Origin of the sequence: Paucilactobacillus vaccinostercus DSM 20634, assembly GCF_001436295.1 — a bacterium.
Taxonomy (GTDB): domain Bacteria; phylum Bacillota; class Bacilli; order Lactobacillales; family Lactobacillaceae; genus Paucilactobacillus; species Paucilactobacillus vaccinostercus.
Window position 1 is genome coordinate 57,672 of the sequence record NZ_AYYY01000025.1, and the last position, 57,671, is coordinate 115,342.

The 57,671-nt window shown below is 43.1% G+C and carries 62 protein-coding genes (1 of these 62 only partly in view); 4 read left to right on the top strand and 58 right to left on the bottom strand.

The genetic code is table 11. From position 1 onward, the window contains the following. Window positions 1-26: 26 nt before the first annotated feature. The 5 genes from nagE to FC26_RS05515 form a co-directional block, all read right to left on the bottom strand. A complete protein-coding gene (gene nagE / locus FC26_RS05495) occupies window positions 27-2,006 on the bottom strand; it encodes an N-acetylglucosamine-specific PTS transporter subunit IIBC (RefSeq protein WP_057778559.1) in 1,980 nt (659 codons plus the stop codon). Window positions 2,007-2,269: 263 nt separating this feature from the next. After that, window positions 2,270-2,773 carry a QueT transporter family protein gene (locus FC26_RS05500; RefSeq protein ID WP_057778561.1) on the bottom strand — a complete coding sequence of 168 codons (504 nt, stop codon included), beginning with the start codon at window positions 2,771-2,773 and terminating at the stop codon, window positions 2,270-2,272. Between the two features lie 147 nt (window positions 2,774-2,920). After that, the gene (locus FC26_RS05505) at window positions 2,921-3,676 is read right to left on the bottom strand and encodes a 3-oxoacyl-ACP reductase (RefSeq protein WP_057778562.1); all 756 of its coding nucleotides are present in this window, start codon (window positions 3,674-3,676) and stop codon (window positions 2,921-2,923) included. Further along, entirely contained in the window at window positions 3,676-3,900 is a 225-nt protein-coding gene (locus FC26_RS05510) for a DUF2829 domain-containing protein (RefSeq protein WP_057778564.1), read from the bottom strand. Before FC26_RS05510 ends, FC26_RS05505 begins: the two co-directional genes overlap by 1 nt. 80 nt (window positions 3,901-3,980) lie before the next feature. Further along, the gene (locus tag FC26_RS05515) at window positions 3,981-4,352 is read right to left on the bottom strand and encodes a 6-carboxytetrahydropterin synthase (protein WP_057779078.1); all 372 of its coding nucleotides are present in this window, start codon (window positions 4,350-4,352) and stop codon (window positions 3,981-3,983) included. Between the two features lie 291 nt (window positions 4,353-4,643). On the opposite strand from FC26_RS05515, the gene FC26_RS05520 reads away from it, so the two are divergent. Then, window positions 4,644-7,202: a YhgE/Pip domain-containing protein gene (locus FC26_RS05520; RefSeq protein ID WP_057778566.1), complete on the top strand. Its 2,559-nt coding sequence runs from the start codon at window positions 4,644-4,646 to the stop codon at window positions 7,200-7,202. Between the two features lie 123 nt (window positions 7,203-7,325). On the opposite strand, the gene FC26_RS05525 is transcribed toward FC26_RS05520, so the two are convergent. From FC26_RS05525 to FC26_RS05550, 6 genes are read right to left on the bottom strand one after another with little or no spacing between them, the layout of a single operon-like run. Next, window positions 7,326-8,180 carry a hypothetical protein gene (locus FC26_RS05525; RefSeq protein WP_057778568.1) on the bottom strand — a complete coding sequence of 285 codons (855 nt, stop codon included), beginning with the start codon at window positions 8,178-8,180 and terminating at the stop codon, window positions 7,326-7,328. Next, window positions 8,170-10,185: a cellulose biosynthesis cyclic di-GMP-binding regulatory protein BcsB gene (locus FC26_RS05530; protein WP_057779080.1), complete on the bottom strand. Its 2,016-nt coding sequence runs from the start codon at window positions 10,183-10,185 to the stop codon at window positions 8,170-8,172. Before FC26_RS05530 ends, FC26_RS05525 begins: the two co-directional genes overlap by 11 nt. A gap of 49 nt (window positions 10,186-10,234) precedes the next feature. After that, complete coding sequence (locus tag FC26_RS05535; RefSeq protein WP_057778570.1) at window positions 10,235-11,464, bottom strand: glycosyltransferase family 2 protein; 1,230 nt, start codon at window positions 11,462-11,464, stop codon at window positions 10,235-10,237. A gap of 36 nt (window positions 11,465-11,500) precedes the next feature. Beyond that, window positions 11,501-13,060: a hypothetical protein gene (locus FC26_RS05540; RefSeq protein ID WP_057778572.1), complete on the bottom strand. Its 1,560-nt coding sequence runs from the start codon at window positions 13,058-13,060 to the stop codon at window positions 11,501-11,503. Beyond that, entirely contained in the window at window positions 13,053-14,540 is a 1,488-nt protein-coding gene (gene wsfD, locus FC26_RS05545; RefSeq protein WP_235809477.1) for a glycan biosynthesis hexose transferase WsfD, read from the bottom strand. The genes FC26_RS05540 and wsfD overlap by 8 nt, the downstream gene beginning before the upstream one ends. Before the next feature lie 11 nt (window positions 14,541-14,551). Continuing rightward, the gene (locus FC26_RS05550) at window positions 14,552-15,673 is read right to left on the bottom strand and encodes a hypothetical protein (protein WP_057778576.1); all 1,122 of its coding nucleotides are present in this window, start codon (window positions 15,671-15,673) and stop codon (window positions 14,552-14,554) included. A gap of 135 nt (window positions 15,674-15,808) precedes the next feature. Here FC26_RS05550 and wecB point away from each other — a divergent pair, with 135 nt between their 5' ends. Beyond that, window positions 15,809-16,948 carry a non-hydrolyzing UDP-N-acetylglucosamine 2-epimerase gene (wecB, locus tag FC26_RS05555; RefSeq protein WP_057778579.1) on the top strand — a complete coding sequence of 380 codons (1,140 nt, stop codon included), beginning with the start codon at window positions 15,809-15,811 and terminating at the stop codon, window positions 16,946-16,948. 54 nt (window positions 16,949-17,002) lie between these two features. Here the strand turns inward: wecB and FC26_RS05560 are convergent, their stop codons facing one another. The 40 genes from FC26_RS05560 to FC26_RS12730 form a co-directional block, all read right to left on the bottom strand. After that, window positions 17,003-18,850 (bottom strand): hypothetical protein, encoded by a 1,848-nt coding sequence (locus FC26_RS05560; protein ID WP_057778581.1) that lies wholly within the window; start codon window positions 18,848-18,850, stop codon window positions 17,003-17,005. 20 nt (window positions 18,851-18,870) lie between these two features. Next, window positions 18,871-20,847: a glycosyltransferase family 2 protein gene (locus tag FC26_RS05565; protein ID WP_057778583.1), complete on the bottom strand. Its 1,977-nt coding sequence runs from the start codon at window positions 20,845-20,847 to the stop codon at window positions 18,871-18,873. Then, window positions 20,834-21,925 carry a bifunctional glycosyltransferase family 2/GtrA family protein gene (locus FC26_RS05570; RefSeq protein WP_057778585.1) on the bottom strand — a complete coding sequence of 364 codons (1,092 nt, stop codon included), beginning with the start codon at window positions 21,923-21,925 and terminating at the stop codon, window positions 20,834-20,836. Before FC26_RS05570 ends, FC26_RS05565 begins: the two co-directional genes overlap by 14 nt. A gap of 194 nt (window positions 21,926-22,119) precedes the next feature. Beyond that, window positions 22,120-23,190 carry a hypothetical protein gene (locus FC26_RS05575; RefSeq protein ID WP_057778588.1) on the bottom strand — a complete coding sequence of 357 codons (1,071 nt, stop codon included), beginning with the start codon at window positions 23,188-23,190 and terminating at the stop codon, window positions 22,120-22,122. A 134-nt stretch (window positions 23,191-23,324) separates the two neighbouring features. After that, window positions 23,325-23,717, bottom strand: coding sequence for a 30S ribosomal protein S9 (gene rpsI / locus FC26_RS05580; protein ID WP_057778590.1), 393 nt, complete (start codon window positions 23,715-23,717; stop codon window positions 23,325-23,327). A 13-nt stretch (window positions 23,718-23,730) separates the two neighbouring features. Further along, on the bottom strand, window positions 23,731-24,174 hold the full coding sequence (gene rplM / locus FC26_RS05585; protein WP_057778592.1) for a 50S ribosomal protein L13: 444 nt from the start codon (window positions 24,172-24,174) through the stop codon (window positions 23,731-23,733). A 118-nt stretch (window positions 24,175-24,292) separates the two neighbouring features. Beyond that, window positions 24,293-25,048, bottom strand: coding sequence for a tRNA pseudouridine(38-40) synthase TruA (gene truA, locus FC26_RS05590; protein ID WP_057778594.1), 756 nt, complete (start codon window positions 25,046-25,048; stop codon window positions 24,293-24,295). Between the two features lie 14 nt (window positions 25,049-25,062). After that, a complete protein-coding gene (locus tag FC26_RS05595; RefSeq protein WP_057778596.1) occupies window positions 25,063-25,866 on the bottom strand; it encodes an energy-coupling factor transporter transmembrane component T family protein in 804 nt (267 codons plus the stop codon). Then, window positions 25,866-26,732: an energy-coupling factor ABC transporter ATP-binding protein gene (locus FC26_RS05600; protein ID WP_420835221.1), complete on the bottom strand. Its 867-nt coding sequence runs from the start codon at window positions 26,730-26,732 to the stop codon at window positions 25,866-25,868. The genes FC26_RS05595 and FC26_RS05600 overlap by 1 nt, the downstream gene beginning before the upstream one ends. Continuing rightward, window positions 26,705-27,544 carry an energy-coupling factor transporter ATPase gene (locus FC26_RS05605; protein WP_057778600.1) on the bottom strand — a complete coding sequence of 280 codons (840 nt, stop codon included), beginning with the start codon at window positions 27,542-27,544 and terminating at the stop codon, window positions 26,705-26,707. Before FC26_RS05605 ends, FC26_RS05600 begins: the two co-directional genes overlap by 28 nt. 208 nt (window positions 27,545-27,752) lie before the next feature. Further along, window positions 27,753-28,133, bottom strand: coding sequence for a 50S ribosomal protein L17 (rplQ, locus tag FC26_RS05610; RefSeq protein ID WP_057778602.1), 381 nt, complete (start codon window positions 28,131-28,133; stop codon window positions 27,753-27,755). Between the two features lie 27 nt (window positions 28,134-28,160). After that, window positions 28,161-29,105, bottom strand: a complete 945-nt coding sequence (locus FC26_RS05615; RefSeq protein ID WP_057778603.1) for a DNA-directed RNA polymerase subunit alpha — start codon at window positions 29,103-29,105, stop codon at window positions 28,161-28,163. Window positions 29,106-29,192: 87 nt separating this feature from the next. Further along, a complete protein-coding gene (gene rpsK / locus FC26_RS05620) occupies window positions 29,193-29,582 on the bottom strand; it encodes a 30S ribosomal protein S11 (RefSeq protein ID WP_057778605.1) in 390 nt (129 codons plus the stop codon). Window positions 29,583-29,604: 22 nt separating this feature from the next. Then, entirely contained in the window at window positions 29,605-29,970 is a 366-nt protein-coding gene (gene rpsM / locus FC26_RS05625; protein WP_057778606.1) for a 30S ribosomal protein S13, read from the bottom strand. A 31-nt stretch (window positions 29,971-30,001) separates the two neighbouring features. Next, entirely contained in the window at window positions 30,002-30,121 is a 120-nt protein-coding gene (gene rpmJ / locus FC26_RS05630; RefSeq protein ID WP_010621648.1) for a 50S ribosomal protein L36, read from the bottom strand. A gap of 40 nt (window positions 30,122-30,161) precedes the next feature. Continuing rightward, window positions 30,162-30,380, bottom strand: a complete 219-nt coding sequence (infA, locus tag FC26_RS05635; protein ID WP_010621647.1) for a translation initiation factor IF-1 — start codon at window positions 30,378-30,380, stop codon at window positions 30,162-30,164. 139 nt (window positions 30,381-30,519) lie between these two features. After that, window positions 30,520-31,170 (bottom strand): adenylate kinase, encoded by a 651-nt coding sequence (locus tag FC26_RS05640; protein ID WP_338045557.1) that lies wholly within the window; start codon window positions 31,168-31,170, stop codon window positions 30,520-30,522. A gap of 23 nt (window positions 31,171-31,193) precedes the next feature. Next, complete coding sequence (gene secY / locus FC26_RS05645) at window positions 31,194-32,492, bottom strand: preprotein translocase subunit SecY (RefSeq protein ID WP_057778610.1); 1,299 nt, start codon at window positions 32,490-32,492, stop codon at window positions 31,194-31,196. Beyond that, window positions 32,492-32,926: a 50S ribosomal protein L15 gene (gene rplO, locus FC26_RS05650; RefSeq protein ID WP_057778612.1), complete on the bottom strand. Its 435-nt coding sequence runs from the start codon at window positions 32,924-32,926 to the stop codon at window positions 32,492-32,494. Before rplO ends, secY begins: the two co-directional genes overlap by 1 nt. 31 nt (window positions 32,927-32,957) lie before the next feature. Further along, window positions 32,958-33,140, bottom strand: a complete 183-nt coding sequence (gene rpmD, locus FC26_RS05655) for a 50S ribosomal protein L30 (protein WP_057778614.1) — start codon at window positions 33,138-33,140, stop codon at window positions 32,958-32,960. Between the two features lie 12 nt (window positions 33,141-33,152). Then, window positions 33,153-33,656 (bottom strand): 30S ribosomal protein S5, encoded by a 504-nt coding sequence (gene rpsE / locus FC26_RS05660; protein ID WP_057778616.1) that lies wholly within the window; start codon window positions 33,654-33,656, stop codon window positions 33,153-33,155. Between the two features lie 22 nt (window positions 33,657-33,678). Next, window positions 33,679-34,032 (bottom strand): 50S ribosomal protein L18, encoded by a 354-nt coding sequence (rplR, locus tag FC26_RS05665; protein WP_157061076.1) that lies wholly within the window; start codon window positions 34,030-34,032, stop codon window positions 33,679-33,681. Between the two features lie 34 nt (window positions 34,033-34,066). After that, entirely contained in the window at window positions 34,067-34,603 is a 537-nt protein-coding gene (gene rplF, locus FC26_RS05670; protein ID WP_057778620.1) for a 50S ribosomal protein L6, read from the bottom strand. Window positions 34,604-34,632: 29 nt separating this feature from the next. Continuing rightward, on the bottom strand, window positions 34,633-35,031 hold the full coding sequence (gene rpsH / locus FC26_RS05675) for a 30S ribosomal protein S8 (protein WP_057778622.1): 399 nt from the start codon (window positions 35,029-35,031) through the stop codon (window positions 34,633-34,635). A gap of 30 nt (window positions 35,032-35,061) precedes the next feature. Further along, window positions 35,062-35,247, bottom strand: a complete 186-nt coding sequence (locus FC26_RS05680; protein WP_057778624.1) for a type Z 30S ribosomal protein S14 — start codon at window positions 35,245-35,247, stop codon at window positions 35,062-35,064. 18 nt (window positions 35,248-35,265) lie between these two features. Further along, window positions 35,266-35,808: a 50S ribosomal protein L5 gene (gene rplE, locus FC26_RS05685; RefSeq protein ID WP_057778625.1), complete on the bottom strand. Its 543-nt coding sequence runs from the start codon at window positions 35,806-35,808 to the stop codon at window positions 35,266-35,268. Window positions 35,809-35,836: 28 nt separating this feature from the next. Beyond that, window positions 35,837-36,145: a 50S ribosomal protein L24 gene (rplX, locus tag FC26_RS05690; RefSeq protein WP_057778627.1), complete on the bottom strand. Its 309-nt coding sequence runs from the start codon at window positions 36,143-36,145 to the stop codon at window positions 35,837-35,839. 33 nt (window positions 36,146-36,178) lie between these two features. Further along, window positions 36,179-36,547, bottom strand: coding sequence for a 50S ribosomal protein L14 (rplN, locus tag FC26_RS05695; RefSeq protein ID WP_057778631.1), 369 nt, complete (start codon window positions 36,545-36,547; stop codon window positions 36,179-36,181). Window positions 36,548-36,601: 54 nt separating this feature from the next. Beyond that, the gene (rpsQ, locus tag FC26_RS05700) at window positions 36,602-36,868 is read right to left on the bottom strand and encodes a 30S ribosomal protein S17 (RefSeq protein WP_057778633.1); all 267 of its coding nucleotides are present in this window, start codon (window positions 36,866-36,868) and stop codon (window positions 36,602-36,604) included. Between the two features lie 23 nt (window positions 36,869-36,891). Next, a complete protein-coding gene (rpmC, locus tag FC26_RS05705; RefSeq protein ID WP_057778635.1) occupies window positions 36,892-37,098 on the bottom strand; it encodes a 50S ribosomal protein L29 in 207 nt (68 codons plus the stop codon). Then, window positions 37,088-37,522: a 50S ribosomal protein L16 gene (rplP, locus tag FC26_RS05710; protein ID WP_057778637.1), complete on the bottom strand. Its 435-nt coding sequence runs from the start codon at window positions 37,520-37,522 to the stop codon at window positions 37,088-37,090. The genes rpmC and rplP overlap by 11 nt, the downstream gene beginning before the upstream one ends. Before the next feature lie 2 nt (window positions 37,523-37,524). Further along, entirely contained in the window at window positions 37,525-38,193 is a 669-nt protein-coding gene (rpsC, locus tag FC26_RS05715) for a 30S ribosomal protein S3 (protein WP_057778638.1), read from the bottom strand. Window positions 38,194-38,205: 12 nt separating this feature from the next. After that, entirely contained in the window at window positions 38,206-38,553 is a 348-nt protein-coding gene (gene rplV / locus FC26_RS05720) for a 50S ribosomal protein L22 (protein ID WP_057778640.1), read from the bottom strand. Between the two features lie 13 nt (window positions 38,554-38,566). Then, a complete protein-coding gene (rpsS, locus tag FC26_RS05725) occupies window positions 38,567-38,845 on the bottom strand; it encodes a 30S ribosomal protein S19 (protein ID WP_057778642.1) in 279 nt (92 codons plus the stop codon). A gap of 36 nt (window positions 38,846-38,881) precedes the next feature. Then, on the bottom strand, window positions 38,882-39,727 hold the full coding sequence (gene rplB, locus FC26_RS05730) for a 50S ribosomal protein L2 (protein WP_057778644.1): 846 nt from the start codon (window positions 39,725-39,727) through the stop codon (window positions 38,882-38,884). A 27-nt stretch (window positions 39,728-39,754) separates the two neighbouring features. Beyond that, complete coding sequence (gene rplW, locus FC26_RS05735; RefSeq protein ID WP_057778646.1) at window positions 39,755-40,042, bottom strand: 50S ribosomal protein L23; 288 nt, start codon at window positions 40,040-40,042, stop codon at window positions 39,755-39,757. Further along, window positions 40,042-40,668, bottom strand: coding sequence for a 50S ribosomal protein L4 (gene rplD / locus FC26_RS05740; protein ID WP_057778648.1), 627 nt, complete (start codon window positions 40,666-40,668; stop codon window positions 40,042-40,044). Before rplD ends, rplW begins: the two co-directional genes overlap by 1 nt. A gap of 18 nt (window positions 40,669-40,686) precedes the next feature. Further along, window positions 40,687-41,352, bottom strand: coding sequence for a 50S ribosomal protein L3 (rplC, locus tag FC26_RS05745; protein WP_057778650.1), 666 nt, complete (start codon window positions 41,350-41,352; stop codon window positions 40,687-40,689). A gap of 34 nt (window positions 41,353-41,386) precedes the next feature. Then, window positions 41,387-41,695, bottom strand: a complete 309-nt coding sequence (gene rpsJ, locus FC26_RS05750) for a 30S ribosomal protein S10 (protein ID WP_057778652.1) — start codon at window positions 41,693-41,695, stop codon at window positions 41,387-41,389. A 360-nt stretch (window positions 41,696-42,055) separates the two neighbouring features. Then, entirely contained in the window at window positions 42,056-42,202 is a 147-nt protein-coding gene (locus tag FC26_RS12730) for a hypothetical protein (protein ID WP_157061078.1), read from the bottom strand. A 127-nt stretch (window positions 42,203-42,329) separates the two neighbouring features. Here FC26_RS12730 and FC26_RS05755 point away from each other — a divergent pair, with 127 nt between their 5' ends. Next, on the top strand, window positions 42,330-43,142 hold the full coding sequence (locus FC26_RS05755; RefSeq protein ID WP_057778654.1) for a transporter substrate-binding domain-containing protein: 813 nt from the start codon (window positions 42,330-42,332) through the stop codon (window positions 43,140-43,142). A gap of 126 nt (window positions 43,143-43,268) precedes the next feature. On the opposite strand, the gene fusA is transcribed toward FC26_RS05755, so the two are convergent. From fusA to rpsL, 3 genes are all read right to left on the bottom strand, one after another. Continuing rightward, window positions 43,269-45,368 (bottom strand): elongation factor G, encoded by a 2,100-nt coding sequence (fusA, locus tag FC26_RS05760; RefSeq protein WP_057778655.1) that lies wholly within the window; start codon window positions 45,366-45,368, stop codon window positions 43,269-43,271. Between the two features lie 141 nt (window positions 45,369-45,509). Continuing rightward, on the bottom strand, window positions 45,510-45,980 hold the full coding sequence (rpsG, locus tag FC26_RS05765) for a 30S ribosomal protein S7 (protein ID WP_057778657.1): 471 nt from the start codon (window positions 45,978-45,980) through the stop codon (window positions 45,510-45,512). 17 nt (window positions 45,981-45,997) lie between these two features. Next, window positions 45,998-46,411 carry a 30S ribosomal protein S12 gene (rpsL, locus tag FC26_RS05770; RefSeq protein WP_057778659.1) on the bottom strand — a complete coding sequence of 138 codons (414 nt, stop codon included), beginning with the start codon at window positions 46,409-46,411 and terminating at the stop codon, window positions 45,998-46,000. Window positions 46,412-46,672: 261 nt separating this feature from the next. Between rpsL and FC26_RS05775 the strand changes: the two genes are divergently transcribed. Continuing rightward, entirely contained in the window at window positions 46,673-47,356 is a 684-nt protein-coding gene (locus tag FC26_RS05775) for a prepilin peptidase (protein ID WP_057778661.1), read from the top strand. Between the two features lie 66 nt (window positions 47,357-47,422). Here FC26_RS05775 and rpoC read toward each other — a convergent pair whose 3' ends face one another. From rpoC to FC26_RS05795, 4 genes are all read right to left on the bottom strand, one after another. Next, window positions 47,423-51,067, bottom strand: coding sequence for a DNA-directed RNA polymerase subunit beta' (gene rpoC / locus FC26_RS05780; protein WP_057778663.1), 3,645 nt, complete (start codon window positions 51,065-51,067; stop codon window positions 47,423-47,425). Window positions 51,068-51,107: 40 nt separating this feature from the next. Continuing rightward, on the bottom strand, window positions 51,108-54,704 hold the full coding sequence (rpoB, locus tag FC26_RS05785) for a DNA-directed RNA polymerase subunit beta (protein ID WP_057778666.1): 3,597 nt from the start codon (window positions 54,702-54,704) through the stop codon (window positions 51,108-51,110). A gap of 245 nt (window positions 54,705-54,949) precedes the next feature. Next, the gene (locus FC26_RS05790) at window positions 54,950-55,540 is read right to left on the bottom strand and encodes a TetR/AcrR family transcriptional regulator (RefSeq protein ID WP_057779082.1); all 591 of its coding nucleotides are present in this window, start codon (window positions 55,538-55,540) and stop codon (window positions 54,950-54,952) included. Window positions 55,541-55,706: 166 nt separating this feature from the next. After that, window positions 55,707-57,671, bottom strand: the 3' portion of a protein-coding gene (locus FC26_RS05795) for an ATP-dependent Clp protease ATP-binding subunit (RefSeq protein ID WP_057778668.1). 510 nt of this gene lie beyond the right edge of the window; 1,965 of the gene's 2,475 nt are visible here — the last part of the coding sequence; the start codon falls outside the window, past its right edge; it ends in the stop codon at window positions 55,707-55,709.

Consider the following 57,671-nt stretch of genomic DNA (forward strand, 5'->3'; position numbering starts at 1 on the left):
TAGCATTTGCCACAGCTTTTCACGCACTATGCCCCGGTTGTAACTGTCATTGTTGCCTGATCAGCTTTCACTGGGCCAGTTGGTTGACTAAATTTCATGTAAGCCACGTCATTCATATCAGTAACGATCGTCATCATGGTTGTTTGCTTACCTGCTGCTCGAATTGCATCAAGATCAGCCGTTGCCAACAAATCACCGTGGGTTACTTGTTGACCAACTTCAACCGCCACTTCAAATGGAGCCCCTTTAAGTTCCACCGTGTTGATCCCCATATGAACCAAGACCTTCAGCCCGTTTTCAGTTTCCAAGCCAATCGCATGTTTGGTTGGAAAGACCGTCACGATCTTGCCATCAACAGGAGCCACAATTTGGTTATCCCGAGGTTCGACCGCAAAACCGTCACCAATCAACTTCTGCGCAAACGTCGCATCCGCCACGTGCTCAAGATCGACCAATTCACCATTGGCAACACTATAAAACTGATCGGTCATCCCTGATTTAATCGTTTCTTCCGCTGGGGCAGCCGGCTTTTGTTCAGGTTGCTTCTGGGCAACCATCGCTTCAATCTTACCATCATAAATATCGGTCAGTGCCCGCGCCACAAATTCAACTTCGGTTCCGACAACGATATGGACATTCGTCTCATCCAACACATTGACCCCCGCAACTCCAGCAGCACGTACGGCCGCTTGATTAACCAGTTGTGGGTCTTTCAATTGTAATCGTAACCGAGTCGTACAGTTATCGATCACCTTAATATTCTCCTTGCCACCAATCGCAGCATAGATTTTTTTGGCCATCACCGTATACTGGTCGTCGTTGTCGTTCGTCACAATCTCTGGCGTTGACGCATCTAACTCGTCAGTTTCTCTTCCCGGCGTCATTAAATTAAACTTCTTAATTGCGAAGTCAAAGCCAAAGTAGTAAATCACCGCCATGACTAGCCCTTGTACAAGCAGCATGTACGGGCGGTTGGCAATTGGCAAATGAAAGCTCAACAAAAAGTCCACTAAACCGGCACTAAATGAGAACCCGGCAGTCCAATGCATCAGTGCGGCAAAGCCCAACGATAATCCGGTGAACACAGCATGAATCACATACAGTGGCCAGGCCACAAACATAAATGAAAATTCTAGTGGTTCTGTCACTCCCGTGAAGAAAGAAGCAAAGGCGCCCGCCAACATCAGGCCCCCAACTTCTGCTTTTTTCTCTGGTCGGGCATTCCGATAAATGGCGTATGCACCGGCTGGTAATCCAAACATCATGACTGGGAAAAACCCTGCCTGGTACATCCCCGTAATCCCTTTAACACCCTTGCCAGCCCAGAAGTTGCCGATATCATTGATCCCAGCTGTATTAAACCAAAAGACCGCATTCAGTGCCTGATGTAACCCCGTCGGAATCAGCAGACGATTGAAAAAGCCGTATAAACCGGCACCGGCTGCGCCTAATCCAACGATGAATTTTCCGAATGCCACCAAGGCCTCATACACTGGTGGCCAAACAAACAGCAATAATATTGTAAACAGGAGCATGACAATTGCGGCTAAAATTGGGACAAGCCGCTTACCACTGAAAAACGAGAGTGCCATGGGTAGCTTTGTTTTGTGGAATCGGTTATATAAACCGGCGGCCACAAGTCCCGCAATGATCCCGATGAAGACATTACTGCTAAGAGAAGCAAATGACGGGTCCACTTGTGACTCTTTAATCCCCTCTAACAGGGCAACGGATGACGGATCCAGAACCTTGATAGGTACCAAATAGGCTACTAGACCGGCCAATGCGGCGGCACCATCCTTTTCTTCCGACATGCCAATTGCAAGCCCGATTGCAAATAAAATCGCCAACGACCCTAAAATCGCGTTTCCTCCGGCCTGCAGGAACTGCGCAACAGCCCAGGAATCTGGCATATAATGGCCAATTCCGACCAGCAAGGCAGCGGCTGGTAATACCGCAACAGGCAGTTGCAAAGACCGCCCCATCCGTTGCAGATAAGTCTTCATAATCTATTTCCTCCTAGAATTCTCTTAATCACACGAGTAATATCTTACCGTGATTACCCTGTACATACAAGTCTTTATACTCATTTCTTAAATTGGTCTAATCTGCACTAATCCTTGATATAAGGCGCTTTTGGGTAAGTTACTAATTATAAGTAGCCGTTGAAAGCGAATTAAATCCTTTAATATCAGGCTTCATAATTATCTAGACCAATTTTAAAAATAAGTCAAAAAAAAGAATCACCACCGTGATCCTTCTCATTTACTTATTTTGTTAAATTAATTCGCTTGCTTAACAGGTAAATAATAATGCCTCCGATTGTCATAGAGAGTAGTTCACCTAATCCAATCGTCAACCAGCCCGCCCAAAATGGCGCTTTAGTCATTACGTTGAGTTCCCAAGCAATCGTGAACATCGATAATGAAATAATAATGGCCGTTACCACAAACTTAATGGGCATTGATTTAATTGGTTTCGTCACTAACATGACAATGAGTAAAAAGACAAACGTCGACGCAGTTCCAATCGGAACATCTAGGGTCCAGGTTGGTGATGCAAAGTTAGATAAAAAGACACCGAGGCTCACACCCCAGAGATAACGCTTGTTAAACAGTACCAAATAGTTAAACATTTCGGCAATCCGAATTTGAACGACCCCGAAACTGATAGTTGATAAAACAAGCGTAATGACAACATACAAAGCGGCCACCACCGCCGTCTTTGTTACCTCACGCACCGAAATACGTGACGTTTGAGCAGAATTCTTCATTATTATAATCTCCTTTGTAACCGAACATCGGTTAGTCATAACTACGACCAAAGGTGAAGGAAGTGTCGTAGTGCGATCAAATTAGAGTTGATCTAAAATTTCAACCATTTCATTGTAAATGATTACCGTTAGTTTGTCGACTGTTAGTTATTTTTCTGTCCAACCGCCATCAATCGGCATCACCGTTCCATGAATGTAATCCGCTTTAGTACTTGCTAAAAATACCGCTAGATCTGCAACTTCATCTGGATGGGCCCAGCGCTTGGCCGGCGTCTGCTCAGCTACCCAATTCGCCATCTTACCATCCCCGGCAAAATCGGCCGCATTCATCGGCGTTTGAATGGCACCGGGGGCAATGCAGTTTGCTCGGATTCCTTGAGCTGCATAATCAGCATCCAACTGCTTGGTTAGCCCGATAATCGCATGTTTGGAAGCCGTGTAGGCCGCGCCGCCACCACCAGCCACTAATCCCGCAATCGAAGCCATATTGACGTACACCCCGTGTCCCTGTTCCAGCATGATTGGTAATGTTTGCTTGATCAGAAGAAACTGGCTAGTCAAATTGACATCCAAAATGGTCTGCCATTGTTCAATTGACGTCTCCAAAACTGGTCGATACGCATCCAAACCCCCCGCCGTATTGCAGACAACGTCAATGTGCCCTCCTTGCCGCAAAGCCGCAGTCGTTGCCTGCTTAGCGGTTGTGGCCTGAGCTACGTCACCAGCTAAAATCGTCAAGGCCGCATCGGAGTGCCCATCTTTAAGGACGGTCAGACCCTCGCGATCCCGATCAACAGCAATGACGGTTGCCCCTTCATCAAGGAATCGTGCCACTTGTGACTTACCAATTCCCGAGGCGGCACCGGTGATAATGACCGTTTGCCCATCAAATTCGCCGGCCATTAGTCAGTGACCAATTGCCAGTCGGTGGCGAGAATATCGCAATCCGTTGGCGACCATAGGCTATAAGCCTCATCCGCCGTCTTGATCAAGAAATAAGGATTTAACACATCCCCCTTAAATTGGCCCTCAGGAACCAATTCAACGAAGAGTTCTGTTCCTTCCCAACCTGTCCGAACGGCCTTTTTGCCCTGCTTTAAATCTGGTAATACTGCTTCAAAAGTCATTTCACTACCTCCATTTTATCCATATTATATCCTACCCAACGCGGTTCCTCCAGTCACAACTAATCGTCCCAAATGAATTGTCACTCTGTAGCTGAAATGCAATAGAACCTTGTCGGGGACTCTCCCACTTCAATCCGAATTAAGTTAGCCTGCATTTTTTCCAGTTCTGGGCCGATTAAATGAAACAAATAGATGGTCACATTTTCTAGCGTTGGATTAACCTTCTCAAAATACGCCAACTGATTTAAGAATTGACCCGATATACCAGCCAGTACTCGATTAACCGCCTTTTCCAAATCATTAAAAATAATCATATGATCATTTGAGGTGTGAATTTCACAAATGATCTCCCACGTATGATTATGCTGCTTTCCTTCTCCATCTTCCCAACGCATCGCGTGGCTCGCGTTGACATACGATTTAATTTTATAGGTATGATATTCTTCGGGCATCATTTCACTCACTTTCTGTTATCTGTTCAACTATTCTAGTACCATCATAAGACATAGTAAGCAGTCTGCCTAGTTGTAGCGGTCAATTAGAATTATATTGTTGATTATTTTAGCTCACCATAAAAAAATATAATGATTGCCAATCTGTTACTATTAGCATGGTCAATCATAGTTAATCCCATGTTATATAAGGTATTGGGAGTAGCGTTTTATTTTATGAAAGCGTATTATGTTTACTAAACATTATGGGAGAATGGCCCTAATTAGGGTCATGTTGTAGGAGTGAATAATATGCAAATGATCAAAAATGAGTTTAAGTTTATTTTTCATAATAAACTAATTCTCTTATCAACGATTGTCATTATGATAATCCCCTTTTTATACTGCATCTTCTTTCTTAAATCGGTGTGGGATCCGTATGGTCATACAGGTGATCTGCCCGTTGCCGTCGTGAACGAGGACCGTCCCGTCCGTTACCAGGGAAAAACCATGGCTGTCGGAAAACAAACCGTCAAAGAGCTCAAACAAAACGATCAGCTCCAATGGCACTTTGTTTCCAAACATAAAGCAGCAACGGGACTTAAACACCGCAAATACTATACGGTCATTACCATTCCAGCTGATTTTTCTAAAAATGCAACAACGGTCTTAAGTACCTCGCCGAAAAAAATGCACCTGACTTATAAAACCAATGACTCACTCAATTATATTGGGCGTGTCATCAGTGACATGGGCGCTAAACAACTGAATACACAGATTCGTGAGCAAGTCACTAAGGCCTACGCCAAAGCTGTCTTTCAGCAACTAAAAACTGTTGGAACGGGGATGAAATCCGCCGCAAAAGCGGAAACTCAGCTCCACGACGGCACTGTCACCCTCAATGACGGACTTAAATTATATGCCGTTGGTGTCAATCAGGTCAATAGTGGCGTTCAAACTCTGAAAGTTAAAGTCGTCCCCCTTGCTAATGGGATTCGCCAACTGGCCAGTGGTGGTAGCACTTTAACAACGGCAATTCAGTCCTATACCGGTGGGGTCGGGCAGGTGAATAGCGGCCTGCAGCAATTAACAGCCAATTCCAGCCAGCTCACGAATGGTGTCGCGAGTGCAAGTAGTGGAAATGCGAAGTTAACGGCGGCCATGCAGCAAGCTTCTAATCAAATTGGCAGTCAACTAAGCTCCAATCAATCCGACATTAACAGTGTCAAAACGGCCCTCACCGCGCTCTCAACCCTTGTTAAGGGCGTTTCTAGTGGCAACAACGCGGACATGGCTGCACTGAATACCAGTTTAGCCAGTTTTAATGCTAATTCTACTCAAATTAAAACGGCGCTAACGACCAGCGGCCAAGATTTGTCGACAATTTATAAAAACGTCTTTAACACCAGTAACACAGAGAGCACAGCCGCTCAATTACAACAAGCAGGTCAATCACTTCAGGAGTTGCAAACACTCCTGAACAGCGATGGCTACAAGAAAATGGCGGCAGCTGATCCCGCAACGGCTACCAAAATTGCAGCGGCCGTTAATCAAGTCGGTACGAACGTCACTAATGCTGGCAGCCAGCTAAGCGCCACCAGCAACTCGCTTTCTGACATGCAAAGTAATCTCACCTCTGTGGGAACCAAGCTCTCGGAATCAAGTAGTCAACTAACCGGACTATCACAAAAATTAACGACCCTTCAAACGCAGCTTAAGCAAGTCCCTCTCGCACTTGACGGTGGCGTTCAGGCCATCACGGAACTCGAAACGGGTCTTGAAACCGTTAAACAGGGATTGGATCAACGGGGCAATACCCAAAGCACCATGGGCCTAATCCAAGCATCACAAACGCTAAATTCAGGACTACAACAGATTCAAACTGGTTTAAATGCTTATACATCAGGCGTTTCTCAAGCTCAATCGGGCACTCAAACCTTAGTGAATAACTCAGCGGCGCTTAACTCAGGTTCTGGGCAGCTTTCAAGCGGTCTATCCCAAATGAACAGTCAAGTACCAACACTCACATCCGGTGTCAATCAGTTAGCGAACGGCACGCAAACCCTTGCTAATAATTCCGGCCAGCTCACCAGTGGTGCTACTCAGCTGGCATCTGGCTCCGGTGAACTTCAGTCCGCGCTTTCCAGTGGTTCGGCCAAAATTAACAGCATTCATCCGAATGCTCAAACGGCCGCCATGTTTGCAGCGCCCTCGACGCTCAATCATCGGTCTTATAGCCATGTTTCTAACTACGGCCACGCATTGGCACCATACGTTCTATCAGTCGCCCTCTACGTTGGCTGCCTAGTCTTCAACTTTGTTTATCCAATTCGGAAGATCTCAATGACTGGTCATAGTCCCAAGGAATGGTTTGCCAGCAAGGTAGTCGTCAGTGGACTTGTCGCCATTGGCATGGCCGTCATCGAAACCGCGCTCATGATGGCTGCTGGCTTAAACGCCGATCACCCAGCGCAAATGTTCTTAATCGCAACCATCTTTTCATTAGCCTCCATGTACGTGATTATGTTCTTCTCGATGGCATTTGATAACCCAGGACGGTTCGTCGCAATGGTCCTCCTGATGCTCCAATTAGGTGGCTCCGGCGGTACTTTCCCAATGGAAGTCACAAATTCGTTCTTCAATGCCATTCACCCATGGCTGCCAATGACCTACTCTATTCTGGGATTCCGTCAGGCACTCACCTCGGGGATTGGTAATCAAGTGATCTGGCAGGTCACTGGTGTACTTTTGATCTTCGCCATCGCTGGTTTAATTTGTCTCTTGCTCAGCATGATTGTCCTTCAGAAGATGCACTGGCAAGGCAAATCACAGCTAGATAACAACCAAAAATTACAAGACGTGGAAAAATAATGAAAATATACCCAAAGACTGTCAGCTCTCGAACATTAAGAAGTCGCTCTCATAAACACTTTTGTGTTTGCGAGAGCGACTTTTTTACTGAGAAGAGCGACTTTCATCCTAGTCTATGAAATTTCACACATCATATTGTGTTTCTTTAATCCCTGCATTCATTAAATCATACGGGTTGTTCATGCTTTCCTTGTCCCATGTGGCAATCCCAACCACCATCGAAATGGCTAAGTTCGCTAACCCTGTATCTTGTCGAACTGCCTTATCAAAGCCCGCTTTAATTCGATTGGCTGCAATTGTGGCTCCCTTGGCATCTGAATACAGTAATATTGCCCATGTTGGATCCTCGTTATTCAACAAATACGTAATATCATTATCGCGGGTAATCGTCTTAATCGTATTCGACGTTACCTGGAGCAAATTCTTGAGCTGATTTTCACTCATCATCCGCTTGAGATCATCAAAATATCGAATTTTGATAATTGCCGTTGTCACAGGTAACTGAAACCGCTCGTTCGTTTCAATAAATACCGATGCATCCTCTACATAAGCAACTGTCGTTCGGAGATTAGTTTGCTGATCGAACGCCCCACGTTCAATGAGAGCTGCTCGTAAATCACTATTGGATTGCTGTAGCTCAATTTGATTACGCGTCATATAGTAGAGTGCCAAACACAACAATAGGGGCATTATCATCCAAAAACTGAGTGCCCATACAATCGCTTTAGTACTCCCCACGTATTCATAAATTGAATAAACCACTTGAACCGCAATAAAAAACATATTAGTCAGGAGTGACGGCAGGAGCCCCATAAAATAAGTCACGATCATCAATGCTACCGTACAAAATAAGTAGATAACGTTAATCAAAATATGATTCGTCAGCAACATCATGATTGCTGTCGCGCTAAACAAAAGCAAAAATAACAGTAAGCCAACATCTTCCATGAGTGTTTCTTTTTTATCTCTACTTGGCATGCGGGTTCCTCCTCGTATTAAGTCCTCTTTGCTTTTTAACCATAAGGAAAATCCCTAAACATACTAAGGCCATCACGACTAAAGCAAGTCCTAAATAGATTAGTAAACTTGTATTTTTACTAAACAGTCGGTGACGTTCGAGTGACTTATCAATGGCTTTATTCTTCTTAAACCGGTATCCATAATGACTATTGTTCTGATCGACAACAATCGCATCCCCTGAGTACTGCGTAATATTCTTCTGAAAATTAATCTGGGTCGTTGCCAGATAACTAGCCTTAGACGTCGCCCCAGTGACCACCAACATCCCCCGTTTCGAATTGTATGGTGACCGCATCAACTGCGCCGTTCCAATGGTCTTCCCATAATCTTTTTCGATGCTTAATTTTTCGTTTGAAATCAAACGAGTAAAATCGGCCGCATACTTAAAGTAAAGGTGGGAATTCAGCGTTCGAATAAAGTGATTATTTTGTGGTGTCCCTAAGACAATCACATTTTTAGTCTTTAAAACATGCTGACTTGGTTGATGCGTATAAAATTGGATGCTTCCCGTATTGCTCTTCGCAAAATTGCCAATCAAGTTAAAGATGTTCGTTAAACTTTGAAAATCATCATTTGAAAGTTTCTTTGGAATCACAACTGCCAAGTTATCATACGTTTGGTTTTTCATGAAAAGTGTCGGGTAATTCGTAAATAGCAACTCATTACTCTTTTGCGACTTAACCGTCATTTTCGATGAAGTCCCCACTTCCGCCCATGGAGTCGCACTATTATCAGAAGTATTTTGATCCTTCATTTCCAGATCAAACGCCACCCGAACGGTAAAGCTACTACCTAAGGTCATCCCATTGGGCACCTTAACCGTCAGCGTATCACCGTTAGCATGAACATCCGTCAGTTTCTTGCTTCCAATGGTCGTGTTATTAACGTACACGGTGACTAAGGACCGGTTAAAGTTGAGATTTTTACTATACCGTAAATGCAATTTAACCGTCGATCCGTCAGCGTTAGACCGGTCGTTCGGAAGACTCACAAAGTAACTGGTCTCCCGGTGACCGGCACCGATAATCTTATCCGTTTGATCTGTCAGCTGGTAATGCCCCTGATCATGTAACGACGACGTAAATGTCCGTGTCCGACTACCAACGGTTTCGGTAGCCTTATCGGTTTCATTCATTAATTCGGCATTTGCCACAAAACGGGCAGCCTTCTTGAGTAGCTTGCCGGTTTGAGCGGTCACAATTAGGTAGTACTTTCCATCAACATAGTGCGTTTTAATCACTGCATGGTGAGCAACCTCTGTCGCACTGACTGCATTTCTCAGCTCCTTGGGCAGGTGTCGATACGTTGCAACAACCATAAGATAATCACCCTGCTGCGCATTCATGGATGCCTGCTTGACAACCTGGATTTGGTCATTATCCGTGGTGATCACACGTGACTCACCCGATAAGGCAATCATACTAGCAGTCAACTCATCGCCACTGGGTTGGTTCGCCGTCACAATTCGCGACTGACCGTTCGCGACGGTATCTTCACCAGAAAAATGATTGTAGAAAGAATGCAGCGTATTATCCGCGTCCTTTAACTGATACTCAAAATTGACATTCGATCCCTGCTTGATCGTCAGCCAGTTCGCCGGTGTTTGGGCTAAATCGTAGTTACTGTTTCCTGCCTTGTTCAAAACTTGACCGCTGATTTGCAGGTTATTTTCCCCCGTCAGTAGCTCAACCGGAATTGAGATTTGTTCCGTTTGAAAACCATCCCCATCATGTGGTCGAAACGAATAGAATTTGACCCCATTAATCGAAACTGTGATGTCAGATTTTTGGGTCTCTGCCAGCTGTGAAATTTGATACGTCAAATTAAAAGTTGCCTTTTTTATGTCCCAATAGTCCATTTTAGTAAAGTACATATTTGTCTCGACTGACTTGCCCGAAAGCGAGGTAGTGTTATTTTGAAATTGTTCGGTGTACGTTTGGTTATCCGCCCGCACACCGGTCATGCCAATACCACACCCGACAATGAACGTCACCAAAAAGAGCCACCAAGCCCTACTGATAACGTTTCGTCTTATACCATTTTGCCTGCTTATGAAATACTTGTTCACGAATATACCCCACCATTCCGTATGCGGCTACTGCCAGCCACATTTGACTATAAACCAAATACATAAACACAATAATTAATAAGTTGCTAGCGGTCAGTTCACCCTTTTCCGTCGTAATCGTCGTGAACGTACTGATGACAAACATCAAAATTGCAAAAAGCCATAATGCGTTACTGAATCCCTGCAAATCTGAATGTGCGATCCCCGCAACGGATAATACAAACACTGTATCCGACAAAATCAGCGAGAGCATCAGTAAAAAGTAGACCGATAGATAATACAAAATATCGAAACGAATCGGTCGGCCCTTTTTTTGAAACAACCGTTTCACGTTTTTGATAATGACGTAGATGTTACCTTTCACCCACCGAGTCCGCTGATGAAACCAGACATCCAACGTCTGCGGTTCCTGTTCCCAAGTTACGGCTCGTGGTTGAAAGAAGATTCGGTATCCCATTTGGTAGACCCGAAAACTAATTTCCGTATCTTCGGCGAGTGCCTTAACATCCCAGCCGCCTACCTTTTCTAACACGTTCCTCCGAATAACATAGTTCGTCCCAGGAATCGTACATAGGTGAAATAGATGTTGACGACCGGCCTGCGCCATCCATTGGAAGGACAACGTTTCAATATTGATAAACCGGGTAAGCAGACTGGCATTTTTATTACGGGTTCGAAACTTGCCAATCACCGCGGCTAAGCGATCATCAGATAACAACTGTGCGACCAGGATTCTTAACGCCCCATGTTCAGGTGTGTTATCGGCGTCATAGATTGAAATGATACTACCGCGCGCGTGGGTCAATCCAATATTTAAGGCATTGGACTTACCTTTGCCACCATTGGTTTTGTCCGTGTTGATAACTTTGAGTCGCTTTTCAGAAAACTCGGCTTGCAGCTCAGCTAATAATTCCGCGGAATTATCACTAGAATTATCATTAATCACAATAATCTCATAACGATCATGCGGATAATCAAAACTCAGTAGCGATAGCACCGTCTTTACAATCACAATTCCCTCGTTATGAGCCGGTACCATGATCGATACAAACGGCGGTCGCTTAGGCAACTGCGGAGTCGGTTGTTTAACCTGCTTTAAGTACCAAGTGTAGCCAGCAATTGTAAGCACTAAATTAACAATTAAAATCCCCCAAATGGAAATAATCGCCACCATCAAAAAAAAGTCTAATGTAGTAATACTCCTCACATCCTAACGTTTAAACATATTGCGATAAATTCGTCGACCAATCAAAATGAAAATCAATAACACGATGAATACAATGCCGAAGAAGACACCAATAATTTGGCCCTGTGTCTTAAAGAATGATTTGAAGAGCACCTTAGTCTTCGGTTGTACCGATTCCTTTGTATGTGCTTGATCACTCATCGTAATCGGTTCTTCGCTACCGTTTACATAGTACTTACCCTGCCGATAATTAACTGTCGTGGTGCCGGACTTAATCTCAGTCGAAGTCTTTGATTGTGCGAAGTTAAACCACTGAAATCCGAGTCCACTAATTTCACGTTCCACGATGTGGATTTTCTTCATACTCGATGGCACCAGGACTGTAACGGCTGTCGGAACGTTAAATTTAATTTGGGATTGATTCTGAATAGTTGTCAAAGATGCAGCCGATACGGCCATGAAACTTTGGTTAGCAACCTGACTTTTATTATCCTGCTTCAAGTACGTGACGTCGGTGTTCGGTAATAATAGCCAGTGGTTGGCTTTGGCGAGTGAATTTCGTCGTAATACTTGATCCTGATTCCAGTACCCCGGTGCACTAATCCCCACTGGATAAACTTGATACCGTGAAAAACTGACGAGATAGCTCGTAAACATCTCACTTAACCTTTGTCCATCACTTTGCGTCGCACCACCAATCACGGGTGCTTGTACAAAGATCACGCCGTTACGTTTCTCGATTCGGCGTAAAAACGCCGTAAATTGGGCAAATGCCTGTAAATCAGTGTTATCTGCTACCGTCGTGGTACTGATTGCAAATGGGATCTTTCGCTTATAGCAGTACTCACTAAGCTGGTCCAGAACCTTCAAATTTGCGTATGGCGAGACATCCGTAAACGTTAATAACGGTTGATACTGTTGAGTTTGACCAAACAATTGTGTAATCGTTTGTTCAGCAACCAATAAACTTAGTCCCCGTGTCTTCAAATACGGCAAGTAAGCATTCTTACCAACAATCACACCATAGTCATATGTCTTTTGGTCCGTTTGCTGTGACGTTAACTGGCCAACCTTGATCGCGTTGACAGGCAGCTGATCGAGTACTTCCAAATGATCACTAAAGGGTAGCAGTTGTTGATCATTCCCATTTTTGAGGATCAATTGTTGTTCATTTAAAACTTTGATCTTCCCTTGTAAATCCTTAGCTTCCGTTCCTGTTAAACAATCGCCGATGTGCAATTTAATTCCCGTAAAGTGTGCTCGGTCCGTTTCGAATTGCGTATTTTTTAATCCGGCCTGACGCCAATTCACCATCGTAATCACCCCGGTGTAGGTGGCATTCAGTTCACCAGCATGGTAGTTTGACGCTTTGACCGTCTTAACGGATAAATTCATCGACGTTAAAATTCGTTGCAGCACATCAATTTTCTTCTCGCCGTGTGCAACCGTATTTTTTGAGTCATAGACAAGTAACACCCGGTTCGTCTCTGCCGCCGCTACCGGTACTGGCTTGATTACCGTTATGATCGAGAAAACGAGTAAGCCCAGCAGTACCATCATTGACCATCGCCATTTTTTAATCATGTTGTTCACCCTCCCTCTTCGTATGCCAGAGAGTGTGGTTTAAAATGTCAGAAATAAAGAGAATGAATACAAGATCTAGACTCAAAGGGGCCATAAATAAATGTTTGGCTAAATCCGCATCACCATCCCCGATGACCGAAATGATCGGTACAAAAACGACCACCGTCATACATCCTAAAACGAGGCAAAAGCGGAGAATTCCTTGATACCGATGTTGCCGAAAGTCTACGTACGCTCCCACCGCATAGACGGTAATGAAGCCCACTACTAGTAAGCAAATAAAAGCGAACTTGCCTGGGAAAAAGGCCCCGACATACGAGCTATACAACACAAAATATTTAGTTTGCGCCCCAGCGCGATGGCCGGCGCCACGGGTGTAATCGCCAACCGCCTTTACCTGAGTAACCATCATATCCTTGGCCGCTAAATCCATTAAATTCATAAACTGCCGTTGATTTTTTAAATAATATTTTGTAATCCAAACAATATTCATTTTGGATAATAATCTTTTTTGAACTAATTTTCCGGTTGGTTTGACTGCATCAAATTGCTTAGCGTAGTAGTTTTGTGATCGCATAAGCGCAAATTCCTCATCCAATCCCTGCTGCTTAATTTTCTTACTTGGATCCTGTGTTTCCACCAGCACCCCATGTGTAAACGATTGAAACATATTGATATTATTAAAATCTGAATTAATGGCCAGATAGGTCAGCACTCCAGAAGCTAAGATACCAGCAATTCCGATTGCTACCATAATTTTTTGAACCTTCACATGTGATAAAAAGAATAGACCGATGGCGATAACAGTGTAACTCAATGCAAGTGGTGCATTTTGTTGTTTACTGGTAATCATTAAAATAGTACTGACAAAAAACAGTAGCAGTGCTGGCCACCGTCTTTTGTAGCATTTCTTTACCAATAACATAATGGCCGCAAATGCATACATTGTGGCAATCAACATTTCGGATTCTCCAAAAAAGGAGTTGAAATACAATGTGAAAGATGAATCCGCAAAAATGACAACGACTAGTACCGCAATCACGTAACTACTGATTTTCCGGAATGGATACGTCAACGATTTTGCGAGCAAATACACCGCACCCAAGAAAAAAACGTAGTACACCGCGCCCATAAAACGCAAGTCGAACACCGATCTACTATAAAATAACTTATTTAACAACAAGGCAAAACGAACAAATAATGACTGTGATGACATCACAACCGTATTATTTTCATTAAAATATTTAAAAATTCCAAATTTAGTGATCACGTAGTCTAAAAACTGACTATGTGATGACGGTAATCGATAAATTCCATTACTTAAAATTGCCCGGTAAAAATCCCCATTGTCGGCCAATCCGTGAATCGGTGGTACGAATAGTAAAATACCGCTAATAATCGCCGCCAATACTAACGCAACGGTTGCTGGTGATACGTATCTAGTTACTAAACGCCCTTTATTTTTAATCCAATTATTCAAGCCAACCATCCTTAATATAATGAAGCTAAAAGTGCAACCAGGTTGTTAAACGAATAAGCATCCTTAGTCTGCATATCTCCCAACGCCCCATAAATTATTGAATCTTTATCAGTCACTTGTGATTGCAAAACAAGCGCCATCGCCCGTTGGTAATTCTGCCTATCATTCTCGTTGGCAAAGATCATTGCTGCCAGAGCATAATTAGCCGCAGACTGTCCTCGATCGACAATGACCCCCGTCACCGAGTAACCGTTACTTAAATCATGCTGTTTCACCCGTTGTTTCAGCCATGTTAAAGTATGCGAATTTAATTGATGAACCTCGGAAAGATGTAACATTGTTTCCAAATTCTCGGACATATTTAAGTTGGCAGTACTATATTTCTTAGTCTTCCAATCATAGCTAGCACTATACAGTGGGAACGCATCACCCAGATAACCGTTTTTGACAAGCTTCAGTTGCCGTGCGTAGGCAACTTTGTCACTAGCCGTTGTTTTTTCAAAATAGTGCAGCGTTAATAGGTCGTAGTAGGCCAGTGAACTCGTTGTACTTTTTTGATGAGTGTGGCTGTCGTAAAAATCACTGACTTGACCACCACTAATCACATTACGTTTCAGCAAGGCAAACCGCTTAGCTGCCTCATACCGATAACGATGACTATGTGTTAATTGTGCATACAACTGTAATGATCTAATAATTCGTAGATCATCCAAAGTGGCATTCACGTGGTATTGCTTACCATTAGCATGGTCAACACGATAGCTGAATTGTTCGCCCTGATCAAATTGCTTTTTTGTTAGTCGGTAAAACTCTCGAAACTGGCGGTATTGATGGGTTTGGGCTAAATACTCTAACCACAATCCTGAAGACTCAGACAACATTTCGTGACCCGTTGCCACATTCTTTTGATGCGCAACCTTTCGAAAGTTCGTATAGATACCACCTTGATGGACCATTTTATGCGCGACAAAATGATCCAACCGCTTTTGTTGCGCTTTGAAAAATGGCGATTGTTGGTGCGTCACAATCTGCCTCATATTTCCCTTTGGCATGGTGACTTGTGCTCTCTTCTGACAACCCACGAGGCTCATCATAACCACCATTATCACTAATAGTAACCCGCTTTTTTTCATACTAATCTATCCATTAAAATATCTGCTCCCAACGTATACGTATCTACTATTGACTGTATTATACTTTAATTACCATATCAAGAAGTTAAGGTAAGTTACTGCCTTAATCTGTAATTATGAGGAAGGAATTTAGTCATGAAAAAACTAAAAGTAATGTCAATCTTCGGGACACGTCCCGAGGCCATCAAAATGGCCCCCGTTATCCAGCAAATCGAACGTGAACCAACACTCGAAAATGTGATTGTTGTCTCCGCCCAGCATCGAGAAATGTTAGACCAAGTTTTACACATTTTCAAGATCCAACCGGATTTCGATCTTAATATTATGAAGCAAGGTCAAACATTAACCGATATCACCGTTAATGTACTCACCGAGATGAACAGCGTCTTCGAACAAGTTCGCCCAGATATCGTCTTAGTCCATGGTGATACCTCGACCACCTTCGCGGCGAGCTTGAGCGCTTTCTATCATCAAATTCCGGTGGGACACGTGGAAGCTGGATTACGGACGTGGAATAAACAATCACCATTTCCCGAAGAACTTAACCGCCAAGTTACTGATGACATTGCCGATCTATACTTCGCACCCACAAAACTCAGTGCAGCGAACTTACGCAAAGAAAACCATGCTGCCGAACATATTTTTATTACCGGTAATACGGCGATCGATGCCCTCAAGGAAACCGTCTCAAAGGACTATCACCATGATGTTTTATCTCAAATTAATCCTCAGCACCGGATCATTCTCGTCACAATGCATCGTCGTGAAAACCAAGGAGCCCCGATGGCCCGCACCTTCCAGGCAATTCGCGATGTTGTTGACCAAAATGATGACGTCGAAATTATTTTCCCCGTTCATCTCAATCCCCGTGTTCAACAAACTGCTGATCAGATTTTAGGTGATGATCCTAAAATTCACCTCATCGATCCACTAGATGTCGTTGATTTTCACAATTTAGCGGCCCGTAGTTACTTTATTATGACCGATTCAGGCGGTGTTCAAGAAGAGGCACCTTCCCTTGGAAAGCCAGTCTTAGTTCTGCGTGACACAACAGAACGGCCTGAAGGTATCGAAGCCGGCACCCTTAAACTGGTGGGAACTGATCCACAAATAATTACGCAAACCATGCAAGCGCTCCTAACTGATGATCATCTCTATCAAGCCATGGCAACTGCCAAAAATCCGTACGGCGATGGATTTGCTGCACAACACATTATTGCGGCGATTAAGTATCACTTCAAGATCACCGCTACTTTACCACCATTATTTGAATAATTAAAAATAGGACTGTATAACTCACACAAAAGATAAGTTATACAGTCCTTTAATTTAAATATGGTTTACTTTCACTAATTTATGCTTGGTCACCCGATATAGGCCCGTCTTAAAGTGCTGATGATAAACCTTGTTCGTCATCACTGTAAACGTCCGATGCCACTCGGGAATCGCAATATAATCATACTGCTGCGTCACTGCTTTAAATTCTTTGGCGCTCATCATGAAATTTTCCTGTCCTGTTACCTGATCAGAAAAGAAATAGTAGCGTCCAACATAGCCAGCATAGTAATCCCCAACATCATTAGCATGGGGATCCACCAGTAAGATTTTAGTATGATTGTACTGCTTACTTTGTCGTGCAATTTTTCGCATCTGTACCGGTAACTCATTATTCCCAATCGAATTATTATATTCAATACCGTTAATCTCGGAAAACATTAAAATAATCGAAAAAATCATTAACACAAACGTTGCAATCTGATACATATTTTTCGTAAAAATCGAGCTAAAGGATCTTATACTCCGTTTCTCGATTCGTTGTTCGTATAAACAATCATCCATCGTGACTAAAAGTACCATAGCTCCGAGTAACAGACTCAAAATAACAATGCTCGACATATATCGTTCTAACCCATCCAACAAGATGGCTTCTGCGTACGGCATTGAGACAACGTACATCGCAAATAAACTAATATAATATGCAATAAAAGTAATATCCAATACAATCAAAGTGGTCAGCAACTGGTTTTTATGATGTAGCCACCATCTCACCACTAACCAGCCAACCAGTAATCCGACATTGATAAGAATCACACCACGGGGTGATAGCGACCCAAAATTTAAAATATGATCAACAAAGTGTTTGCCGATCTTAAAAATGACGGTGTGATCCTCCCCCGACAGCTGTTTAGAGTAGGCTTGCGTACTAATTTGGTGTTTTGACACTCCTGAAAACGTCTGGTGCACATGTTGTTGCCACCACATAAATGGCAGTACCCCAACGCCAACCCCCAGTCCCGTCGCAAGTATTGCCCGGGGAATACGCCAACGCCATTTTTGCTGGCCATACTTCAAAATACAGTACAAATAATAGAACGCAATCATCGCAACGAAGAACCCACCTGAATTTTTAACGAGCAGGAGCGCGTTGACAAACAACATTACATGGCCGAATTGGAGCCAGGGGTGCTCACGATACGCATAGACACCGGCAATTGCGGCGGCAGTTAGCACGGGTAACACATAATCGACCAGCAGATTATTCATGCGAATTGCAATATTAAATACGTTGGTAATTGTAATGACAAAGCACAACGTAAATGACATTAATCCACGAGTGCGATCTCGCACAACGGCAAAAGTCGCATATAGGCATGCCCAAATCAGAATAAACTGACCCAGTAACATCGTGCCATCGCTAAATCCAACCCACTTAACTAAGTTAGTCATCATTAATGCCATTTCCGGCGGATAGGACGTAAACGAAATAAGTGGATCGCTTGCCGTTGGGAGATGCCCCTCGAAGGTTAAAAACTTCACGATTAACGCCCAATGTGAGTAGTTATCATAATGGATCAGGGGACTCGCATAAAGCACCTTCCCTAGGAGTAATCCTAGCAAGATCATCCACACATCAAAGTAATGCAGTTCTTCAAACCGTACTCGGCCAATGTTAAACATTAGTAAAATCATCCGGATAATAAATAAACTACATCCCAGAAAGGCTACTAATTGAATTCCTAAATTAAGCTGGTTGAACATTGCCATAACATACAGTATCAGAACTTGGAGCAACATTGCCGAAATCCATGAAAGGTAACGGAGTACGCCAAATGACCGCAGTGTGCCGACAAAGCCAACTAACGAAACGAGATAAATCAAAAGTCCAATTATTGACACGTTGTTTTCCTCCCGGTCGTTTAATTACGCGTAGTAAAAATACTAAGTTTACGCTGCAGTTGCTTAAGTCGTAACGTAAAATTCATATTCAATTCATCAAACGGGGTGATCCAAGAATCCTGTTCTTTCGGCAACATGCCACTTTCTCCATCATAGACAAGATGTAAAAAGTAGTTACGATCCTTGAAGCTCGTGGTGGTCACCACCGCCCCCAAATTCGTCTGCTCCCGATCCTTTGTTTGCCGGACTATCGTGCCACTAAACTGAACCTTGGTTTGATCGCGGTGCCAAAGAACCCCCGTAAAATGGGTTTGCACCGCAAGCTCAATACGTGGATCAACAGTCACAAACGAAAGGCCAGTTTCGGAAATATCATTAGTCCGAATGGGGATCGATTGTGCTTGTCCATCGATGCTTATCTCGCCATTAAATTTGCGAACGAAGCGTTCATTTTGGCGATAAATTGTTCTCCCCAGCGAAATGAAGAGGCAAAAGCTGAGATTAATGAAGTGCATCAGTAACCAAAACGTGATGACACTCCCGACAATGATTTCAGATCCCCACTTACCGTAGTTAAATTTTATAATGGCAACAAGCGTGGTCAGCCACATTAACAGATACGGCAAAATATACAGAAGATCCCGCTTGGTAGCCTTGCTATTTTTATTAGTCACCTTAAACTTCTTGGCTTTAATCCGTAGAGTTTGCAATAACACCGGTAAAAAGAGGTACGGTGCAAAAAAAGTTTCCTGCACTTCTCCCCAACGTTCATTTCGAATTTTGCTGGACGCATCCCCCAAAACCACGTGAAGGAGAAAATACCCGGGGGCCCAGACGATCATCAAAATCCAGAAGTTAGCATACACAACTTGGAATTTAAAAAGCGCATATAAAATCGGAGCCGCAATATAAATCAGCCGGCGTAAAAAGGACCACCAGTACAAATAAGTATTGATGAGCACAATTCGGTTTAAAAATGGAATCCGTGGATTCGTAAAAATATGAATATTGCGGCAACTTTGAATAACGCCTCGCGCCCACCGTGTCCGCTGTTTGACAACTCCCTTAATATCCACCGGTGTAATACCACTGGATTGAGGGTTAGCAGTTGCCAAGCTCGCGTACCCGGCAATGTTGATTTTGGCCCCTAACTCAAAATCTTCCGTCAGGGTATCCGTTGGAAACCAACCAACTTCTTTAACTGCCTGCCGTAAAAACATTGCATTCGATCCCGTAAATAACGCAATTTTATTGTAGCCATTTAAAACATTGACGTCGCGCGAGAAGAAATCCTGTTCATTAGCCACAATTTTTTCTGAAAACAAATTAAATTGAAAGATATCAGCATTGTAAAAACTCTGGGGTGTCTGAACAAACCCCAATGGCTGTGTATTTGAATCAACGGATTGTTGGCGTAAATTGTCGACAAATAAGGGAACCGTATCGGCCAGAAAACCGGAAAATGGAATCATATCTGCATCAAAAATTGCAAATAACGGTGCATGCAATTGCGCTAAGGCATGGTTAATATTTCCCGATTTCGCCTTCTTGTTGCCGGTCATTCCAATATAATCAACATGATATTGACGTGCTAATCGGGCCACTTCTGGTCGATTACCATCATCACATAAGACAATATGAACGCGGGCCTTATCTGGGTAATCGATAAACGTCGCGGCGTTAACCGTTTTTTTTAGCAAAGCAACATCTTCATTGTGCGTCACAATCAGGATGTCGACATCTGGTAGCGGCTGTGACAGATCATATTCGGGGATGGTAATTGTTTGCCGATGTCGATCTTCCATCAAGCGTAAAATAATCAGCACATAAGCCGTCAAATTCGACACGATTTCACTAATCACCAAGGCTAACGCAAAAATTAGGACGCCAATATGGGTATGCCATGGAATGGTAAACAACACGCGCCAAAGTAAATACAGTACTGAAAGAACAATGGCAAAAATGTACATCACTTTTCGTTTTCTACTTAATCCCATGAGGTCCCTCTCCGCAGAAAATCAGCCGCTTTTGAATTTGATAACTCACTAAAAAGAGACCGAAATCTACAATCATTTTCGCAGCCGTTGAAATCAGGCCACTATTAACAACGACCATCAGTATCTGGGTTAATCCGTGCGTTAAATAACCCGAAACAATCATTTGAACACACATCAATGCAAAATATTTAACTAACGTTGCGTGCCCTTCATTATTGAAGACGAGTTTATGGTTGATCATATAGTTGGCGATGGAAGAAAGTAGGCGCGCGATTACGGTCGCCCCCATAATGCTATCCAGTGAGTAGCTCTTCGTCAGCCACACAATCAATGTGTATAACACAATATCAATTAGAAACGACGCTGCCCCACTCAGTGCAAACTTAACGAACCGCAGGTAAATCGACAGTGAATCTCGAATAACCCGAAAATGAGAGGCCCGATTACTGTCAATATAGATCGTTTGAATTGGTTGCTCAAGCACAGCAACATCTTTTTTTCTGGTTTGTAGTAGCATTTCAAATTCAAAGGCGTAACGTTCACCGGTAAATGCTAATGCATCACGGGCATAGGTCGCCGGGATAACCCTTAATCCAGTCTGAGTATCCGTAATTTTAAGCCCTGTTAGTTTTCTGACAAGCGATTCCGTTAGCTGATTACCAAACCGACTGCGCCAAGGAATATCAGTTGGAAATGTCCGAACCCCCAGGATAAGGCTCTGTGGCTGGCGCTGAAACAAGGCAATACATCGATTAACATCCGCAACCGTGTGTTGCCCGTCCGAATCCATCGTTGCAATCCCCACTATATCGTCCTGTTCAAGGAGATATCGGAACCCCGTTTTAAGTGCCTCACCCTTTCCGCGATTATACTGATGATGTAATACCTTCACTCGTGACCCAAACTGGCCTAAAATTTCATTAAAAATTGTTTGTGACTCGCTACCATCGTCAACAACCACAATCGGTGTCTTACCTGTCTCACTATGTACTAATTCTGTAATAATCTCAATCAAATGTTGATCTGGATCAAGCGCCGGAATTAAAATTGCGACGGTCCTTGGTGTTGTCTTTTGCATACGATCTCCTCCGATTAAGTACTCACTGTGCGTTTTCTTCAACGCAATTTGGTCGTCTCGCCGAACCCCGTATATACGATTATACAATAGTCGGGGGGCAAAAAACGCCTCTGACCACACAAAGTTAAAGTTCACAGTAAAAATTGGATTTAGATCGACCCAAAAACCGCCAACACCTAATCGTGTTGACGGTCCTAAAACTTAATCTCATAACAAAAGTCGGTTTTCTTATAATAATCCAACTCAATAAAGTCGGTTGGTTTCACATTTCCGGCTGGCTTTGTAAAATATGCCAACCCGTTACTCTCTAACATTCGATAAACAAACTGTGAGCAAAACATAATATTCGGTCGCAGCGAGCGTTTAACCACTAATCCCACAATGTTGTAGGCACTCCCATCGTGATTAATTTGCTCGATCTGGTCAATCATATGTTTCTTTTGTTCGCGGGTAACCGGCAAACGATACACCAGTACCGACGCATCATCTTTCTTATGAAAGGCTTCCACTATTTCCGGATTGAGTCCCGGTGGATACACATTATTCCCACCGTTGTAACTAATAATTGTCTTTAATTCGCGGTCAAAGCTCAGTGAAGTGTGATTGTACTGCTTTTGCGTAAACAACGAAATAATTTCGCTGGCATCACTGCCAGTGTTTGAGATGACGATATAGATGTATGGATCTGTCAACGCATCCTTCGCGGCATCAAAATAAGCATCTGTCAACGTCCCGTTATTAACGTATCTAATCGAACTATGACGCTTCATATCAATAAAAATTGTTTTCAATTTATCAATTGCTAACGTTTTTCGGACATGTTCGGCCTCTTCCATCGAATGATGGATTGCTTCCCGGTTATGTTTAAGTTGCTCAAAACTTAAAGCGGTGAGTTCACTGATAGACGGCAAGTACGAGTCGGCATCCTTATGAATAATCACAATCCGTTCAACTGCCAATGGCAACAAGATCATTACCGTAGAAAAAAGACGACTAACAAACAATGTTCCCCAAAAGAAATGATGACCAAACGTCACCTGAGCACAAAATAAAATTTCAAGAATTAAAACCATTGTGTACGTGCTCATCAACGTCAATTTAATTTGAAATTTAAACTGACTTAACCACGCCCGAAAGATCATGACCATGGCAGTATACGCGTAGGTCAAAATAAAAATCGGTAACGTTCCAAAGAATAAGATCCCAGCCAGTAAAAAACACTCTACGGTGTTCATCAGTCGGCGATCTGCAATTAAATCACGCATGTTAAACTCATTTCTATTTAATTTTTCGCACCGATCCATCGTACACTAAACTGCGCAATGACGCAAATTAGTTTTAGGTAAAAAAAAACACTTTGCATTTCTGCAAAGTGCCTCTCGTAAACGAGAATATAAGATTAACGTTTTGAGAATTGTGAAGCTTTACGAGCCTTTTTAAGACCTGGCTTCTTACGTTCCTTCATACGAGCGTCACGAGTCAAGAGACCGGCACGCTTCAAAGGTCCGCGGAAATCTGGGTCAACGTTGAGCAATGCACGGGCGATACCGTGACGAGTTGCGCCAGCTTGACCAGAGAAACCACCACCACGAACGTTAACTAAAACGTCGTAGTTTCCTTTTGTTTCTGTAGCGTCGAATGGTTGTAATACCACTTCACGCAAGTTAGCAAATGGGATATATTCAGTAATATCCTTGCCGTTCATAGTAATTTTACCTGTACCGGGTACTAAACGTACACGTGCAGTTGAGTTCTTACGACGACCTGTGCCGCTATATTGTACTTGAGCCAATTCAGTTTCCTCCCTAAATTAAGTTTGTAATGTCTAATACTTCTGGTTTTTGGGCTTCATGCTTGTGATTTGCATCAGCATAAACATGCAACTTCAATCCTTGCTTACGACCAAGGGTGTTATGAGGAAGCATTCCCTTAACAGACGTTTCGATCAGCTTTTCAGGGTTATTGGCACGTAAATCACCGGCAGTCTTTTGCTTCAAACCACCTGGATGGTTTGAGTGGTGATAATAAATCTTACCACTAGCCTTGTTACCAGTTAATTTAACCTGTGTTGCGTTAATCACAATCACATTGTCACCCGTATCCACATTAGGGGTGTATGTTGGCTTGTTCTTACCGCGCAGGATCGAAGCAACAACTGTTGATAAACGACCAAGTGCAATATCAGTGGCATCAACGATGTACCATTTTTGTTCAACTTCACCTGGTTTAGCTAAGTATGTCGATTTCAATGTAAAATCCTCCAATTTCTTGTCTTCTTCAACTAATTAATAAGCTTCCGGGGCTATTAAGCGGTTAAAGAATACCAATGATTAGTCTACTTTATTTTTAGTGATTCGTCAATGATTTTTAGTCATTATAACTGACATCAACTAGATATAATCCAGCTGCTGGTGCCGTTCCGCGAGCTTGGTTTCGATCCTTAGCAGCCAAGACCCGTGGAATATCATCAATGGGACGTTGGTTACTACCAATTTCCAATAACAATGCGACCATGATCCGTACCTGGTTATACAAAAAGCCATTACCGGAAAACTCGAATAGAATTTCTTGATCATGCTCATCTCGCCAAACCCGCGCATCGAAAATAGTCCGTACCTTGCTCTTCGTTTGGCTACCAGCAGCGACAAAGCTAGTAAAATCATGCTCACCAACTAAATCTTGGCATGCTTGCTGCATCCGTGCAACATCAAGTGGGTATTTAAAATGCGCGGTATAATTTCGCTTGAACGGATCCACAAATTCTCCCTGCGATACACGGTAGCGGTATCGCTTATGATGGGCATTATACCGGGCATGAAATTCAGAACTGACTTGCTGCGCATCCTTAACTAAAATATCAAGCGGTAAAATACTATTCAGCGCCCGCCGTAACGAGTCTCCCGGAATATCAAACGGTAGATCAAAATGGGCCACCTGCGCTAGCGCATGAACCCCAGCATCTGTGCGTCCAGACCCGTATACGCCCAATGGTGGCGTCGGTTTTTTAGCAATTTTATTGACCGCAATTTGCAGTGTTTGCTCAACGGTTCGTTCATGCGGTTGAACTTGAAATCCCGCAAAATTAGTTCCGTCATACGCAAACGTAATTTTATAACGATACATACGTGTTTAAACTCCTATGCTAAATATCTTAATTCAAATAAAATCAGCGTAACGCCCAGCATGACGACGCACGCCACGGTATCCGCACGATGCCAGTGTAGTAGTCGATATTTGCTGCGTCCCTCACCACCACTGTAGCCACGTGCTTCCATTGCCGTTGCGAGGTCCTCAGCCCGGTTAAAGGCACTAATAAAAAGCGGAATTAGAATCGGTATCAATGATCGAACCCGCTTGATTAGGCTCCCGGTACCAAAATTAACTCCTCTGGCACGTTGCGCATTCATAATTTTTTGACTCTCATCCATTAAGGTTGGAACAAATCGTAAGGCGATCGACAGCATTAACGCCAGTTCGTATACGGGGACCTTCAGCTTGGCCAGTGGCTTAAGGAGTGCCTCAACCGCATCGGCAATCATTAATGGTTGCGTGGTCAATGTCAGCACCGTGGACATACAAATAATCAATAGAAATCGACAAAAAATATAAACACCGTTAACTAGACCAAATTGCGTCACCGATAAAATTCCCCACGCCCAGTACACATGTCCACCACTACTAAAAAAGATTTGGAGGATTACCGTAAACAAAATAATCCAAACGAGTGGGCGGATACCGTCCCAGAAAAATTTTAGTGGTACTTTAGTTGATAAGATCACCCCTAAGGTAAAGGCCGCCAACCAAGCATAAGTCTGCCAACTATTAGCCATGAAGATGATCACAATAAAGTACAGGCTTAACACAAGTTTAGCCCGGGGATCAAGACGATGAATAAGTGAATTAGTCGGGACAAACCGACCAAATAAGACCTTTGAAAACATTATTGCGTCCTACTTTCTAGTTGTCGCTTAATCTGCACTGCAAGCTGCTCAAGCGTCAATGGATACGGATTGAATGTGAACCCGCCCCGTTCCAATTCGTGCGCCATTTGCGTCGTTTTGGGCACCGTTAAGTGATTATCCTTTAACCACTGCGGATTGGCAAAGATTTGGGCCGGTTCCGCAACCTTCACCAGCTGGCCACCATTCATCACTGCAATTTGGTCGGCATACTGGGCCGCATCTTCCATCTGGTGAGTCACCAAAATAACTGTCACGTGTTGATCCACGTGCAATCGCTCGAATAACTGCATCGTTTCCCGCTGTCCGCGTGGATCCAAACCAGCTGTGGGTTCATCTAAGATCAGTATTGACGGTTTCATCGCGAGCACGCCCGCAATTGCAACCCGCCGCATCTGACCACCGGAGAGTTCAAATGGTGAACGCTCCGCCAGGTCAGCATCGAGCCCGACAAGCTGCATCGCTTCACGAGCTAGTGCAAAGGCTTCTTCTTCGGATTTCCCAAAGTTCTGTGGTCCGAACGCAATATCTTTAAGAACCGTTTCTTCGAATAATTGAGCTTCTGGAAACTGGAAAACAATCCCAATTTGGCTTCTAATTCGGCCCAATTGGGCATTGCTACTGGTAGCACTTATCACATTCTCATCCACACGAATCGATCCGCTAGTCGGAAGCAGTAACCCATCTAACAACTGAATAATTGTTGATTTGCCACTCCCCGTGTGACCGACAATCGCCGTATACGAATTTTCAGGAATCTCGAGATTAATATGATCTAAGGCCTTAACCGCAAACGGAGTATTAGGTTGGTATGTAAATGCTACTTGCTTGAATTCAATTTTTGGCAAAGCCATTTCACCACCTGATCATTAGTCATATACTGCTGCGGCACGTCAATATGTAACAAGTTTAATTGATTCAACAAACGCTCAGCATACGGTAATTCCAGTCCGCGGTCAACTAAATCTGTGCCGTTAGTCAACACCTGCTCAGGTGTCCCAGCGGCAACTAATTCACCGTCATCAATGAGTAAGATTCGATCAGCAAATGCTGTTTCATCAATATCATGGGTGATTGTCAGGACTGTAAAATCATATGTCTGCTTAAGTTCACGCATCAGCTGCATAATTTCTTGTCGCCCTTCAGGATCTAGCATACTTGTCGCTTCATCAAGAATGACAATCTCTGGACGCATGGCGATCACTCCGGCAAGTGCCACCCGCTGCTTTTGACCACCTGATAGTCCAGCAGGTTCACGATCGGCAAAAGCTTCCATGTGAACAAGATGTAAAGCTTCATCAACTTTAGCAACCATTTCATCATGTGAAACGTGTCGATTTTCAAGGCCAAATGCTACATCATCTGCAACCGTCGCTCCCACAAATTGGTTATCTGGATTTTGAAAGACAAATCCGATTTTCTCCCTAATTTTCCAAACCGTATCCTCCGCGAGCGCAGTGCCATCAATTTCAATGGCGCCACTAGTTAACTTAAGTAGGCCATCAATTGCTTTGGCCATTGTACTTTTACCACTACCATTGTGACCAACAATTGAAACCCACTCCCCGCGTTCAACGTCAAACGTGATATTTTTCAGCACCAGGTGCTCATCATCAGAATAGGAATAAACGGCATCCTGGACCGTGATCATTTTATGCATTTACGCCACTCCAAAGTTATTTTAAACTCCAATCATCATACCATTCAACGATACCAAAAACACAAAAAAAGCGCAAAAAAAATCACTTACAACTGAGGCGCTCGGGTTTTACCCCGCATTCAAGCTAGACTAGGATTTCTCCACCATCATAACGCTCTATACCATCAATCATAGTGATTCTTTATTACGCTTTATTATTTAGATGTTGTTAGACGAATTCAAGGACAACCATCTGTGCAGCATCGCCGCGACGAGGCATTGTCTTCAAAATACGAGTATATCCACCATTACGATCAGCATACTTAGGTGCTAATTCTTCAAACAAGTTTTGAAGAGCAGATTGTACACGTACATCGTCGCCGTCTTCTTTAACATCCGCAACAACATTACGAAGAAATGATGCAGCTTGGCGACGGGCATGTAAATCACCGCGCTTGCCAAGAGTAATCATTTGGTCAGCAGTCTTGCGAACTTCTTTAGCGCGAGCTTCAGTAGTTTCAATACGACCATTAACAATCAAGTTAGTAGTTAAATCGCGTAATAAAGCTTTACGTTGTGAGCTTGTGCGTCCTAATTTACGGTAACTCATGAACAGGTTTCCTCCTTTGTGAGAGTGTTAGTCTTCTTGACGAAGTGACAATCCTAAATCGGCTAGTTTAACCTTAACCTCTTCGAGTGACTTACGACCAAGGTTACGAACCTTCATCATGTCGGCTTCCGAACGGTCGGTTAACTCTTGAACGGTATTAATTCCGGCGCGCTTGAGGCAATTGTATGAACGAACTGAAAGGTCCAATTCTTCAATTGTCATTTCTAACATTTTTTCTTTATGAGTCTCTTCTTTTTCGACCATAATTTCAGCATTCTTAGCAGTGTCGGTTAAATCAACAAACATTGCTAAATGCTCTGTCAGAATTTTGGCAGCTAAACTAATTGACTCACTTGGCGTGATTGATCCATCAGACCAAACATCCAAAGTCAACTTGTCGTAATCATTACGTTGCCCTACACGTGCGTTTTCAACCGTATAGTTCACGCGTTCGATCGGGGTATAGATGGAATCAATCGGTAAAACACCAATTGGAAGATCATCCATACGTGCTTTGTTATCATCAGCTGAAACGTAGCCACGACCAGTGTTAGCAGTCATCTGGATATGCAACTCAGCACCATCAGCAACTGTTGCGATATGCAGTTCTGGATTTAGAACCTCAACATCACCGTCAGCTTCGATGTCACCAGCAGTCACAGCAGCAGGCCCCTTAACATCAATTTCCAAAGTCTTGTCTTCCTCAGAGTCGATCTTAAGAGAAATTTGCTTCATGTTTAGAATGATTTGAGTAACGTCTTCAGTGACACCCTCAACCGTTGAAAACTCATGCAAAACACCATCAATTTGGATACTTGTGATGGCTGCTCCAGGAAGAGACGCCAGTAAAATCCGACGCAACGAATTACCAAGCGTTGTTCCATAACCGCGCTCGAGTGGTTCTACGACAAACTTGCCATAGTTATTACTTTCATCAACTTTGTGAATGTTAGGTTTCTCAAATTCGATCATTCTTATCTTTTACCCCTTTCAAAACGTGGTTCGCTATTAATATAAAATACATTAATATGAAGAAAACTCCACGAAAATGTAGCTGAATTAAACACGACGACGCTTTGGAGGACGAGAACCATTATGTGGCACTGGTGTCACATCACGAATTGCGCTCACTTCAAGACCAGTAGTTTGAAGTGCACGGATAGCAGCTTCACGACCGGAACCTGGACCCTTAACAGCAACTTCGACAGTCTTCATACCGTGTTCCATTGATGCCTTGGCAGCAGCTTCTGAAGCCATTTGGGCGGCAAATGGAGTAGACTTACGACTACCCTTGAAGCCTAATGAGCCAGCAGATGACCAGGCAACTGCATTACCTTGTAAATCAGTAATCATAACAAGCGTGTTGTTGAATGTTGAATGGATGTGAGCCACACCGGCTTCAATATTCTTTTTGACACGACGCTTACGAGTTCCTTTTTTTGTAGCCAAATTATTACCCTCCTTTATCTAATTATTTTTTTCTTCCTGCAATTGAAACAGCCTTACCCTTACGAGTACGAGCGTTGTTCTTCGTATGTTGACCACGAACTGGTAAACCACGACGATGACGCATACCACGATAAGAACCGATTTCTTGAAGACGCTTGATGTTCAGTGAAGTTTCGCGACGTAAGTCACCTTCAACCTTAAGTTGATCAACTTCAGCACGGATCTTGTCTTCTTGATCAGGTGTTAAATCACGAACACGGACATCTTCTGAGACGCCGGCGTTTGCGAGGATCTTGTGAGCTGTAGTGTCACCGATCCCGAAAATATAAGTTAAGCCGATTACAATTCGTTTGTCACGAGGTAAATCGACACCTGCAAAACGAGCCATTGATTAGTGCACCTCCATTTCAGTTAAAAAATTATTTTCCTTGACGTTGTTTGTGCTTAGGGTTTGCAGAGCAAATCACCATAACACGTCCATTACGTTTGATCACTTTGCAGTGTTCGCACATGGGCTTTACTGATGGTCTTACTTTCATTATGAATATCCTCCTAGAAAGTCATAATCCAATTAGATAACTACTTAAAGCGGAAAGTGATACGACCCTTGGTCAAATCATATGGTGACATTTCGACCTGAACACGATCCCCAGGCAAGATTTTGATGTAGTGCATCCGAATCTTCCCTGAAACATGTGCCAAAATCTCATGACCATTTTCAAGTTCTACTTTAAACATTGCATTCGGTAAAGTTTCGGTAACCTTACCTTCAATTTCGATCACATCGTCTTTTGCCACGAAAGCTTCCTCCTAGTTCCACAAATTCGACGTAAAAATGGCAGACTGAACTAAGCTGCCTTAACTTTTGCCGCTAAACCTAGAGTAGTTTACCACAGGTTTAACGGCAAAGCAAGGTAACAGTTATTATCTTCCCTTTTTACAGGCTTTTCAGAATCTGCTGAACATCTTGATAAACCTTATCGATGTCTTGTTGACCATCAACTGTATGAAGCACATTCTTTGCTTGATAATAATCAACCAACGGTGTGTTCATCTTGATGTTAACATCTAAACGGTTTTTAACCGTTTCAGGTTTATCATCTTCACGTTGATAAAAGTCGTGCGATCCACAAACATCACAGGTGCCCGCAACTTTAGGCATGTGATAAAGTTTGTGATACGTAGCACCGCAGTTGCGGCAGATAAAACGACCAGTTAGTCGTTCCACCAAAACTTCTGGTTCAACGTGAATATTCAAGACGGCGTCTAGCTTACGATCTGAATCGGCGAGCATTTGATCAAGCGCCTCAGCCTGTGCTAAATTCCGCGGAAATCCGTCAAGCATGAACCCAACCTTAGTATCATCTTCAGCTAAACGATCTTTAACGATGCCATTAGTAACTTCATCAGGAACCAATTCACCCTTATCGATATACGCCTTAGCCTTAAGACCCATTTCGGTTTCATTCTTCATTGCGGCACGGAAGATATCACCGGTTGAAATATGCGGAATATGAAATTCCTCAACTATTTTTTGCGCTTGAGTGCCTTTACCGGCACCCGGAAGTCCCATTAAAATGAGATTCATGGTACTCATTTACCAATTCCTCCTTAATCGTGAATAAACCCAATATACTCTCGCTTCATTGTTAACCCATTCAATTGGCGAATTACATCTAACGCAATTTGCACGACAATCAGCAAACTCGTTCCACCTAACCCAATTGATTGGCTTAAGTTCCAAACGTCACTTGCTAACAACGGAATCAACGAGATGAATCCAAGAAAGACGGAACCAACCGTACTTAACCGCATTAATAATCCGGCAACGAACTTTTGTGTCCCCTTTCCAGGCCAAACACCCGGAATATAACTTCCTTGTTTCTGCAAGTTCTCTGACAGTTTTTCAGGATTAACCTGAACAAACGCGTAGAAGAATGTAAACAGAACAATTAACAGGATATACAACGATGTACCAGGGATGGTTTGCATATTAAATATGTTCGTCATTATCTGATACCAACTATCACCACTGTGATTTTGTTGAAAGGCCATCAAGATTGTCTGCGGCGTTGAAACAAATGATCCAGCAAAGATCACGGGAATCACACCAGAAACATTAATCTTTAATGGTAAATAACTACTTTCCGGAGCGCTAGTTGTGCGACGTGTGTATTGAATTGGAAGACGACGCTCAGCTTGTTGTACCCAAGTAACAAAAGTCACAATTATCAAGAGTGCAACGACCACAACGGCGATGAATGCAATACCGATCCAGAGATCGTTTCCTGAAGCTCCAACGATCTGATCTTGCCAAAGTTGCTTAATCCCACTTGGCATTTGAGCAATGATTCCGGCAAAAATCAGCATTGAAACACCATTACCTAACCCACGTTCGGTAATCATATCACCCATCCACGTTGCAAGCATCGTTCCAGCTGTCAGAATCAAACCAATCATCAGATAGGTCTTAATTCCTGGATTATTAACTAATTTCAATGTACTTAAGGCATTAAAGCCAGCCGTAATCCCAATTGACTGAATAAACCCAAGAACAATTGTTAACCAACGGGTCGCTTGATTTAGCTTCCGTCGACCAACGTCCCCCTGCTTACTCCACTCAACAAACTTTGGAACAATATCCATTTGCAACAGTTGAACCACAATTTGGGCTGTGATGTACGGCGAAACCCCCATTGCAAACAATGAGTAGTTCTCTAACCCGCCACCACTAAACGTGTTCAAAATGGATGCCAATCCAGTTGACGCAACTTCCTGAAGGGCCGCTGCGTTAATTCCTGGAACGGTGATATATGCACCAAGTCGGTACACAATCAAGACAAACAAGGTAAACAGAATCTTTTTACGGATTTCTGATACCTTGAGTCCATTTTTGATAGTTGTGAACATTAAATCACCTCAGTTTTACCACCTGCGGCCTCAATTGCTGAAACAGCAGAAGCAGAAAACTTGCTTGCTTTAACTGTCAACTTTTTAGTCAATTGACCGTTACCAAGAATCTTGATACCGCTCTTTTCGTTTTTCACAACACCATTTTCGATTAAGAATGCTGGTGTTACTTCAGTACCATCATCAAATTGGTTTAAAGTTGTCAAATTAACAATTGCGTATTCTTTACGGTTGATGTTAGTAAAGCCACGCTTTGGAATCCGACGATACAATGGCATTTGGCCACCTTCAAAGCCTACACGTGTTTTGCCACGAGCCTTTTGACCTTTTTGTCCACGACCAGATGTCTTACCGTTACCGGATGAAGTACCACGTCCGACACGATTACGAACACCACGTGAGCCTTCAGCTGGTGTTAATTCATGTAACTTCATTTAGGGTTGCACCTCCTTGGTTGATATTTTATTACTTAACTTCTTCAATAGTAACTAAGTGAGCAACCTTAAAGATTGCACCACGAGTTGCTTCATTATCTGGTTTAATCACTGAACTGTTAATCTTACCAAGGCCAAGTGCCTTAACAATAGCACGTTGGGCAGGAAGACGGTGAGCAGCGCTGTGAATTAAAGTGATTTTAACTTGTGCCATGAGACTGTCCTCCTATTTAGATAAGTGTTCGAGTGAAACACCACGTAATGCTGAGACTTCTTCTGCACTCTTCAATGCTTTCAAACCTTCAAAGGTTGCACGAACAACATTGACAGGAGTGTTTGAGCCAAGACGTTTTGAAGTAACATCGGCAACACCGGCAAGTTCCATGACGGAACGAACAGCGCCACCAGCAGCAACTCCAGAACCTTCAACGGCTGGCTTCAGCAAGATACGTCCACCACCATATACACCGATTACTTGGTGTGGCAATGTTGTACCAACGATTGGCACTTCGATCAGGTTCTTTTTAGCAGCTTCAACGGCCTTACGGATTGCTTCTGGGACTTCTTGAGCTTTACCAGTACCAAAACCAACGTGGCCCTTCTTATCACCAACGATAACTAAAGCAGCAAAACGAAGACGACGACCACCCTTAACAACCTTTGTAATCCGGTTGATAGCGACAACGTTATCTTCAAGATCTAATTTTGATGGGTCAATAAATGATGCCATTACGGGTTATTCCTCCTTTTCTCTAGAATTTAAGTCCATTTTCACGTGCAGCTTCAGCTAAAGCTTGTACACGACCATGGTACAAGTAACCGCCACGATCAAAGACAACTTCGCTAACGTTCTTTTCTGAACCGCGCTTAGCAATTAGTTCTCCGACTTTGGTTGCTTGTTCTGTTTTATTTCCACTAACTTCTTTATCAATTGTGGAGGCACTTGCGAGCGTCACACCCGCTACGTCATCAATTAATTGAGCGTAGATGTTTTTATTTGAACGATACACACTTAAGCGTGGGCGCTCCGCAGTACCAGAAATTTTACCACGAACGCGTGCATGACGACGTTGGCGGGTTTGATTCTTGTCTGGTTTCGAAATCACAATTGTCACCTCTTTAAATTTTTTCTAGTTAAGACTACTTACCAGTCTTACCTTCCTTACGACGAACATATTCATCAACGTAACGAATACCTTTACCTTTGTATGGTTCTGGTGAACGTACGGCACGAACTTCAGCGGCAAAATCGCCAACTGCTTGTTTGCTAATTCCGTTGATCTTGATTGTTGTGTTATCAGGAACTTCAAGTGTTAAACCTTCTGGAGTTTCGAACTCAACTGGATGTGAGTAACCAACTGCCAAAATTAACTTAGTTCCCTTTAATTGAACACGGTAACCAACACCGACAAGCTTAAGTGTTTTGCTGAAACCATTTGTAACACCTTCAACCATGTTGTTGAAGTTAGCACGAGTAGTTCCGTGTAAAGCACGGGTCTTGTTGTTGTCGTCAGGACGATCGAATTTAACTTCGTTGCCTTCAACAGTCATTGAAATAACTGGAGAAACTGTCCGTGTCAATGAACCCTTAGGGCCTTTAACTGTAACATCATCACCATCGCGTGAAACTTCAACGCCAGCTGGCAATTCAACTACTTTATAACCAATACGACTCAATATGTGCACCTCCTAACTACTTTAAAATATTACCAAACGTAAGCGAGTACTTCGCCGCCGATTTTCTTTGCACGAGCTTCTTTATCAGTCACAACACCTTGTGATGTTGAGATGATAGCAATACCAAGGCCATTAAGAACCTTTGGAACAGCATCAGCCTTAACGTATGAACGAAGACCTGGCTTCGAGATACGCTTAAGTCCTGAAATAACACGTTCGTTGTCCTTACCATACTTCAAGAACACACGAATGATGCCTTGCTTATCATCATCGATATATTCAACATCGCGAACGAAACCTTCATTTTTCAAGATTTCTGCGATGTCTTTCAAAATTTTTGATGCAGGTACTTCGAGGGAATCGTGACGAACCATGTTGGCGTTACGAATCCGAGTCAAAAAGTCTGCAATTGGATCACTCATAGACATCGATGTTTATCCTCCTTTGTGTCGGTTTGTTTACCAGCTGGCCTTCTTCATGCCAGGAATTTGACCCTTATGTGCGAGTTCGCGTAAGCAAATCCGGCATAGGTGGAACTTTTGATAAACAGAGTGCGGACGTCCACAACGTTCACAACGTGTATATGCTTGTGTTGAATACTTAGCTGGACGCTTGTTTTTAGCAATTTGTGATTTTTTAGCCAAAGCGTGGAACCTCCTTATTTATTTAGCAAATGGCATTCCTAATTGTGCCAATAGTTCACGTGATTCTTCATCAGATTGGGCAGTCGTTACAATAACAATGTCTAATCCACGAACACGGTTAACATTATCGTAATCAATTTCAGGGAAGATTAATTGTTCACGTACACCCAATGTGTAGTTACCACGGCCATCGAAAGCTTTTTTGCTAACACCATGGAAGTCACGAACACGGGGAAGTGAAACATTAATCAACTTATCCAAGAAGTCATACATCCGTTCGCCACGGAGTGTAACCTTGGCACCGATTGACATTCCCTCACGAAGACGGAAGCCAGCGATTGATTTCTTAGCCTTTGTAACTAAAGGCTTTTGACCTGAAATTAATTGAAGTTCTGCAACAGCTTCATCCAAGTTCTTGGCATTTGTGGTGGCATCACCAACACCCATGTTAAGAACGATCTTGTCGACCTTTGGTGCTTGCATTACAGAAGTATAGTTAAACTTTTCGATTAATGAAGGTGTAATTTCATTAACGTACTTTTCCTTTAGACGGTTTACCATGAAATATTTTTCCTCCTTCCTTTAGAGATTAGTCAATCGTTTTGCCAGATTTCTTGGCAACGCGAACCTTTTTGCCATCAACAACCTTAAATCCAACGCGGGTTGGTTCGTTTGTTGAAGGATCGATTAACATAACATTTGAAGCTTGAATTGGCGCTTCAGTATCAATGACACCACCCTGTGGGTAAGCATTACTTGGCTTTTGGTGTTTTTTGATCATATTTACGCCTTCGACAATCACGCGGTTTTCCTTAGCAAAGGTTGTTTTGATAGTGCCTTCTTTGCCTTTGTCCTTACCACTGATTACTCGAACTTTGTCACCAGATTTTACGAACATGTTGATGTGCACCTCCTTATTAAATAGATGAAATTACAGAACTTCTGGAGCTAATGAGACAATCTTCATGAAATCGTCATCACGTAGTTCACGAGCGATAGGTCCAAAAATACGTGTGCCTTGTGGGCTCTTGTCATCCTTAATAAGTACAGCTGCGTTTTCATCAAACTTGATGTATGAACCATCGTTACGACGAAGTCCAGCTTTAGTCCGGACAACGACAGCCTTAACGACGTCACCCTTTTTGACAACGCCACCTGGTGTTGCTTGTTTTACAGTAGCAACAATAATGTCACCAATATTACCAGTCTTTACTCGTGAGCCACCCAAAATCTTGATTACCAAAATTTCGCGGGCACCTGAGTTATCAGCGACTTTCAACCGACTTTCTTGTTGAATCACGGTTAATGTCCTCCTTCCATCTTCAAATCAGAATACGAATTTAAAAGTGATGATTTAGATAATAACAGCTTTTTCAACAATTGAAAGTAGACGGAAACGTTTCTTGGCAGACAATGGACGAGTTTCCATGATTTGCACTAAATCGCCGGTCTTAGCTTCGTTATTTTCATCATGCGCATAATATTTCTTTGAGTACTTAACTCGTTTGCCATAAATAGGGGCGTTCTTGTAAGTATCAACTTGAACAGTAATTGTCTTGTCCATCTTATCTGAAACAACGCGACCTTGGTATACCTTACGAGCATTGCGTTCTTCACTCATGCGTTAATCCTCCTTTTCGTATTCTATTTGTTAATTTCTTGTTGACGAAGAACTGTCTTCACCCGTGCAATGTCTTTACGTACTTGTGTAAGACTTGCAGTGTTTTCAAGTTGGCCAGTAGCCAGTTGGAAACGTAAGTTAAACAATTGATCTTTCAATTCTTTTTCTTTATTAAGAATTTCAGCAGTGGTTAATCCGTTCAATTCCTGAACAAAATCTTTACTTTTCATCTGATTGCCCACCTACTTCCTCACGTTTTACGATCTTGCAACGTACTGGTAATTTGTGGCTGGCAAGACGTAGTGCTTCGCGAGCGACTTCTTCTGAAACGCCCCCTACTTCAAACATTACCTTACCGCGCTTAACAGGTGCTACCCAACCTTCGGGAGTACCTTTCCCATTACCCATTCGAACACCAACACCTTTTCCGGTGTATGATTTGTGAGGGAAAATCTTGATCCAAACTTTCCCACCACGCTTCATGTAACGGTTCATGGCAATACGTGCAGCTTCGATTTGACGGTTTGTAATCCAGCTGGAGTCCAATGCTTGAAGACCATAGTCGCCAAAGCTAACGAACTTGCCGCCTTTAGCTTCACCACGCATGTGTCCACGATGTACACGACGAAACTTAACTCGTTTTGGTACTAGCATGTTTATTTCCCTCCTTGCTCGTTAGCGCGTTTTGCGCCTTTCTTTTCTGGGAGAATCTCTCCACGATAAATCCATGTTTTAACACCCAAAGCACCATAAGTAGTACGGGCTTCATCCCATGAATAATCAATATCTGCACGAAGTGTGTGCAGAGGAACTGTACCATCTGAATATGATTCAACACGTGACATGTCGGCACCATTCAAACGTCCAGCAACTTGCGTCTTGATACCTTTGGCACCAGAACGCATTGCACGTTGCATTGCGCCACGCATTGCACGACGGAAAGCTACACGAGCTTCAAGTTGACGTGCGATGCTTTCGCCTACAAGGTGTGCATCTAAGTCAGGCTTTTTGATTTCCACAATGTTAATGTGAACACGCTTGCCTGTTAATTTGTTTAATTCTTTACGCAGTGCTTCAACTTCTGAACCACCCTTACCAATAACCATTCCTGGCTTGGCAGTGTGAATTGAAACGTTAACGCGATTTGCGGCACGTTCAATTTCAACGGTCGATACAGAGGCATCAGCAAGTCGTTTTGAAATATATTTACGGATCCGTAAATCTTCGTTCAAGAACTTAGCAAAATCTTTTTCAGCATACCATTTTGCTTGCCAATCGCGAATGACACCAACACGGAATCCTGTTGGATTAATCTTTTGACCCACTTGTTATTCCTCCTACTTTTCTGATACAACCACTGTAATGTGACTTGTCCGCTTATTAATTGGTGAAGCTGAACCCTTTGCACGGGGACGGAAACGCTTGAGCGTTGGTCCTTCGTTAGCAAAAGTTTCGCTTACGTACAATGATTCGCGATCCAAATCAAAATTATTTTCAGCGTTTGCAACAGCAGATTTTAAAACTTTTTCAACATCTGAAGCTGCACCACGAGGGGTGAACTTAAGAATTGCTAATGCTTCGACAACATTTTTGCCGCGAATCGCATCAAGTACCATACGGACTTTACGAGCTGAAACACGAACAGTTTTAGCGGTTGCCTTAGCTGATGTAATTTGTTCTGCCATAATTCACCCTCCTTTATTTACCAGTTTTTTTATCGTCAGTTCCATGACCATGGAACGTACGGGTTGGTACAAATTCGCCAAGCTTATGTCCTACCATGTCTTCTTGAACGTACACTGGTACGTGCTTACGACCATCATAAACAGCGAATGTGTAACCGATAAAACTAGGGAAAATGGTTGAACGACGTGACCATGTTTTAATCACAGTTTTCTTTTCTGAATCAGCTTGTGCTTCGACCTTCTTCAAAAGATGAGCATCTGCGAAAGGTCCCTTTTTCAAACTACGACCCATTATGTTACCTCCTCTCGGATTCTACCTATTAACTAATTAGCGAGTGTGTGGACCACGTTTACGACCACGTACAATAAATTTGCTTGAACGAGCCTTGTGTGAACGAGTCTTCTTACCAACAGTCTTCTTACCCCATGGAGAAAGAGGAGATGGTAGACCGACTGGAGCTTTACCTTCACCACCACCATGAGGGTGATCGTTAGGGTTCATAACTGATCCACGAACGTGTGGGCGTTGACCTGAATAACGTTTCCGGCCAGCCTTACCAACATTGATCAATTCATGTTGTTCGTTACCAACAGTACCGATAGTAGCACGGCAAGTTGCAAGAACCATCCGAACTTCACCAGAAGCCAAACGTACTAAGACGTACTTGTCTTCCTTACCAAGGATTTGAGCTGAGGCCCCAGCTGAACGAGCTAATTGGCCACCCTTACCTGGTTTTAATTCAATGTTGTGAACGATAGTACCAACAGGGATGTTCTTAAGAGGTAATGCGTTACCTACTTTGATATCAGCATCAGGTCCTGATTGTACTTCTGTTCCAACTTTTAAGCCCTTAGGTGCAATGATATATGACTTAATACCATCAGCATAAACAAGCAATGCAATGTTTGCTGTACGGTTTGGATCATATTCAATTGCCTTAACAGTTGCTGGAACATCGTCTTTGATACGTTTAAAGTCAATAACACGGTATTGACGCTTTGTACCACCGCCACGGTGACGAACAGTGATATGTCCGTAACTGTTACGGCCGGCAGTCTTACTTAATGGTGCTAATAATGACTTTTCAGGAGTTGTTTTAGTAATCTCTTCAAAGTCAGAACCAGTCATATTACGACGACCGTTAGTGGTTGGTTTGTATTTCCGAATTCCCACTTTATTTTCCTCCTATTCTAGATTTAATTATTCTTCGTTGAATAACTTAATTTCTTTAGAATCGGCAGATAAAGTAACAATAGCCTTACGACGCTTCTTAGTGTAGCCTTCGTAACGACCTTGACGCTTTAACTTACCCTTCACGTTCATAATGTTAACTTTAACTACTTTTACATCGAAGATTTCTTCAATGGCTTTTTTGACCTGAGTCTTGGTAGCTCGTACATCAACATCAAATGCATAGCGCTTGTCATCCATGAATGCCATTGTTGCTTCAGTGACAACTGGACGTAAAATAATATCGCGTGCTTCCATTATGCGAGCACCTCCTCTACTTGAGAAAGAGCCGATTGAGTAATTACTAACTTGTCGTTATTAACTACATCTAAAATGTTAACATTTTGTGCGTCGGTAACCGTAACGTTAGCAAGGTTACGAGCAGATAATGCAGCATTTTCGTTTTCTTTATCAAGAACTAATAAAGTCTTTTCTGCAACGTTCAAGCTGTTAAGAACTGCTGAGAATTCCTTTGTCTTTGGTGTTTCAAAGCTAAGTGCATCAACAACAACGAATTTATCGTCGGCCACTTTTTGTGACAATGCTGACTTGATAGCTAATTGGCGAACCTTACGAGGTAAGCTGAAGTTGTATGAACGTGGAGTAGGTCCGAAGACGATACCACCGCCACGCCATTGTGGTGAACGGATAGAACCTTGACGAGCACGACCAGTACCCTTTTGACGCCATGGCTTCTTTCCACCACCGCGAACAGCACTACGGTTCTTAACGGCATGTGTACCTTGACGTAAAGAAGCACGTTGACGCAAAATTGCATCAAACATCGCGTGTTCGTTTGGTTCGATACCAAAGACATCAGCATTTAAATCAACTGTGCCGTTTTGGCTTCCATCTTGTTTATATAATGCAACGCTTGTTGTCATTATCTAGTTCCTCCCTTCTTATTGTTTGTTTTTTTGCTTGCTAAGAGTTTTCTTAGTGTTTGCTTTTACTGAGTTTTGAATTGTAACGAATGACTTGTTAGCACCCGGAACGTTACCCTTGATAAGCAATACATTGTTTTCAGTATCAACGCGAACAATCTTAAGGTTTTGCATTGTCCGAGTATTACCACCCATGCGGCCAGGCAATTTCTTACCCTTGAACACACGGTTAATGATTGCGCCAAGTGAACCAGGACGACGATGGTAACGAGAACCGTGAGCCATAGGTCCACGACGTTGACCGTCTTTATGGATATTACCCTGATATCCGTGTCCTTTTGTTGTTCCTGTGACGTCGACAGCTTCACCAGCTGCAAAAAGATCAGCCTTGATTTCATCGCCGACTTTCACGTCGTCTCCTAACTGCGCATCTCTAATTTCACTGATGAAGCGCTTAGGAGTAGTATTTGCTTTTGCTACATGACCTTGTTCGGGTTTGTTGCTGAGCACTTCACGCTTGTCATCGAAGCCGAGTTGAACGGCGTTGTAACCGTCGTTTTCAACGTTCTTAACTTGTAAGACAACGTTAGGAGTTACATCAACTACAGTAACTGGCACCAATTCACCTGATTCAGTGAATACTTGTGTCATCCCTACTTTTTTACCTAAGATTCCTTTGGTCATGAGTACACCTCCAATATGTTGTAATAATTATTTATTAAAGCTTAATTTCAATGTCGACACCACTTGGCAAGTCAAGTTTCATTAATGAATCAACTGTCTTTGGTGTTGGGTCGATGATATCGATCAAACGCTTGTGTGTCCGCATTTCGAATTGTTCACGTGAATCCTTGTGCTTATGTGGTGAACGAAGCACCGTGTACAAGGTACGTTCCGTTGGTAACGGAATTGGACCTGAAATTGAGGCACCAGTACGCTTAGCAGTCTCAACAATCTTGTCAGCAGACTGATCTAAGATGCGGTGCTCGTAGGCCTTCAAACGAATACGAATTTTTTGTTTTGCCATTATGTTCCCTCCTTCGTCAATATTTTAAATTTGACTAGCTCCGTGAAAATTACCGCCACATCCTGTGGCAAAGCGGCCGGGTGTGTCGCAACCTCTCACATCAACGCTGATTTACTCAAGCCCACCCAGGGCACGGCTGTACCCTACCGAAAAGCTCAAGCACCTATATATATTACTAGAAAGTTCCTACAATGACAAGGGTTTTTGGCATTTAATTTATTTTTTCCAAAAATAGCCGTCTCAAAATTTGCCAACTAAATTCTGAACTTCTCATAAAAATTTATTTTTATTAATTTTTCTATTTAAAATTGTATTTTAATGCTCTTCATCAGCACTAAATGAATATTTTTCTGCCTATTTTCATTCATCGCTCTTCTTTTTAACGGTTAAACGCCGATCAAGCCACTCATCACTACCGATTCCTTGAATTTCAATTAATTGCTTTCTTCTATTTATATCCATGAAATGGCAATTCAGTTGATTTGCAGCGGTCATTGTTTCTTTCAAAATAATTACTGCCTAATATCATACTAAAAATGATATTTTAAAAAAAGGCTTGTTATTAATTCAAATAAATGGTTTAATATGTAAAAAATAACAAAATAAATGTATATATATTCAAGGAGCTTTGATTATGAGATCAAAAAAATGGTTACTTACACTGTCTCTCAGTTTATTACTCGTCTTAACACTCGCGGGCTGTGGTCAACAGAGGGATACTAGTGTCAAGAAAATTCAGGACAAGAAGGTGTTAGTTGTCGGTACCGAAGCCGATTTTGCCCCCTTCGAGTTTCCAGTCATCAAAAATGGGCAAAAACAAATTACTGGTTACGATATCTATATTGCGCGCCGCATTGCTAAGAAGCTCGGTGTTAAGCTGGAAGTTCAAAATACAACTTTTTCCTCACTAATTACTGATCTCAATCAAAACAAAGTTGATATCGTAATGGCTGGAATGACAGATACGCCGGCCCGCGAAAAATCCGTTGCTTTTTCAATGGGATACTATAAGGTCAAAAATGTGTTACTCGTCCAAAAAGGACAGGCCACCACATATGCTCATATCAGTGACTTAGCTGGTAAATCTGTGGGTGCCCAGCAAGCATCCCTACAGGAATCAATTGCAAAGAATCATTTAACCAAATCTAATCTCGTTACTGAAAGTAACGTCAATAGTCTCGCCTCCGAACTGCAAAATGGGAAGCTCAGTGGTGTCATCCTGGATAGCGTCGTTGCTGATAACTTTATCAAACAACATCCTGATAAGTATGAAGTCGCATCTATTGCACTACCAACGCCAAAATCACAGCGCAACATCAGTATCGCAACTCGTAAAGGTGATAAAAAACTGTTGAAGCAGGTCAATCTTGTTATCAAACAGATGAAACAAACTGGTGAACTGGACAAACTTTATCAACAAGCGCAAGACGAAGAATTCTCAAAATAGACTTGTTAAAAAGATAAGCGCGTATCACATGGCTTTTCGCCGCGTGGTACGCGCTTTTGTTGTTCAAAACTAAAAAAAGCACCATACCAAGACTAAGTCTTGATACGGTGCTTCGTTAGCAGCTAACTATTCTTTGATATTTGAACCGCCATTTTTCTTGATAATTTCTTCTTGGATTGACTTTGGTACCTTTTCGTAGTGATCGAAAGTCATAGTAAATGTACCACGGCCTTGTGATGCAGAACGAAGAGTCGTTGCATATCCAAACATTTCTGACAGTGGCACGAATGAGTGAACCATTTGTGCGTTTCCACGGTCTTCCATACCTTCGATACGACCACGACGTGCGGTAACTTGTCCCATGATATCACCCATGTATTCTTCTGGGATCACGATATCAACCTTCATGATTGGTTCAAGGATTACTGGGCCAGCAGTCTTGGCAGCATTACGAAGTGCTAATGAAGCGGCAACCTTAAAGGCAGCTTCACTAGAATCGACTTCGTGATAACTACCATCATATAACTTAGCTTTGATGTCAACCAATGGATAACCGGCAAGAACACCGTTTTCCAATGATTCTTTCAAGCCTTGTTCAACTGAAGGAATGTATTCACGAGGAACAACCCCACCGACAATGGCATCTTCGAATTCAAATCCTTTACCTTCTTCGTTAGGTTCGAATTCAATCCAAACATCACCATATTGACCTTTACCACCAGATTGACGAACAAACTTACCTTGTGCGCTAGTCTTTTGTGTGAAGGCTTCACGGTATGAAACTTGAGGATTACCAACGGTTGCTTCAACGTTGAATTCACGCTTCATACGATCGATGATGATGTCCAAGTGCAATTCACCCATTCCGGCAATCAATGTTTCACCAGTTTCAGGGTTTGTTTCAGCCTTGAATGTTGGATCTTCTTCAGCAAGCTTTTGTAAAGCAACATCCATCTTATCTTGGTCAGCCTTTGATTTTGGTTCAACGGCAACCTGGATAACTGGGTCTGGGAATTCCATTGATTCGAGTTGAAGTGGACGATCTGGATCAGTTAGTGAATCACCAGTAGTCGTGTTCTTCAAACCAATCGCAGCAGCGATATCACCTGAGAATACTTCTGGGATTTCTTGACGGTGATTTGAATGCATTTGGAGCAAACGACCAACACGTTCACGCTTACCCTTAGTCGTGTTCATAACGTATGAACCTGATTCCAAAGTACCAGTGTACACACGGATGAATGTCAACCGACCAACGAATGGGTCAGTAGCGATCTTAAAGGCCAAGGCAGCAAATGGTTCGTCGTCGTCAGCAATCAATTCGATCTCTTCACCAGTATCTGGATCAGTAGCGTTGTATGGCTTAACGTCCAGTGGTGATGGCAAGTAATCGATAACGGCATCCAACATCATTTGAACACCCTTGTTCTTGAATGCTGATCCAGCCAGAACTGGGAACAATTCAAGATTCAAAGTACCACGACGAATGGCAGCTTTGATTTCTGAAACGGCGATTTCTTCTCCGCCCAGGTATTTTTCCATGATGTCATCATCAAAGTCAGCAAGCTGTTCGATCATTGCGTCACGACGCTTCTGTGCTTCTTCCTTGTATTCGTCAGGAATATCAACAGTATCCCATTCTGAACCAAGTTCGTCTTCATCATAGATGTCGGCTTTCATTTCAACCAAGTCAATGATACCTTCGAAATCATCTTCGGCACCAATTGGCATTTGGATTGGCAAAGCGTTAGCTTGCAGACGGTCTTTGATTGTTGATACTGAGAAGTCAAAGTCAGCACCCATCTTGTCCATCTTGTTAGCAAACACGATCCGTGGAACGCTATAGTCGGATGCTTGACGCCAAACTGTTTCAGTTTGTGGTTCAACACCGGCTTGGGCATCTAAGACCGCTACGGCACCATCTAACACACGAAGTGAACGTTCAACTTCAACAGTGAAGTCCACGTGTCCTGGGGTATCAATGATGTTGATTCGGTGATCCTTCCATGCAGCGGTAGTTGCGGCTGAAGTGATCGTGATCCCACGTTCTTGTTCTTGTTCCATCCAGTCCATTTGTGAAGCACCATCATGGGTTTCACCAATTTTGTGAATCTTACCAGTATAATACAAGATACGCTCAGTTGTAGTTGTCTTACCGGCATCGATATGGGCCATAATTCCGATGTTACGAGTTTTTTCAAGTGAGTATTCTCGTTTATTAGCCATCTTAAAAGTGTTTCTCCTTCCGAGTTGTAAAACTTTCCTTAATTCCGAAAAAGTGGCTCCTATATGAAATTAAGATGTCATATAACAGCCACTAACCATTTGATGGTTATTATTTCAGGCAAATCATGCAAAAAGCTCAGATTACCAACGGTAATGTGCGAAGGCACGGTTGGCTTCAGCCATTCTGTGTGTATCTTCACGCTTCTTAACAGATGCACCAGTATTGTTAGCAGCATCCATGATTTCGCGAGCAAGACGTTCAGTCATTGTATGTTCCCCACGTGAACGTGAGAATTGAGTGATCCAACGAAGACCAAGTGTCGTACGACGATCTGGACGAACTTCGATCGGAACTTGATAGTTTGATCCACCAACACGGCGAGCCTTAACTTCAAGTACTGGCATAACGTTTTCCATAGCTTGTTGGAATACTTCAACAGGATCGTTACCAGTTTCTTCCTTGATAAGGTCAAATGATGCATATAAAATCTTTGAAGCAGTTCCACGCTTACCATCAATCATCAAGTGGTTGATCAAGCTTGTAACTAACTTTGAATTGTACATTGGATCTGGCAAAACTTCTGGTTTTTGTACATGTCCTTTACGTGGCATTTAAGTTACTCCTCTCTTTAAGCTTTTGGCTTTTTAGTACCGTACTTAGAACGGCTTTGACGACGATCTTCAACACCGGCAGTATCGAGAGTACCACGGATGATATGATAACGAACCCCAGGTAAATCCTTAACACGGCCCCCACGGATCAAAACAACACTATGTTCTTGTAAGTTGTGACCGATACCTGGAATATAGGCAGTAACTTCGATCAAGTTTGACAAACGAACACGCGCATACTTCCGCAAAGCAGAGTTAGGCTTCTTTGGTGTCATAGTTCCGACACGGGTTGCAACGCCTCGTTTTTGAGGTGCTGGGTTAGTAGTTGCTGATTTTTTGTAACTGTTGTAACCAAAGTTCAAGGCTGGTGACTTTGACTTTGATGTCAAGGACTTACGTCCCTTACGTACCAATTGGTTAATTGTTGGCATGAAATTGTTTCCCCTTCCTGTTTTTAAGTCCACACATCCAGGTGGTTCTTTTTATGATATAAAAAAATCACACAAAGATCGTGTTTACATTCGTGCTACCGTCGACGACAGCAAAAATCTGCCGTGCGACAGAATAACTGCGTTGTGAAAAGCACCTTTAATAGAATATCACGCACGCAATTAAGTGTCAACGATTGATCCCAGATAAAATCAATGTTTTCCAACTGTTCCCGCGTATTTTCATTACAGGAGGAGATCATAATGACTTACTTTTACTTTATCATCGGGACCATTTTGGCATCTTTTGCCACACTCTGTGCGGTTCGCATTCCACAACATCGTTCCATTACGGTGCCTAGATCCCACTGCGATAATTGCCAACACCAGTTAGCATGGTGGCAACTGATCCCCATCATTGGTTTTGTATCTCAACGCGGCCGTTGCCATTATTGTCATGCACGAATTAATCCAATCTCAACACTCAATGAATGCCTCTGTGGCTGGTGGTTCCTGCAGTGTGCTGCCTTCCCTGCTGGGCCCATGCTCGGTTATGATTGTATTTTTTTGACACTTATCTTGCTGAGTACGCTTGATGCCTACTACACTTTTGTTTATCCACTTTGTTTTTTAGGATTGCTCCCACTATTCTGGCTGCTTCCTCACCCAGCTTATATGACGCTCAGTTACTGGTTAGGGCTGATTATTCTTACTAGTATTCTCCTCATGTTATTTACTCGCCAACAATTGGGACTGGCAGACGTCGAGATCATGATCATTTTGCTTATGATCTTTGACCTGTATACTGTCAGTGTCATTTTATTCATCAGCAGTAGTCTCGCGTTAAGTTATGCACTGATCACCCATCAAAAGGAGCGGTTTGCCTTCCTCCCATTTCTCTGCTTTGCCCTGGTAGCGGTTCTTACTGTTCATCTTCACTTCGTTTAATCTAACAACATAAAAAAGCGTCAAAGCTGTAATCGCAGCTTTGACGCTTTTAGGATTTTCACAAGACTAATCTTGTTCTTGTTCCTTCATTTGTTGTTCAATATCGCTGATTGAGTAGACACCACTGGAGCTAGCAACGCTAACTTCCTTGGGCTTAATGTTCCGGTATTGACCCATACCAGTACCGGCAGGAATAATCTTACCGATAATAACATTTTCCTTCAAACCAACAAGTGGGTCATTCTTGCCACGAATAGCGGCATCGGTCAAGACACGAGTTGTTTCCTGGAATGATGCGGCTGACAAGAAACTATTGGTTTCAAGTGCGGCCTTCGTAATCCCAAGGATCACTGGACGTGCAGTTGCTGGAATACCACCAGCAACAAGCGTCTTGTAGTTTTCATCACGGAAATCAGTAATATCCATCAATGCACCTGGCAAGATGTCAGTATCACCTGGATCCATGACACGAACCTTCCGGAGCATTTGACGAATCATGATTTCAACGTGCTTATCAAGGATTTCAACCCCTTGCATACGGTAAACTTTTTGAACTTCACCGAGCAAGTAAGTTTCAGTTGATAAGACATCGCGAACTTGAATCAATTCCTTAGGATCAATTGATCCTTCGTTCAGCGCAGCGCCACGGTGAATAAAGTCACCTTCGGCCACCTTCAAACGAGCAGTGATCGGCAAAGTATATGTCCGAGTATCGGTTTCACCCTTAATCGTAATATCCTTCGTCCGTTCTGCTGGATTTTCTTCAACAGATTCTACGACACCAGTAACTTCAGTAATCTCAGCTTTACCTTTAGGGTTCCGAGATTCCACGATTTCTTGAATACGAGGAAGCCCTTGGGTAATATCTTCGTTTCCGGCAACACCACCGGTATGGAAGTTACGCATCGTTAATTGCGTACCTGGTTCACCGATTGATTGAGCGGCAACCGTTCCGACAGCTTCACCAGCTTCAACACGATCACCAGTGGCAGCGTTACGTCCATAACAACGTTCGCAGACACCATGCTTAGTGTTGCAAGTAAAGGCTGAACGAATCGTAACCTTCGTAATGCCAGCATCAACAATACGATCTGCAATATCTTCGTCGATCATTTCGTTCTTGCCGATGATCTTTTCACCAGTCTCTGGATCGTAAACTGACTTCATCGTGTAACGGCCGATCATCCGGTCGTACAACGGTTCGATCATTTCATTACCATCAGTAATGGCAGTAATGTCCAAACCACGATCAGTTCCACAGTCTTTTTCACGAACAATCACATCTTGCGCAACGTCAACCAGACGACGAGTTAAGTAACCTGAGTTGGCAGTCTTCAAGGCCGTATCGGTCATCCCTTTACGAGCCCCATGGGTCGAAATAAACATTTCCAAAACGTTCAAACCTTCGCGGAAGTTTGAAAGAATTGGCAATTCCATGATTTTACCGTTAGGAGCGGCCATCAAACCACGCATTCCGGCCAATTGCGTAAAGTTAGAGATGTTACCACGGGCACCAGAGTCAGACATCATGTTGATTGGGTTATGAATATCCATTCCTTCAATCAGCTTCTGTTGAACGGCATCCTTTGCATCGTTCCACACACCAATGACACGCTCGTATCGTTCGTCATCGGTAATCAGACCACGACGGAACTGCTTAGTAATCGTTGCAACTTCTTTATGCGCATCCGCAATGATTGCTGGTTTTTCCTTCAAATCGGTGATATCAGCAATCCCCACGGTTAGCCCAGAAATAGTTGATTCGTAGTAACCTAAGTCCTTCATACGGTCCAATAACAATGATGTTGCGGTTACCTTGTAACGCTTGTAAACTTCGGCAATGATGTCAGCCAAGAAGCCCTTCTTGAATGGTGGTATCAAAGGCATATCTGCAAGACGCGCCTTCAAATCCTCACCAGGTGCAAGAATGTACTTGTCGTCAACACCAGTTGTTAAGTTAGCTTTAGTTGGTTCGTTGAGGTAATTAAAATCTTCAGGCAAAATGTCATTAAAGATTAACTTACCAACGGTCGTGATCAAAACCTTCCCCTGTTGAGCAGGAGTAAATGGTTTCTTAGATAGTGATGAGGTCAACACACCCACACGCGTGTGTAAATGAACATACTTGTTTTGGTAAGCTGTCCGTGCTTCGTCAATATCCTTGAAGATCATGCCTTCGCCTTCACGACCACTTTCTTCAATGGTCAGGTAGTAGTTCCCGATAACCATATCTTGTGATGGGGTAACCACTGGTTGACCATCACGAGGTGACAAGATGTGACCAGCAGCCAACATCAAGATCCGTGCTTCAGCTTGTGCTTCGTCTGATAACGGTACGTGAATGGCCATTTGGTCACCATCGAAATCGGCGTTATAGGCTTCACATACTAGTGGATGCACACGCATGGCTTTACCAGAAACCAGCACGGGTTCAAACGCTTGGATTCCCAAACGGTGCAACGTAGGGGCCCGGTTAAGTAACACTGGATGTTCCTTAATAACGTCTTCCAATACGTCGTACACATCATCATCTTTACGATCAATCTTGCGCTTAGCGTTCTTAATGTTAGAAGCTAAGTCCCGCTTAACCAATTCCTTCATGATAAATGGCTTGAAAAGCTCCATTGCCATTGGTACTGGCAATCCCATTTGGTTCATCCGTAATGATGGCCCCACATCGATAACTGAACGGCCAGAGTAGTCAACACGCTTACCAAGTAAGTTTTGACGGAAACGTCCTTGCTTACCCTTTAACAAGTGAGACAGTGACTTCAATGGACGGTTACCAGGACCAGCAACCGGACGGCCACGACGGCCATTATCAATCAAAGCATCTACGGCTTCTTGTAACATCCGTTTTTCGTTTTGAACGATGATTCCCGGTGCATTCAAATCTAACAATCGTTTCAAACGGTTGTTACGGTTGATTACCCGACGATACAAATCATTCAAATCTGAAGTGGCGAAACGGCCACCTTCAAGTTGAACCATTGGACGCAGATCTGGTGGCATAACTGGCACAACGTCCATAACCATCCATTCTGGCTTGTTTCCTGACTTAAGGAAGGCTTCCAAGATGTCCAAACGACGTACCGCACGGGTCCGCTTTTGGCCAGAAGCATCCTTCAATTCTTCCTTCAATTCAGCAGCTTCCTTAGCTAAATCAACTTCGGCAAGCAATTTTTGAATTGCTTCTGCCCCCATTTCAGCCGTAAAGCGGCTACCAAATTCAAGTTTCTTATCACGGTATTCACGTTCTGACAAAAGTTGTTTCTTTTCAAGCGGTGTGTCACCCGCATCCAAAACAACGTAAGAAGCAAAGTAAATCACTTCTTCCAACGCCCGAGGGCTCATATCAAGAACCAAGCCCATCCGGCTTGGAATACCCTTAAAGTACCAGATGTGGGTAACTGGTGCGGCTAATTCGATGTGACCCATCCGTTCACGACGAACTTTAGAACGAGTTACTTCGACACCACAACGATCACAAACAACACCCTTATAACGGATCCGCTTGTACTTACCACAAGCACATTCCCAATCTTTCGTTGGTCCAAAAATCCGTTCATCAAACAAGCCGTCACGTTCTGGCTTAAGCGTCCGGTAGTTGATCGTTTCCGGCTTCTTTACTTCACCGTATGACCAGCTGCGGATCTTATCTGGAGATGCCAGACCGATTTGCATGCTTTCAAAATTATTGACATCAATCAAAGGATGATCCTCCTTAACTTAGTGTTTCTCATCTAACGAATTAATCTTGTTGAGGTTCTTCTTGTGGGGCTTCTTGTTGTTTTTGCTCAGCTTCTTGCTTTGCTTGTTGTTCCTGAGCGTACTTACTCAAGGCATCAACATTCACAACTTCGTCGCCATCGTCATCCATATCACGGAGTTCGATTTCTTGTTTCTGACCATCCAACACTTTCATGTCGAGACCAAGTGCTTGTAATTCTTTTACCAGCACGCGGAATGATTCAGGAACTCCTGGCTTTGGAATTGGTTCACCCTTCACAATTGCTTCGTAAGTCTTAACACGACCCACAACGTCATCTGACTTGTAAGTCAAGATTTCTTGCAATGTGTAAGCAGCACCGTAGGCTTCCAAAGCCCAAACTTCCATTTCACCAAACCGTTGGCCCCCAAATTGAGCTTTCCCACCAAGTGGTTGTTGGGTAACTAATGAGTATGGTCCAATTGAACGGGCATGGATCTTATCGTCAACCATGTGGGCCAACTTCATGTAGTGCATCACCCCAACGGCAATTCGGTTATCAAAGGCTTCACCAGTCCGGCCGTCATATAAGACAGTCTTACCATCTGAAGGAAGACCAGCTTCACGCACTGTATCCCAAACGTCATCATCAGTTGCACCATCGAAGACAGGTGTTGCAACGTGAATACCAAGTTCACGAGCGGCCATCCCCAAATGCAATTCAATAACTTGTCCGATGTTCATCCGTGAAGGCACACCCATGGGGCTCAGCATGATATCGATTGGCGTACCATCTGGCATGTAAGGCATATCTTCTTCAGGGATAACAACGGAAACAGTCCCCTTGTTACCATGACGTCCGGCCATCTTATCACCAACTTGGAGCTTCCGCTTCTGAGCGATGAAGACACGAACCATCATGTTAACACCAGGTGATAATTCGTCGCCATTTTCACGCGTGAAAATTTGGACGTTTTGGATAATTCCGCCACCACCATGAGGAACACGAAGTGATGTATCACGAACTTCACGTGATTTTTCACCAAAGATTGCATGCAAGAGTCGTTCTTCAGCTGACAATTCAGTAACTCCTTTAGGCGTTACCTTACCAACTAAGATGTCTCCATCTTCAACTTCGGCACCAACACGGATAATACCGTCTTCGTCCAAGTCTTTTAAGGCATCTTCACCAACGTTAGGAATTTCGCGAGTCATTTCTTCAGGTCCCAGTTTTGTATCACGCGCTTCTGATTCGTATGATTCAATATGGATTGAAGTATAAACGTCATCACGAACTAACCGTTCGTTGATTCCGATGGCATCTTCGAAGTTATATCCTTGCCATGTCATGAAGGCAACTAATGGGTTTTGACCAAGTGCCAATTCTCCATTTTCCATTGCAGGACCGTCAGCCAAGACTTCGTTTGCATCAACATGATCGCCAAGTTTAACGATTGGGGTTTGGTTATAGTTCTTACCACCGTTTGACCGACGGAATTTCATTAATTTGTAAGTATCGATCGTTCCGTTGTCACGACGAACACGAACTTCACGTGCATCGACGTATTCAACAGTTCCGTCATGCTTACAGATCAAAGCAACACCAGAGTCATGGGCAGCCGTATATTCGATACCAGTACCAACTAATGGTGAGTGAGGCCGCAGCAAAGGAACGGCTTGACGCTGCATGTTGGCACCCATCAAGGCACGGTTAGAATCATCGTTTTCCAAGAAAGGAATACATGCAGTGGCGACAGCAACTACTTGCTTAGGCGAAACATCCATGTAGTCAACGTTTTGAATGCTAGTTTCAATGTTTTCTGATTGTGACCGTGCCATAACTGATTCGTCAACGAATGAGCCATCATCATTTAATGGTGAGTTAGCTTGTGCAATAACATAGTTATCTTCTTCGTCAGCAGTTAGGTAATCGATCTTATCAGTAACTTTATGTGTCTCCCATGAAACACGACGGTATGGTGTTTCGATGAAACCATACCGGTTAACCCGTGCATAGCTTGACAAACTGTTAATCAAACCAATGTTAGGACCTTCCGGCGTTTCAATTGGGCACATCCGACCATAGTGGGTATAGTGAACATCTCGAACTTCATATCCGGCACGATCACGAGTCAAACCACCAGGTCCAAGGGCTGATAAACGACGTTTGTGGGTCAATTCACCCAGTGGGTTCGTTTGATCCATGAATTGTGATAGTTGTGATGACCCAAAGAATTCCTTAATTGAAGCAACAACCGGCCGGATGTTGATCAACTGTTGTGGTGTCACCGTAGCACTATCTTGGATTGACATCCGTTCACGAACCACACGTTCCATCCGTGAAAGTCCAATTCGGAATTGGTTTTGTAATAATTCACCAACTGAACGAATCCGACGGTTACCCAAGTGATCGATATCATCCGTGTTACCAATTCCTTCTTGCAAGTTGAAGAAGTAGTTCATTGAGGCCAAGATATCAGCTGGTTGAATATGCTTCAACTTCAAGTCAATGTGACCGTTACCGATCATTGGTACTTCACGTTCTGGATCTACCTTTGAGTAAACCATGATCTTTTGTAATTCAACGGGAGCTGTCACAACAGCCTCGTCAGATGGTGTATATGTGATCATCTTGAAGTCATCACGATCAAGGTAAGTTTCCAAGTCGCGCATAACTTCTTTAGTAATCAAGGTGCCCTTAGCTGCAACAACTTCCCCAGTTTCTGGATCAGCCAATGTTTCAGCCAACGTTTGGTTTAACAAACGGGTCTTGAGGTTTAGCTTCTTGTTTGTCTTATAACGACCAACAGGGGCCATGTCATAACGCTTAGGATCAAAGAAACGCGCCGTCAATAAACTTCTTGATGAGTCGGCCGTCTTTGGTTCGCCTGGACGAAGTCGTTCGTAAATGTCTTTCAATGATTCTTCGACACGTGAATCTTCATTGTTTTTATGAACATCCTTGTCCAAGGTTAATGATAGTGATTCGCTACCGCCAAACATATCGATGATTTCGTCGTCTGAACCAAATCCTAAGGCACGTACCAATTCAGTCAATGGAATCTTACGAGTCCGATCAATCCGAACATAGGCAATGTTTTTAGCATCCGTTTCATATTCCAACCATGCACCACGGTTTGGAATGAACGTTGCGCCGTAACTTGGGCGTCCATTCTTATCGAGTTCTTCATTAAAGTAGATTCCTGGTGAACGAACTAATTGTGAAACAATAACCCGTTCTGCCCCGTTAATGATAAACGTTCCTTGCTCAGTCATCAGTGGGAAGTCCCCAAAGAAGACGTCTTGAGACTTAATTTCGCCAGTTTCGTGGTTCGTCAAACGTAACGTAACATGCAAAGGTGCAGAATAATTGGCATCGTGTTCACGTGCCTCATCTACTGTATATTTCGGTTCTAATAACTGATAATCGACGAACTCCAATGATAGCTTTCCTTGAAAGTCATCAATCGGCATAATGTCATCAAACATTTCCCGCAGACCTTCGTCCAAGAACCATTGATATGAGTTTGATTGGATTTCAATCAAGTTAGGCAAATCGAGAACTTCTTTGATTCGCGAATAACTACGACGGGTACGGTGTTTACCGTATTTAACTAAATGTCCGGCCAAGCTGTTCACCTCTCTAATTTATTCCACAAGTTCATCTCAAATTGAATGTTACAGTTTGATTACAAATTGTAATTTAACCCAATTTTGAGCAAAAAAAATCCAAAAATAGCCTCTGCTATCTTTGGTTTTTATGAAGAATCGTATGGACAATAGATCACACGACTCAAATGAACTCGCAACTACATACAGACGTCATTATATGCTCACAGCTCCTATAAGTCAATAGCTGTGCTTGTTCGTTCTTAATTAATTTTTTACTTGGTCGCAATCCCATATAAGAAGAACTGCAGGGTTAACTTAACCCGGTCATCATTGGACAGTTGGTGTCCTCCAAGCTTATTAAACGTGCCAAATAACGTGTTAATGTCCGCTAAAAAGAACTCCGCTGCTTCATCCGGTAGAATCTCCGCGCGTAATGGCACTTCTGGCAACTTAAAATATTCTGCAATTGGTGCCAAATAATTCATCTTAAACAACATTTCCAACTTCCGTTTTCCACTTGACGACAGTTCTTTGTAACTCTCGTAAATTAGTGTCGTAATGCTGTTATGGTGAATTTTGGTGAGCACCTTGGTAATTTCAAATAAGCGTTCCTCTGGATCTAAATTCTGCTTCCGAAGCGTCTTATTGACATTATTACGAACTTCCTTACCAATTTCAGAAATGACTTCTAAGAAAATCACCTCTTTATCGTTAAAGTGGTGATACAAAGCCGGTTGGGTAATTCCGATTTCGCCCGCAATATCACGTGTTGAGGTATTTTGATAACCATTCTTTAAAAATAATTTTCGTGCGGTCGTTAAAATCGCCGTTCTTGTTTGTTCCAACTGCTCGGAGCGTCTCATTGCCATTCCTCTCAATCCTAGCTAAAAATCTTAATTTGTTGAGCTTCAAGTACAATTATCTGCTGAAAGCCTATATTTTACAACTAGAAATTAGCAATCGTCCCCCATTTTTTCAAAAAAGCTCATTTTGAACCTTAGCTGGTTCAAAATGAGCTTTTCTAGTTAACTAGTTAGTTGTTATTAAACGTGAGTTGTGTTGATCATCTTGCACGCTCACTTTGATCTTTCCGCGTGTAGATCCGACCACGACTGTATCACCAATCTTGATCTGGCCGCCAAGCATTGCTTCACTCAACCGGTCTTCAACTTCTGTTTGTAGGGCCCGACGGATTGGCCGTGCACCATATTCAGGGTCAAAGCCCGCCTTCGCAACCACGTCAATCGCCGCCGAGGTAAATTTAAGGGTAATCGCTTGTTCAGCCACCCGCTTGACTAGGTCATGCGACATCAGTTTGACAATCTGGTGGAGTTCATCCTTCTTAAGGGAATGGAAGATGATCGTTTCATCGATCCGGTTCAAGAACTCTGGCCGGAAATGCATCTTCAACTGTTCTGTGATCGCGCCGGCCATTGCCCGATAATCACTTTGCACATCCTTGGCGCCGAATCCGACTTCCTTTTCATCCCGTAGTGCAGTTGCACCCAAGTTAGATGTCATAATTAAGATCGTATTCCTAAAGTCCACCTTGCGGCCCTTAGCGTCCGTCAAATAACCATCATCTAGTACTTGCAATAGTAGGTTGAAGACGTCTGGATGGGCTTTTTCAGCTTCATCAAGAAGTACCACGGAGTACGGATGTTGCCGTACTTTTTCGGTCAGTTGGCCTCCTTCATCGTAGCCCACATAGCCTGGGGCCGCACCAATCAATCGACTCGTACTATATTTCTCCATGTATTCGGACATATCCACCCGAATCATGTTGTCCTCGGAACCAAACATGGCTTCTGCTAGTGCCTTTGCCAGTTCCGTCTTTCCGACCCCAGTTGGTCCAAGGAACATGAATGACCCAATTGGGCGATTAGGATCTTTCAAGCCGCTGCGCGCCCGTCGAATAGCCCGTGCCACAGCGGAAACTGCTTCTTCCTGACCAATAACGCGTTCATGCAGAATCTTTTCTAGGTTAACCAGTCGTTCACTTTCAGTCTTACGCAGTTGTGTCAACGGAATGCCCGTCCACTCTGCGACAACTTGGGCGACGTCTTCCTCACTCACCTGTAAGTCGTATTGCCGATTAGTTTTATCTTTTTCAGCCTGTTGATCGACTTTTTCTTTAAGTTTCAATTCTTGCTGTCGGATTTCAGCGGCCAAATCGAAGTTCTGTTCTTCAATGGCCTTTTCCTTATCCTGACGCAATTGTTCCAGCTTATCAACTTGCTTCGTCTTCTTGCTTGGTTTGTCCTCAGCATCGATCCGAACCTTTGCTGCGGCCTCGTCCATCAAATCGATCGCCTTGTCAGGCAAGAATCGATCACTAATATAACGTGATGATAGTTTGACGGCCTGAATAATCGCTTCGTCCGTAATTTCGGCCTTGTGGTGATCCTCATAGCGGCCACGAAGCCCCTTTAAAATTGCGACGGCTTCATCTTCTGTGGGTTCATCGACCTGAACGGTTGCAAAACGACGCTCCAATGCAGCATCGGATTCAATATATTTTTGATACTCATCAAGGGTTGTGGCCCCGATTGTTTGGAGCTCACCCCGTGCCAATGCCGGCTTCAAAATGTTGGAGGCATCGATCGCCCCTTCAGCACCACCAGCACCAATGAGGGTATGCAATTCATCGATGAATAGGATAACGTGCCCATCATGATAAATTTCATCGATCACTTTTTTCAAACGATCCTCAAACTCACCACGATACTTAGTTCCAGCCACTAGGGATCCCATATCAAGCATCATAATGCGCTTCGATGCTAAATCATCTGGCACATTACCAGCCACGATCCGTTGTGCTAGTCCTTCAGCAATAGCTGTTTTCCCGACTCCGGGTTCCCCAATTAGGACAGGGTTGTTTTTCGTCCGGCGACTCAAAATTTGGATCACCCGTCGAACTTCTTGTTCACGACCAACGACCGGATCCATCTTGTCTTCCCGAGCACTCTGTGTTAAATCACGTGCAAGTGAATC

What these genes read in the sequence shown, in the direction of transcription:
- rpmC (WP_057778635.1), bottom strand. Translation starts at nt 37,098, where the DNA reads ATGAAAAGTAAAGATTTTGTTCAGGAATTGAACGGATTAACCACTGCT.
- rplE (WP_057778625.1), bottom strand. Translation starts at nt 35,808, where the DNA reads ATGGTAAACCGTCTAAAGGAAAAGTACGTTAATGAAATTACACCTTCA.
- FC26_RS05525 (WP_057778568.1), bottom strand. Translation starts at nt 8,180, where the DNA reads ATGCCAAGTAGAGATAAAAAAGAAACACTCATGGAAGATGTTGGCTTA.
- FC26_RS05605 (WP_057778600.1), bottom strand. Translation starts at nt 27,544, where the DNA reads ATGCATAAAATGATCACGGTCCAGGATGCCGTTTATTCCTATTCTGAT.
- rpsJ (WP_057778652.1), bottom strand. Translation starts at nt 41,695, where the DNA reads ATGGCAAAACAAAAAATTCGTATTCGTTTGAAGGCCTACGAGCACCGC.
- fusA (WP_057778655.1), bottom strand. Translation starts at nt 45,368, where the DNA reads ATGGCTAATAAACGAGAATACTCACTTGAAAAAACTCGTAACATCGGA.
- rpsQ (WP_057778633.1), bottom strand. Translation starts at nt 36,868, where the DNA reads ATGAGTGAAGAACGCAATGCTCGTAAGGTATACCAAGGTCGCGTTGTT.
- FC26_RS05510 (WP_057778564.1), bottom strand. Translation starts at nt 3,900, where the DNA reads ATGACTTTTGAAGCAGTATTACCAGATTTAAAGCAGGGCAAAAAGGCC.
- truA (WP_057778594.1), bottom strand. Translation starts at nt 25,048, where the DNA reads ATGTATCGTTATAAAATTACGTTTGCGTATGACGGAACTAATTTTGCG.
- rplP (WP_057778637.1), bottom strand. Translation starts at nt 37,522, where the DNA reads ATGCTAGTACCAAAACGAGTTAAGTTTCGTCGTGTACATCGTGGACAC.
- rpsM (WP_057778606.1), bottom strand. Translation starts at nt 29,970, where the DNA reads ATGGCTCGTTTTGCAGGTGTCGATTTACCTCGTGACAAACGAATTGTA.
- FC26_RS05535 (WP_057778570.1), bottom strand. Translation starts at nt 11,464, where the DNA reads ATGGTGGCGATTATTTCCATTTGGGGGATTTTAATTGTTAATTTAGTG.
- secY (WP_057778610.1), bottom strand. Translation starts at nt 32,492, where the DNA reads ATGTTCACAACTATCAAAAATGGACTCAAGGTATCAGAAATCCGTAAA.
- FC26_RS05595 (WP_057778596.1), bottom strand. Translation starts at nt 25,866, where the DNA reads ATGTTTTCAAAGGTCTTATTTGGTCGGTTTGTCCCGACTAATTCACTT.
- FC26_RS05755 (WP_057778654.1), top strand. Translation starts at nt 42,330, where the DNA reads ATGAGATCAAAAAAATGGTTACTTACACTGTCTCTCAGTTTATTACTC.
- rplO (WP_057778612.1), bottom strand. Translation starts at nt 32,926, where the DNA reads ATGAAGTTACATGAATTAACACCAGCTGAAGGCTCACGTGGTGTTCGT.
- rplD (WP_057778648.1), bottom strand. Translation starts at nt 40,668, where the DNA reads ATGACAACAAGCGTTGCATTATATAAACAAGATGGAAGCCAAAACGGC.
- FC26_RS05540 (WP_057778572.1), bottom strand. Translation starts at nt 13,060, where the DNA reads ATGATTAAAAAATGGCGATGGTCAATGATGGTACTGCTGGGCTTACTC.
- FC26_RS05550 (WP_057778576.1), bottom strand. Translation starts at nt 15,673, where the DNA reads ATGAAAAAAAGCGGGTTACTATTAGTGATAATGGTGGTTATGATGAGC.
- FC26_RS05575 (WP_057778588.1), bottom strand. Translation starts at nt 23,190, where the DNA reads ATGCGTGATTTAATTGCAGATCGCCGACTGATGAACACCGTAGAGTGT.
- rplW (WP_057778646.1), bottom strand. Translation starts at nt 40,042, where the DNA reads ATGGAAGCACGCGATATTATTTTACGTCCAGTTGTCACTGAAGCAACA.
- rplQ (WP_057778602.1), bottom strand. Translation starts at nt 28,133, where the DNA reads ATGAGTTACCGTAAATTAGGACGCACAAGCTCACAACGTAAAGCTTTA.
- rplX (WP_057778627.1), bottom strand. Translation starts at nt 36,145, where the DNA reads ATGTTCGTAAAATCTGGTGACAAAGTTCGAGTAATCAGTGGTAAGGAC.
- FC26_RS05520 (WP_057778566.1), top strand. Translation starts at nt 4,644, where the DNA reads ATGCAAATGATCAAAAATGAGTTTAAGTTTATTTTTCATAATAAACTA.
- rpsE (WP_057778616.1), bottom strand. Translation starts at nt 33,656, where the DNA reads ATGGCATCATTTATTGACCCATCAAAATTAGATCTTGAAGATAACGTT.
- rpsS (WP_057778642.1), bottom strand. Translation starts at nt 38,845, where the DNA reads ATGGGTCGTAGTTTGAAAAAGGGACCTTTCGCAGATGCTCATCTTTTG.
- wecB (WP_057778579.1), top strand. Translation starts at nt 15,809, where the DNA reads ATGAAAAAACTAAAAGTAATGTCAATCTTCGGGACACGTCCCGAGGCC.
- rpmJ (WP_010621648.1), bottom strand. Translation starts at nt 30,121, where the DNA reads ATGAAAGTAAGACCATCAGTAAAGCCCATGTGCGAACACTGCAAAGTG.
- FC26_RS05570 (WP_057778585.1), bottom strand. Translation starts at nt 21,925, where the DNA reads ATGCAAAAGACAACACCAAGGACCGTCGCAATTTTAATTCCGGCGCTT.
- FC26_RS05530 (WP_057779080.1), bottom strand. Translation starts at nt 10,185, where the DNA reads ATGACCGGTGTGCGGGCGGATAACCAAACGTACACCGAACAATTTCAA.
- FC26_RS05640 (WP_338045557.1), bottom strand. Translation starts at nt 31,170, where the DNA reads ATGAATCTCATTTTAATGGGACTTCCGGGTGCCGGTAAAGGCACTCAA.
- rplV (WP_057778640.1), bottom strand. Translation starts at nt 38,553, where the DNA reads ATGGCAGAACAAATTACATCAGCTAAGGCAACCGCTAAAACTGTTCGT.
- rplC (WP_057778650.1), bottom strand. Translation starts at nt 41,352, where the DNA reads ATGACCAAAGGAATCTTAGGTAAAAAAGTAGGGATGACACAAGTATTC.
- rpmD (WP_057778614.1), bottom strand. Translation starts at nt 33,140, where the DNA reads ATGGCACAAGTTAAAATCACTTTAATTCACAGCGCTGCTCACCGTCTT.
- FC26_RS05500 (WP_057778561.1), bottom strand. Translation starts at nt 2,773, where the DNA reads ATGAAGAATTCTGCTCAAACGTCACGTATTTCGGTGCGTGAGGTAACA.
- rpsH (WP_057778622.1), bottom strand. Translation starts at nt 35,031, where the DNA reads ATGTCTATGAGTGATCCAATTGCAGACTTTTTGACTCGGATTCGTAAC.
- FC26_RS05505 (WP_057778562.1), bottom strand. Translation starts at nt 3,676, where the DNA reads ATGGCCGGCGAATTTGATGGGCAAACGGTCATTATCACCGGTGCCGCC.
- FC26_RS05775 (WP_057778661.1), top strand. Translation starts at nt 46,673, where the DNA reads ATGACTTACTTTTACTTTATCATCGGGACCATTTTGGCATCTTTTGCC.
- FC26_RS05615 (WP_057778603.1), bottom strand. Translation starts at nt 29,105, where the DNA reads ATGATCGAATTTGAGAAACCTAACATTCACAAAGTTGATGAAAGTAAT.
- nagE (WP_057778559.1), bottom strand. Translation starts at nt 2,006, where the DNA reads ATGAAGACTTATCTGCAACGGATGGGGCGGTCTTTGCAACTGCCTGTT.
- rpsG (WP_057778657.1), bottom strand. Translation starts at nt 45,980, where the DNA reads ATGCCACGTAAAGGACATGTACAAAAACCAGAAGTTTTGCCAGATCCA.
- rpsL (WP_057778659.1), bottom strand. Translation starts at nt 46,411, where the DNA reads ATGCCAACAATTAACCAATTGGTACGTAAGGGACGTAAGTCCTTGACA.
- FC26_RS05565 (WP_057778583.1), bottom strand. Translation starts at nt 20,847, where the DNA reads ATGGGATTAAGTAGAAAACGAAAAGTGATGTACATTTTTGCCATTGTT.
- FC26_RS05515 (WP_057779078.1), bottom strand. Translation starts at nt 4,352, where the DNA reads ATGCCCGAAGAATATCATACCTATAAAATTAAATCGTATGTCAACGCG.
- FC26_RS05790 (WP_057779082.1), bottom strand. Translation starts at nt 55,540, where the DNA reads ATGAGACGCTCCGAGCAGTTGGAACAAACAAGAACGGCGATTTTAACG.